General features: G+C 48.2%; 56 protein-coding genes (2 of these 56 cut by a window edge). 24 read left to right on the forward strand and 32 right to left on the reverse strand.

All coding sequences use genetic code 11. The features are described 5' to 3' along the window. Positions 1-57, forward strand: the 3' end of a protein-coding gene (locus BCY86_RS00295; protein ID WP_156864935.1) for a hypothetical protein. Its footprint begins 1,254 nt before the window's first position; the window shows 57 of its 1,311 coding nt (coding positions 1,255-1,311); its start codon lies off the left edge, out of view; the stop codon is at positions 55-57. Positions 58-61: 4 nt separating this feature from the next. Here BCY86_RS00295 and BCY86_RS00300 read toward each other — a convergent pair whose 3' ends face one another. Continuing rightward, positions 62-1,486 carry a sigma-54-dependent transcriptional regulator gene (locus BCY86_RS00300; RefSeq protein WP_075275916.1) on the reverse strand — a complete coding sequence of 475 codons (1,425 nt, stop codon included), beginning with the start codon at positions 1,484-1,486 and terminating at the stop codon, positions 62-64. A 55-nt stretch (positions 1,487-1,541) separates the two neighbouring features. Here BCY86_RS00300 and BCY86_RS00305 point away from each other — a divergent pair, with 55 nt between their 5' ends. Beyond that, complete coding sequence (locus BCY86_RS00305) at positions 1,542-2,057, forward strand: methylated-DNA--[protein]-cysteine S-methyltransferase (RefSeq protein WP_075275917.1); 516 nt, start codon at positions 1,542-1,544, stop codon at positions 2,055-2,057. Positions 2,058-2,095: 38 nt separating this feature from the next. Beyond that, positions 2,096-3,979, forward strand: a complete 1,884-nt coding sequence (gene aspS / locus BCY86_RS00310) for an aspartate--tRNA ligase (RefSeq protein WP_245776271.1) — start codon at positions 2,096-2,098, stop codon at positions 3,977-3,979. A gap of 2 nt (positions 3,980-3,981) precedes the next feature. Here aspS and BCY86_RS00315 read toward each other — a convergent pair whose 3' ends face one another. After that, positions 3,982-4,707, reverse strand: coding sequence for an alpha/beta hydrolase (locus BCY86_RS00315; RefSeq protein ID WP_156864937.1), 726 nt, complete (start codon positions 4,705-4,707; stop codon positions 3,982-3,984). A gap of 149 nt (positions 4,708-4,856) precedes the next feature. Here BCY86_RS00315 and BCY86_RS00320 point away from each other — a divergent pair, with 149 nt between their 5' ends. The 5 genes from BCY86_RS00320 (at position 4,857) to BCY86_RS09470 (ending at position 10,149) form a co-directional block, all read left to right on the forward strand. Beyond that, positions 4,857-5,870: an NAD(P)H-dependent glycerol-3-phosphate dehydrogenase gene (locus BCY86_RS00320; protein ID WP_075275919.1), complete on the forward strand. Its 1,014-nt coding sequence runs from the start codon at positions 4,857-4,859 to the stop codon at positions 5,868-5,870. Between the two features lie 124 nt (positions 5,871-5,994). Continuing rightward, complete coding sequence (locus tag BCY86_RS00325) at positions 5,995-7,134, forward strand: vWA domain-containing protein (RefSeq protein ID WP_075275920.1); 1,140 nt, start codon at positions 5,995-5,997, stop codon at positions 7,132-7,134. Positions 7,135-7,366: 232 nt separating this feature from the next. After that, positions 7,367-8,314, forward strand: coding sequence for a vWA domain-containing protein (locus tag BCY86_RS00330; protein ID WP_156864938.1), 948 nt, complete (start codon positions 7,367-7,369; stop codon positions 8,312-8,314). A 112-nt stretch (positions 8,315-8,426) separates the two neighbouring features. Then, positions 8,427-9,596 carry a vWA domain-containing protein gene (locus BCY86_RS00335; RefSeq protein ID WP_075275922.1) on the forward strand — a complete coding sequence of 390 codons (1,170 nt, stop codon included), beginning with the start codon at positions 8,427-8,429 and terminating at the stop codon, positions 9,594-9,596. 412 nt (positions 9,597-10,008) lie between these two features. Next, complete coding sequence (locus BCY86_RS09470; RefSeq protein ID WP_156864939.1) at positions 10,009-10,149, forward strand: hypothetical protein; 141 nt, start codon at positions 10,009-10,011, stop codon at positions 10,147-10,149. A 71-nt stretch (positions 10,150-10,220) separates the two neighbouring features. Here BCY86_RS09470 and BCY86_RS00345 read toward each other — a convergent pair whose 3' ends face one another. The 13 genes from BCY86_RS00345 to BCY86_RS00405 form a co-directional block, all read right to left on the reverse strand. Next, positions 10,221-10,670, reverse strand: coding sequence for a hypothetical protein (locus tag BCY86_RS00345; protein WP_075275924.1), 450 nt, complete (start codon positions 10,668-10,670; stop codon positions 10,221-10,223). 19 nt (positions 10,671-10,689) lie between these two features. Next, positions 10,690-13,611, reverse strand: a complete 2,922-nt coding sequence (locus tag BCY86_RS00350; protein ID WP_075275925.1) for a PD40 domain-containing protein — start codon at positions 13,609-13,611, stop codon at positions 10,690-10,692. Between the two features lie 98 nt (positions 13,612-13,709). Further along, positions 13,710-14,552, reverse strand: coding sequence for a PilZ domain-containing protein (locus BCY86_RS00355; RefSeq protein WP_075275926.1), 843 nt, complete (start codon positions 14,550-14,552; stop codon positions 13,710-13,712). Positions 14,553-14,765: 213 nt separating this feature from the next. Then, positions 14,766-15,881, reverse strand: a complete 1,116-nt coding sequence (locus BCY86_RS00360) for a DHH family phosphoesterase (RefSeq protein ID WP_075275927.1) — start codon at positions 15,879-15,881, stop codon at positions 14,766-14,768. Between the two features lie 1,406 nt (positions 15,882-17,287). Next, positions 17,288-18,502, reverse strand: coding sequence for a ubiquitin carboxyl-terminal hydrolase (locus BCY86_RS00365; protein WP_172824747.1), 1,215 nt, complete (start codon positions 18,500-18,502; stop codon positions 17,288-17,290). A gap of 131 nt (positions 18,503-18,633) precedes the next feature. Continuing rightward, complete coding sequence (locus tag BCY86_RS00370; protein WP_075275929.1) at positions 18,634-18,873, reverse strand: hypothetical protein; 240 nt, start codon at positions 18,871-18,873, stop codon at positions 18,634-18,636. A gap of 54 nt (positions 18,874-18,927) precedes the next feature. Beyond that, entirely contained in the window at positions 18,928-19,953 is a 1,026-nt protein-coding gene (locus BCY86_RS00375) for an HDIG domain-containing metalloprotein (RefSeq protein WP_083604070.1), read from the reverse strand. A 141-nt stretch (positions 19,954-20,094) separates the two neighbouring features. Further along, entirely contained in the window at positions 20,095-20,445 is a 351-nt protein-coding gene (locus BCY86_RS00380; protein ID WP_075277484.1) for a BolA family protein, read from the reverse strand. A gap of 61 nt (positions 20,446-20,506) precedes the next feature. After that, complete coding sequence (locus BCY86_RS00385; protein ID WP_075275930.1) at positions 20,507-20,998, reverse strand: dihydrofolate reductase; 492 nt, start codon at positions 20,996-20,998, stop codon at positions 20,507-20,509. Between the two features lie 5 nt (positions 20,999-21,003). Beyond that, positions 21,004-21,843, reverse strand: a complete 840-nt coding sequence (locus BCY86_RS00390; protein WP_075275931.1) for a thymidylate synthase — start codon at positions 21,841-21,843, stop codon at positions 21,004-21,006. Positions 21,844-21,882: 39 nt separating this feature from the next. Further along, positions 21,883-22,506, reverse strand: coding sequence for a CDP-alcohol phosphatidyltransferase family protein (locus BCY86_RS00395; protein ID WP_075275932.1), 624 nt, complete (start codon positions 22,504-22,506; stop codon positions 21,883-21,885). A 150-nt stretch (positions 22,507-22,656) separates the two neighbouring features. Next, a complete protein-coding gene (locus tag BCY86_RS10635) occupies positions 22,657-22,833 on the reverse strand; it encodes a GNAT family N-acetyltransferase (RefSeq protein ID WP_083604073.1) in 177 nt (58 codons plus the stop codon). Between the two features lie 11 nt (positions 22,834-22,844). After that, the gene (locus tag BCY86_RS00405; RefSeq protein ID WP_156864940.1) at positions 22,845-23,021 is read right to left on the reverse strand and encodes a hypothetical protein; all 177 of its coding nucleotides are present in this window, start codon (positions 23,019-23,021) and stop codon (positions 22,845-22,847) included. Between the two features lie 109 nt (positions 23,022-23,130). Between BCY86_RS00405 and BCY86_RS00410 the strand changes: the two genes are divergently transcribed. The 3 genes from BCY86_RS00410 to BCY86_RS00420 all read left to right on the forward strand — a co-directional run bounded on the left by BCY86_RS00410 (position 23,131) and on the right by BCY86_RS00420 (position 26,740). Continuing rightward, entirely contained in the window at positions 23,131-24,135 is a 1,005-nt protein-coding gene (locus BCY86_RS00410) for a hypothetical protein (RefSeq protein WP_245776236.1), read from the forward strand. Positions 24,136-24,200: 65 nt separating this feature from the next. Beyond that, entirely contained in the window at positions 24,201-25,151 is a 951-nt protein-coding gene (locus BCY86_RS00415; protein WP_075277485.1) for a PhoH family protein, read from the forward strand. A gap of 98 nt (positions 25,152-25,249) precedes the next feature. Continuing rightward, entirely contained in the window at positions 25,250-26,740 is a 1,491-nt protein-coding gene (locus BCY86_RS00420) for a hypothetical protein (protein ID WP_075275935.1), read from the forward strand. 397 nt (positions 26,741-27,137) lie between these two features. On the opposite strand, the gene BCY86_RS09475 is transcribed toward BCY86_RS00420, so the two are convergent. Then, positions 27,138-27,287, reverse strand: coding sequence for a hypothetical protein (locus tag BCY86_RS09475; protein ID WP_156864941.1), 150 nt, complete (start codon positions 27,285-27,287; stop codon positions 27,138-27,140). A gap of 46 nt (positions 27,288-27,333) precedes the next feature. On the opposite strand from BCY86_RS09475, the gene BCY86_RS00430 reads away from it, so the two are divergent. Then, entirely contained in the window at positions 27,334-28,131 is a 798-nt protein-coding gene (locus BCY86_RS00430) for a hypothetical protein (protein ID WP_075275937.1), read from the forward strand. A gap of 643 nt (positions 28,132-28,774) precedes the next feature. Continuing rightward, positions 28,775-29,137 carry a 6-carboxytetrahydropterin synthase QueD gene (gene queD, locus BCY86_RS00440; RefSeq protein WP_075275939.1) on the forward strand — a complete coding sequence of 121 codons (363 nt, stop codon included), beginning with the start codon at positions 28,775-28,777 and terminating at the stop codon, positions 29,135-29,137. On the opposite strand, the gene BCY86_RS00445 is transcribed toward queD, so the two are convergent. The 10 genes from BCY86_RS00445 to grpE form a co-directional block, all read right to left on the reverse strand. Next, positions 29,131-30,048, reverse strand: coding sequence for a COX15/CtaA family protein (locus BCY86_RS00445; RefSeq protein ID WP_075275940.1), 918 nt, complete (start codon positions 30,046-30,048; stop codon positions 29,131-29,133). The two genes, queD and BCY86_RS00445, sit on opposite strands and share 7 nt — an antisense overlap. 464 nt (positions 30,049-30,512) lie before the next feature. After that, entirely contained in the window at positions 30,513-30,845 is a 333-nt protein-coding gene (locus tag BCY86_RS00455) for a ComEC/Rec2 family competence protein (RefSeq protein ID WP_075275942.1), read from the reverse strand. A 444-nt stretch (positions 30,846-31,289) separates the two neighbouring features. Beyond that, complete coding sequence (locus tag BCY86_RS10900) at positions 31,290-31,514, reverse strand: ComEC/Rec2 family competence protein (protein ID WP_075275943.1); 225 nt, start codon at positions 31,512-31,514, stop codon at positions 31,290-31,292. Then, entirely contained in the window at positions 31,457-31,723 is a 267-nt protein-coding gene (locus BCY86_RS10905) for a ComEC/Rec2 family competence protein (protein ID WP_075275944.1), read from the reverse strand. The genes BCY86_RS10900 and BCY86_RS10905 overlap by 58 nt, the downstream gene beginning before the upstream one ends. Positions 31,724-31,750: 27 nt before the next feature. Beyond that, a complete protein-coding gene (locus tag BCY86_RS00470; protein ID WP_075275945.1) occupies positions 31,751-32,023 on the reverse strand; it encodes a hypothetical protein in 273 nt (90 codons plus the stop codon). Positions 32,024-32,454: 431 nt separating this feature from the next. Beyond that, positions 32,455-34,518, reverse strand: coding sequence for an NAD-dependent DNA ligase LigA (gene ligA / locus BCY86_RS00475; RefSeq protein ID WP_075275946.1), 2,064 nt, complete (start codon positions 34,516-34,518; stop codon positions 32,455-32,457). Between the two features lie 15 nt (positions 34,519-34,533). After that, positions 34,534-36,279: a PEGA domain-containing protein gene (locus tag BCY86_RS00480; RefSeq protein ID WP_172824748.1), complete on the reverse strand. Its 1,746-nt coding sequence runs from the start codon at positions 36,277-36,279 to the stop codon at positions 34,534-34,536. Between the two features lie 355 nt (positions 36,280-36,634). Further along, positions 36,635-36,799 carry a hypothetical protein gene (locus BCY86_RS09480; RefSeq protein WP_156864942.1) on the reverse strand — a complete coding sequence of 55 codons (165 nt, stop codon included), beginning with the start codon at positions 36,797-36,799 and terminating at the stop codon, positions 36,635-36,637. A gap of 556 nt (positions 36,800-37,355) precedes the next feature. Continuing rightward, positions 37,356-37,673 (reverse strand): protein kinase domain-containing protein, encoded by a 318-nt coding sequence (locus BCY86_RS00490; RefSeq protein ID WP_075275948.1) that lies wholly within the window; start codon positions 37,671-37,673, stop codon positions 37,356-37,358. A gap of 269 nt (positions 37,674-37,942) precedes the next feature. After that, the gene (gene grpE / locus BCY86_RS00495) at positions 37,943-38,557 is read right to left on the reverse strand and encodes a nucleotide exchange factor GrpE (RefSeq protein ID WP_083604078.1); all 615 of its coding nucleotides are present in this window, start codon (positions 38,555-38,557) and stop codon (positions 37,943-37,945) included. Between the two features lie 265 nt (positions 38,558-38,822). Here grpE and BCY86_RS00500 point away from each other — a divergent pair, with 265 nt between their 5' ends. Then, entirely contained in the window at positions 38,823-41,069 is a 2,247-nt protein-coding gene (locus tag BCY86_RS00500) for an ATP-dependent helicase (protein WP_083604079.1), read from the forward strand. A 22-nt stretch (positions 41,070-41,091) separates the two neighbouring features. On the opposite strand, the gene BCY86_RS00505 is transcribed toward BCY86_RS00500, so the two are convergent. Next, positions 41,092-41,700, reverse strand: coding sequence for a hypothetical protein (locus BCY86_RS00505; RefSeq protein ID WP_075275950.1), 609 nt, complete (start codon positions 41,698-41,700; stop codon positions 41,092-41,094). A gap of 54 nt (positions 41,701-41,754) precedes the next feature. Here BCY86_RS00505 and BCY86_RS00510 point away from each other — a divergent pair, with 54 nt between their 5' ends. The 4 genes from BCY86_RS00510 to BCY86_RS00525 all read left to right on the forward strand — a co-directional run bounded on the left by BCY86_RS00510 (position 41,755) and on the right by BCY86_RS00525 (position 46,425). Continuing rightward, entirely contained in the window at positions 41,755-43,173 is a 1,419-nt protein-coding gene (locus tag BCY86_RS00510; protein WP_075275951.1) for a phosphomannomutase/phosphoglucomutase, read from the forward strand. 10 nt (positions 43,174-43,183) lie between these two features. Then, positions 43,184-44,068, forward strand: coding sequence for a peptide chain release factor N(5)-glutamine methyltransferase (gene prmC, locus BCY86_RS00515; protein ID WP_075275952.1), 885 nt, complete (start codon positions 43,184-43,186; stop codon positions 44,066-44,068). A 10-nt stretch (positions 44,069-44,078) separates the two neighbouring features. Further along, the gene (locus BCY86_RS00520) at positions 44,079-45,308 is read left to right on the forward strand and encodes a glycoside hydrolase family 113 (protein ID WP_075275953.1); all 1,230 of its coding nucleotides are present in this window, start codon (positions 44,079-44,081) and stop codon (positions 45,306-45,308) included. A gap of 82 nt (positions 45,309-45,390) precedes the next feature. After that, a complete protein-coding gene (locus tag BCY86_RS00525; protein WP_075275954.1) occupies positions 45,391-46,425 on the forward strand; it encodes a polysaccharide deacetylase family protein in 1,035 nt (344 codons plus the stop codon). Between the two features lie 10 nt (positions 46,426-46,435). On the opposite strand, the gene BCY86_RS00530 is transcribed toward BCY86_RS00525, so the two are convergent. Further along, positions 46,436-47,113 carry a TlpA family protein disulfide reductase gene (locus tag BCY86_RS00530; RefSeq protein WP_075275955.1) on the reverse strand — a complete coding sequence of 226 codons (678 nt, stop codon included), beginning with the start codon at positions 47,111-47,113 and terminating at the stop codon, positions 46,436-46,438. 144 nt (positions 47,114-47,257) lie between these two features. After that, positions 47,258-47,932, reverse strand: a complete 675-nt coding sequence (locus BCY86_RS00535) for an L-threonylcarbamoyladenylate synthase (protein WP_245776237.1) — start codon at positions 47,930-47,932, stop codon at positions 47,258-47,260. Between BCY86_RS00535 and BCY86_RS00540 the strand changes: the two genes are divergently transcribed. Continuing rightward, entirely contained in the window at positions 47,926-48,834 is a 909-nt protein-coding gene (locus tag BCY86_RS00540; protein ID WP_075275957.1) for a prepilin peptidase, read from the forward strand. The genes BCY86_RS00535 and BCY86_RS00540 overlap by 7 nt on opposite strands. A gap of 3 nt (positions 48,835-48,837) precedes the next feature. Here BCY86_RS00540 and BCY86_RS00545 read toward each other — a convergent pair whose 3' ends face one another. From BCY86_RS00545 to BCY86_RS00555, 3 genes are all read right to left on the reverse strand, one after another. Then, complete coding sequence (locus BCY86_RS00545; RefSeq protein WP_075275958.1) at positions 48,838-50,130, reverse strand: citrate synthase; 1,293 nt, start codon at positions 50,128-50,130, stop codon at positions 48,838-48,840. Positions 50,131-50,297: 167 nt separating this feature from the next. After that, on the reverse strand, positions 50,298-51,047 hold the full coding sequence (locus BCY86_RS00550; RefSeq protein WP_075275959.1) for a 3'-5' exonuclease: 750 nt from the start codon (positions 51,045-51,047) through the stop codon (positions 50,298-50,300). After that, positions 51,044-51,919 carry a DsbA family protein gene (locus BCY86_RS00555; RefSeq protein ID WP_172824750.1) on the reverse strand — a complete coding sequence of 292 codons (876 nt, stop codon included), beginning with the start codon at positions 51,917-51,919 and terminating at the stop codon, positions 51,044-51,046. Before BCY86_RS00555 ends, BCY86_RS00550 begins: the two co-directional genes overlap by 4 nt. A 164-nt stretch (positions 51,920-52,083) precedes the next feature. Between BCY86_RS00555 and BCY86_RS00560 the strand changes: the two genes are divergently transcribed. The 5 genes in view from BCY86_RS00560 to BCY86_RS00580 are tightly spaced (at most 41 nt apart) and all read left to right on the forward strand, a layout consistent with a single transcriptional unit that may run on beyond the window. Continuing rightward, positions 52,084-53,688 (forward strand): helix-turn-helix domain-containing protein, encoded by a 1,605-nt coding sequence (locus tag BCY86_RS00560; protein WP_075275961.1) that lies wholly within the window; start codon positions 52,084-52,086, stop codon positions 53,686-53,688. Between the two features lie 10 nt (positions 53,689-53,698). Continuing rightward, complete coding sequence (locus BCY86_RS00565; RefSeq protein WP_083604081.1) at positions 53,699-55,105, forward strand: ArnT family glycosyltransferase; 1,407 nt, start codon at positions 53,699-53,701, stop codon at positions 55,103-55,105. A gap of 24 nt (positions 55,106-55,129) precedes the next feature. Continuing rightward, positions 55,130-55,738 carry a Holliday junction branch migration protein RuvA gene (gene ruvA, locus BCY86_RS00570; RefSeq protein ID WP_075275963.1) on the forward strand — a complete coding sequence of 203 codons (609 nt, stop codon included), beginning with the start codon at positions 55,130-55,132 and terminating at the stop codon, positions 55,736-55,738. Positions 55,739-55,779: 41 nt separating this feature from the next. Continuing rightward, positions 55,780-56,469 carry a hypothetical protein gene (locus BCY86_RS00575; RefSeq protein WP_075275964.1) on the forward strand — a complete coding sequence of 230 codons (690 nt, stop codon included), beginning with the start codon at positions 55,780-55,782 and terminating at the stop codon, positions 56,467-56,469. A gap of 40 nt (positions 56,470-56,509) precedes the next feature. Next, a protein-coding gene (locus BCY86_RS00580; protein WP_075275965.1) for a 3'-5' exonuclease crosses the window boundary here: on the forward strand, positions 56,510-57,119 show its 5' portion. 230 nt of this gene lie beyond the right edge of the window; 610 of the gene's 840 nt are visible here — the first part of the coding sequence; the start codon lies at positions 56,510-56,512; the stop codon falls past the right edge of the window.

The following is a 57,119-nucleotide window of genomic DNA, read 5'->3' on the forward strand; positions in this document are numbered from 1 at the left end:
ATGCTAACGAGGTTCCATCATCAGGCGCTTCCTGTGAGTTCTCTCGTTTTTGCGTGAAAGATTACCTGCCTTTTTCGTTATCCTCTTCTCGCAAATGGAGTTCTTTAATTTTTAATTGAAGACCTTTGCGAGAAATTTTAAGCAAACGAGCAGCATGAGTGACATTGCCATTGGCTTGCATGAGAGCACGGCTCACAAGCTCACGCTCAAGGCGGATCGTCGCAATCTTGATATGCTCTTTGAGCCCTCCATCTTGACTTACAGGTAGGGTCTCCTCTTGTTCCATCTCGGGATTCAATGAAGTTGAAGAAGGGGGATCCTGGATTTCGATGGATAGATCGCTGCAACGAATTCGCTCTGTATCGCAAAAGAGGACAGCTCGTTCCATCACGTTTTCGAGTTCTCGAATATTGCCTGGCCAGGTGTAAGCGCAGAGAAGATCTAACGCTTCGGGTTCGATTCCGTGAATAGCCTTTTTAAGACGCCCATTGAATTTTATGAGAAAGTGCTCTGCGAGGATGGGGATATCTCCGGTTCTTTCCCGGAGGGAGGGGAGGCGTATGGGAACAACGTTGAGCCGATAATACAGATCGTCTCGAAAGGCTCCTGCCCCGATCAACTTTTTTAAGTCTCGATTGGTCGCTGCTACCAGACGCACATCTACACGCATCGTTTTGATCCCTCCTACGCGTTCGAACTCACTCTCTTGAAGTACACGGAGGAGTTTGACTTGCATCTCCATTGGGACCTCTCCGATTTCATCGAGGAAGAGAGTCCCTCCATGAGCCAATTCGAAACGGCCTGGTTTTGAGTGCACAGCACCTGTGAAAGCCCCTCGTTCATAGCCAAAGAGTTCGCTCTCGATCAACTCTTTTGGGATAGCCGCACAATTCAATTTGATAAAGGGTTTGTCTTTCCGGGACGAGTGTTCGTGAAGTGCTCGCGCGACAAGTTCTTTGCCTGTGCCGCTTTCCCCGACAATCAAAATCGTGGTGGGGGTATCTGCGACTCGCTTGAGTATAGTGTATAACTCTATAATTTGTGGGGAATTCCCGATAATTCCAAAGCAAGTATTCGCTGCGGCTTGGATCGAAGCTTCTTTCCCTGCAAGAAGTCGTGTGCGGAGCGCTTTCGCTACAATTTGACGCAGATCATCCTTGTCGAAAGGCTTGGTGAGATAATCAAAAGCGCCTAACTTAAGCGCCTCTACTGCTGTATCGATGGTACCGTGAGCTGTAATCACTACAACGGGTAGGTACGGGTCTTCTCTCAGTGCTTCACGCAAAAGCGTCATCCCATCCATTTTTGGCATTTTGAGATCGGTGATCATCAAATCGATATGGTTTTCTCGAAGAAGCTCTAGCCCTTGCTCCCCCTCTTTTGCTGTCAGGACGTCATAGCCTTCGCGGGAAAGTTGAGCGGAGAGAATGCGTCTCAGATTCGCTTCATCATCAACAATTAGGAGTTGCTTTTTTTCGGGAAACATGAACAAGAAAAAGTATAGTCAAAAGCCTTGAGAGAAAAAAGAACAGCGGCGTTGAATGGTGTTTTGCTATACTTTTTTCGATGTACCTATCGGTTCTTGTGCTATGGTTTGGTGTGAAGCAGGTGGAATTGTGCGCCTTTTTTTGCCGGACAATTCTACGTCGCTCCAATCGACAATCGAGACGCGATGGCCGGATGCCCAAAACGTCCACCCGAAAGGTGAAGTGCTTGATGTCATCAAAGGGGTCGGAAGTTACTTCACGGAAGGTCGAGAGGTCCCTTTGACCCCGCTTCTGATGATGAAGCACATGCCTTCTTTTTACCAGCGGGTCTATCAACGCACACAACGGATTCAGCGAGGAGCTGTTGCCACTTATAAAGAGATCGCCTCAGATGTCGGTTCTCCTCGTGCTGCTCGTGCGGTGGGGCGAGCAATGTCGCTCAATCCGTTCCCTCTTTTAATCCCGTGTCACCGCGTTCTTAAGTCGAATGAGCAATTAGGTGGATTTTCTGCACCTGGGGGGACTTCTTTGAAAGCTCAATTACTTGCTATGGAGGGGGTTAAGCTTTAGAAAACAATTGCATGTCAAGCGAGGAGGCTACCTTGAGTCTGTGGATTGAAGACGAGCGCTGGAAGAGGACCCATTACGCAGGGGCGGTTCGCAAATGTGATGTGGGGCAAGAGGTGGTTCTGTTTGGTTGGGTATCCAACTATCGAGACCACGGAGGTTGTCTTTTCGTCGATTTGCGGGATCGAGAGGGAATTGTTCAGCTTGTATTTGCTCCACAGTGTCGAGGTTATGGGGATTCTCCGAAGGAAGCGTATGCCGCTGCACAGGCTCTCAGAAATGAATGGGTGATCGGAATCCGGGGGCTTGTGGTGGAGCGTGGAGCTACCCGTAACCCCCGATTGCCTACAGGGGATATTGAGGTGCAGGTCATCGCTGTGACGGTTCTCAACAAAGCAGCTCCTCTTCCCTTCGAGATCGGGGATTCTGCTTCTGTTCATGAAGATAAGCGTTTGCAGTACCGTTATCTGGATCTGCGTCGCCCTTCGCTTCAAGAATCTCTGCGCAAGCGCCATCAAGTCTATCAGATCACCAGGCGGTATCTCGATCAGCAAGGGTTTCTCGAGTTGGAGACTCCTATTCTAGCAAAGTATACACCAGGTGGGGCGAGAAATTTTTTGGTCCCGAGTCGGATGCATCCGGGTAAATTTTTTTCTTTGGCAGAAAGCCCTCAGCTTTTTAAACAACTCTTTATGGTTGCTGGACTTGATCGCTACTTCCAAATTGTGAAGTGTTTTCGCGATGAAGATCTGCGATTGGACAGACAACCTGAGTTTACCCAGATCGACTTAGAGATGTCGTTTGTCCATCAGCGTGATATTTTTAGTCTGGTTGAAGGTTATCTATTCGCTCTTTGGAAAGAGGTGTTGGGCATTAATCTCAGTCAATGGTATCCCACAGGTCACTTTCCTCAGCTCTCTTTTTCCGATTCGATGAACCGCTATGGCAACGATAAGCCCGATTTGCGTTTTGAACTCGAACACATCGATATGACTGCGTTGATGGTGGAGCTCGGGGGAGGGGGAATCCCTCTTTTCAAGGGTATCGCTGCATGCTTTCAGAACGGCTCCTATCGGCTTGAACTGCCTGCAGAGATTATCAAAATGATTAAGATTCCTTCTAAGTTCGCTTCTAAGTTTTCGCGATCCGATCTGGATAAGCTCGAAGGATATGCAAAAGGTATGGGGGCAACAGGGCTAGGTCGAGTCAAGATAGACGAGGGGGGAACATGGGCCCAATCGCCATTTGCTAAGCAGATAGAGCCTGAAGCGCGTGATGCGATCCATCGCCTGGTAGATGGATATCCGGGCGATATTCTGCTCTTCCAGGCTGGGAAGACATCCATGGTGCATACAGTCATGGCAAACCTCCGCATCGAAATCGCAAGGAAAATTGGTTTGATCCCAGATAAGGGCAGCGGTGGTCGATTTGAATTCATCTGGATAGTGAATCCACCGTTGTTTGAATACTCTGAAGAGGAGAAGAGGTGGGTCGCAGCGCATCACGCATTCACGCAGCCGCACGAGGATTATTTGCATTTGTTGGACAAGGATCCCGGGAAAGTTCTCTCCTATCGCTACGATCTCGTATTGAATGGCTATGAGATCGGAGGAGGGTCCATCCGGATCCACGATTCCGAGTTGCAGCGAAAGGTGTTTGCTGTTTTGGGGATTAAAGAAGAAGAAGCACAAGAAAAGTTTGGTTTCTTGCTCAATGCCTTTCGTTATGGTGCTCCTCCTCACGGAGGGATTGCGCTTGGTATGGATCGGTTGGTGATGTTGCTTACAGAAGGGGAAAGTCTGCGCGATGTCTTACCGTTCCCCAAGACGCAAAAAGGATCCGATCTCATGTCCAGCGCACCGACAGCGGTCTCTCCTCGCCAACTCAAAGAATTCTCCATCAAGAGCACTGAACCAACCGGTTGATTCTATTGAACCGAGGAGGACAGCATTTTCTCTAGAAATGCTTTTAGCTCTATTATGACTGCTGGGCCGATGATGTGCCCTCCTTCAAAGGGGCACCACGTTGTCTTGAGATGCTTCTGTTCCATCTTTTGGTGGAGCCTTACCCCCCCTTCGAAGGGTAGGATTGGATCAGAATCACCGTGGCTTTGAAAAATAGGCAAGTTCATTCGCCGAGCGATCCCTTGTTCCCATTCGTTTTCTGCAACTATGGTTCCCGAAAGCACTATGAGGGCGGATAGGCGACGGTCGAGGCAAAACGCTAGGTCACAGGAGAGGATGGCCCCTTGGGAAAATCCTCCTAGAATGAGCAGAGAATGGTGGCCGTGAAGATCATGTTCGATCGCTTCCAACACCTGAGACAGGTACGCTCTCGCTTCATGGAGGCCGTTTGGTACTTCTTGCGCGAGCTCTGCACCGCGATGGTTTGCTAGCATGGTCTGAAGGTGGCCCAGATCGATCATCCACCAGGCTCGCCCTGAATGGAATCCTGATTCCAAAGGTAAGGGTGCTTCGGGAAAGACCCATCGCACTTCATTAGGGAGGCTAAGCGTGCTAGCTAAAGGGGCAAGGTCGTAAGGATCTGCTCCAAAACCGTGCAAAAGGACACAAATAGGCCCTTTTCCTCCCCCTTGATGGTCAGTTCCTCCTGCAAGGAGTGCTTGTGCAGGGCCAAATTTTCGTCGAATCATGATAACCTGTAAGACCAAGTCACACGCGGAAGCCACACTCTTTTTTCTTTATGCATCAGGGATACCTTGAAATCTACAAAAACAGAGGAATGCAAAATCAAAAAAAATGATTGTCCTTACAAAATGTTGCTCTTTCAAGATACAAATCCATGAATAAAGTGGCCATTTTCGGTTCTGGGGCGTGGGGGACTGCACTTGCGATCCATGCAACAAGAAGAGGGCATGCGGTCAATATATGGTCTTTTGAGCAGGAAATAGCTGATGAGATTTCTTCTGATCACCGAAATACGGCTTACTTGCCTGGTGTACAGCTCCCTGCGGTGATTCAGGCTAGTGTTGATGTAGAAAAAGTCAGTGCCGATGCCGATATTGTGATTCTCGCACCCCCCTCGAGATATTTTCGTTCTGTAGCCAACCTGCTCCGCAAAAATCTTGCCAAGCATGCAATCGTTGCAATCGCGTCCAAGGGAATTGAGGTAACAAGCCATCAATTCTTGTTTCAGATTCTTGAGGAGGCGTTGCCTGAAGTGAGCTCGGAGCGGTACGTTTGCCTATCGGGGCCTACTTTTGCAAGAGAGGTGGCAAAAGGCCTCCCGACGGATATCGTTGCCGCGTCCAAAGGGGCGGAAGCGGCTCAAAGAGCGCAGGGGATACTTCATGCTCCTACCTTTCGAGTATATCGCAGTGAGGACCCGATGGGTGTTGGAATCGGAGGGGCAATTAAGAATGTGATCGCTATTGCAACAGGGGCTTGTGACGGTTTGGGTCTTGGAAACAATGCGCGGGCTGCTCTTATCACCCGCGGCCTTGCAGAAATGGTTCGCTTGGGGGTTGCATTGGGAGCGAATGCGCTGACCTTTTTAGGACTTGCAGGGATGGGTGATCTTGTTTTGACCTGTACAGGTGCTCTCTCGCGCAACCGAACGTTGGGGATGAAAGTCGCTGAGGGGATAGATGCAAAACAATTCCTCGCGAGTCAGAAAACCGTAGCCGAGGGATTTTTCTCTGCGCACGCAGCTTATAAGCTTTCTCAAAAATACGGTGTTGAAATGCCTATCACAGAGCAGGTCTATCAAGTTCTCTATCAAGGCCGCCCGCTCAAAGCGGCGATGCATCGGCTTATGGAGCGTTCATTCAAAGAAGAATTAGCCGGTATTGAATGATATTCTCCCTCTTACCTCTCACATGGAAATTTCTTCTTGTGTTTTTCTATCGAGCGAGTTAGGTAGAGCTTGATTTTAAGTGTGTTTACAACTACACCAAGGCACTATAATGTACTTCCTTATAATGAAGAGCTGCACAAAGCGGCGGCTCCTTTTTTGTTTTGTTCTTATCGGTTGTTCTGGAAGTCACTCTAGCAATCATACAAGGGATGGAGGGCTAGATCCCTCTTCACAGCATCAGAGGCATGGAGAGGGTGGGCTGTTTGTGATCGATGCGGATTCCAATCCTTCAGAAAAAGAAGAGCCTTGCAATGACTTTGATATAGAAGCGCAAGTGATGCCTCTTAACTTAATGGTTACTTTTGATCGCTCAGCCAGCATGAACGGTGGTGATCTCTACTCCATGTGTAGGGATGCTTTGAAAGGATTCTTTTTGGCTTTTAATGGGAGTGATGTTCAAGCGTCGCTTATCTTTTTCCCTAGTGCTGGTGTTGAATCTCGTTCATACAGCACGATCGGTTGTGATGTGAGTTCATATGCAAATCCTACAAAAGACTACTTTGTGCCTCTCACAAAGCTACCGACTCATCTGTTTGATGATGCGTTGAGCACGATTCCAGCGGATGGATACATCACTCCCACCTTGCCCACTCTTTTAGGAGTTTTTTCTTTGATAGACACATGGAAGCAGCAACAACGTGATGCCCGGTTTGTTCATCTTTTGATCAGTGATGGAAAGCCTACAGGTTGTGGTGCGCGTCGTTATAATATTGGGGGACGAGAGTATAGCAATGATATTGAAGGGGTTCGTGCTGCAGTTGAAAGGGCATACAAACAGTTCGATATCCCTACGTATGTGATCGGTCTGGGGGAGGACCTTGATGAAATTGCAGAGGTTGGAAATAAAACCAGGAAGGCTATCTACATCAATCGCAACGATCCGGCTGTTGCTGCTCAACAGTTTAAAAATACTCTTGAGCAGATACGGCGGGATAGCATCCAGACGATTTATAAAATTCCTTCGCCGCCTGTAGGGCGAACCTATAATTTTCAAGGTGTGACGGTAACGTATACACCTCCTTCCGGTTCTCCTATAGAGGTACCCTATTCAGATGACCCTAGTGTTATAGGATGGTGTTATGATAACATAAAAGCCCCTCGGATGTTCGTTCTCAGCGATAAAATGAAGGATTATTTGATTGGAGGTGGAAGGGTTGATTTTAAGCAGCGCTGTAATCAAAATCCTACAATCCCTCCTCGATAAGGATTTTTAGTGGGGGGGAGAAAAGGAGTGCAGGGTTTTCTTGAAGATAAGTACGATCGTCTGGTTAGTTTTGTTGAGTTCAGTCTGGTTAGAATGTGACAAGTCTGGAGAGAAGGAAGCATGCTCGAGACAGAATAATGGTGGTCTGATTTGTCCCAGCCAAAAAGAAGATTCAAGCTCTCACACCTTCTTGCCTAATGAACATCACCAGCAGGAACAAGGGCAACCTTGTATGGATTTTCCGGTGGACATCAAACCTCTCGGATTCAATCTCATTCTCTTGGTAGATGTGTCGTATAGTATGTTTTTCCCAGAACCTTCTTCTTATCTCACTCTTTCAAAGGCGATCAAGGAACTTTTAAAAGACGACACATTTAATAATGGTCGGATTGCTCTCTTTTTCTTTCCACAAGAAAGGAATCAATGGAAAGTTGAGAGCTACCAAACTCCTGTATTCCCCCTGACTCAATTGCCCGCTCCACAATTGCAGAATAAGCTTGATAGGAAGTTCACCAACGGGCACACTACGAGCCTCCCTGCTGTTTTAGGTGCTTACTCGTATGTCGATTCAGAAATGGCTAAAGCTCCAAAGGAAAAGTTCATCTTGCTCCTCGTGACGGATGGCGTTCCTACGACTACGAATGATCCTACAAAACAAAACTCCTATTCATTTAAGGGCTTCTCCTCTTTAAAGAATGACGTGAATGGATTGAAGCAAGTAGTGGGAAGGCTCAATCAGCAATCCCCTTCAATTCTCACTCATGTGATCGGTCTTGGCGATGTAGGTGAATTAGGGAGGCTCTCTGTTTTGAATGATATAGCAGCTGCGGGTGGTACAGGTTGTGCTTTATTAGTTAATAAAAAGAATCCTAAAGAGATTTCTGAGCAATTCCGAGAGACTATCAAGAAGGTGCAGGCTGAAGCGTGGGAGGGAGTTTTTTTAATACCGCCACCGCCGCAGGGTCATGTATACAATTACGACAGCATGAGTATGGTGTACCAGCCGAAGGGAGGGGAGCCTATCTTGTTGCCGCGTGGAGATCATAATGGGGAGGGGTGGGATTTTTGTGAAGGTTTCCAGAAAATCATGCTTTTCCCTAAAACTTCTGCGCTGATCAGGGATAATAAGGGGAGTATTCGCTGCAAACAGACGTGTTACCGCGAGGGTCACACAAGGTAAGAAATCAACCAGAAAGTAGAATTGAACGTACGTAATTTCTTGTTCATGTGCGTGGTATGAACAAAACAGTTTCATTGATTGAGCATTAGAATTAGACTAGTTGAGGGATCGTATGAAAGCTTGGATACGCTGCGGAGGAGGAATAGCGATTCTTTTGTGCAGTTTAGGATTGGGATGTGGCTCAAAAGGGAGTACCCCTCCTTTCAATGGGGAAGGGGGGCCAACTCCAGGTCGGCCTGAAGAGGGTGTAAGGCCAGATGGTAGCGGAGGGGGCCCGATCCTCTGTGATCATAGCGGTGTCGATATCCAGGATTCCTGCATCAGTCTTACCGGAAAGCCAGAGCCCATCCCCATCAATCTAGTTATGGCGGTTGATGTGTCGGACAGTATGTTTTTTCAGTCAGGCTCCTCTTCCAACACGTACGATTCGATCTCGAAAGTATTAGAAAAATTTTTTTCTGACCCTGCGAGTAAAGGATTTAAGGTATCTCTTCTCTTATTCCCGACGGGAGGGAATCCCTGTTCAGAAAGCACTTACGAACAACCTACTGTTTCGCTTACCCCTCTTCCTTCTACTAATCTTGCGAGTGCTATTGCCAATGAGGCGAAGAAGCAACACAACAATGGTTCATGCACTCCAACTGCTCCTGTGACGGTGCAGGCTATTCAGATGGTCAACAGCATTCAAGCGCGCACCTCGGAAAAAACATTTTTCGTACTTGTCACCGATGGTGAGCCAGCAGGCTGTAAGGGTAAGACCTACCCAGAAGAGGGCTCAACATTCAATTACAATACAACGGATGGTGTTGCTCTCTTGCTGCGGGATGGGCTTAAAAAAGGAGTTAAAACCTATGTGATCGGCCTTGGGCAGGTAGAGAACATCGATAGGATGGCCAGTGAAGGGGGAACCCAGAATGCCTTTACAGTCAATGTAAACAATCCTGAGCAAGCTGCTACCGATTTTGCAAATGCGCTCGCTCAGATTCAGCAGTTTGCAGTGAAGGGGGAATACGTGCTTCCTGAGCCGCCCCCCGGCAAGAGTTTTGTAGCTGACGAAATCAACGTCAGATATACCCCCAGTCCGAAGTCAGGAGGAAAGCCTTTCTACTTGTGTTATAGTGCTGATCTCAAGGTTGCGGATGATGTTTGGGCGTTTGACAATCCCGATAATCCGACCAAAGTCCTCCTTGGCGATCAGATCCAGGACAAGATGATCAAAGACCCGAATAGCGTGGTTGACATCATCCAGGGATGCAAGACTAATTCACCGATTGCAAGGTAGATGTTTGATCCGGAGTAGTGGGGGAGATATGGAGTGACGGTGATCAAGGAGGGAGCTACTGCAGTCAATAGAGCGCAAGTGGTCGACGATTGGGGAAAAGCTCACAAGCGATCAGCGGCAGGCTTCTTAAATTACAGAAGAGAGGGGATATCTTGATGATTCAAGTGTGAGAGAATGGATACGAGTACATCACAACTTCAATCGAACGAGTATTCCGTGTGACAGGGCCAGCCCCTTTTTGATCTTGAAATGTTGAATAGTCGGTATTGCCTTCAGATTCAGCAGGCAAACTGTATTCCTGTATTGACGGGAGTGTGAGTTTGAATCAAAAGATTGGAATTCACTGTCTAATTCTTGTCGTACGGAAAGGAACCATTTCATGGGAAAACGAGATCGGCGTAATTCTTTAAAGATGAGACAAAGAAAGGCGCAAGCAAAGAAAAAGAGGCGTATCCTCAAAACAAAAGAAGAGAAAAAGATGATTAAGGCTCCTGCAAAAAGAATGAGCCGCAAGTCGGCCGCTGCATCCAAGGGCACAGAGGTGGTCGAGTAAAGTCGATCGAAAAGGGGATAAACAGTAGGGGCGCCCCCTTTCATTTAGAAAAGAACACCTCTTCAGGGAGATTAAGGATTGGTTGTGTGCCCAAAGAGGTTAAGATCACCTTCAATATATTTTTCTTGCGTGAGCATCCACCTATTCTCTTCCCAATTCCAATTTTGGTTAATGAGGGTGGCGCGCAGCGCATCATCATTTCTATGAAACCAGCTGACTTTGACTTGGGCTTCGATCTGATTGTCGTTGAGTAGGGTGATGCCTTTGAGTTCCGTACAAAAGATCCGGATCTCCTTCCCCCATTGTTTGTGCCTCTCTAGAAAACTGGCTCTTTCTGACGCAGCAACTTGGCTTGCGAGCAATTCCATCTGGACATCCTCGGAACGCAGACTGATGTTGAAATCGTAGGCTTGTTGTTGCGCACTCGCTTCTGTATTGGGGCGATTTAATTTGCAGGCTAATAAATTAGCACTGAGCATAATCAACAGCGAGAGAGAGAAAAAGTGTTTATGAGAAAACATAGAAAAGTGCTATCTAACTCTAAAATGGTGTGCTCGCCAAGAAATACGTTCGTTGAATCCCTCCTTGAGAAAGTCCATAGCTGTAACCTAGGCGGAAAGTGAGAGGAGAGCTATAGCCGATATGAGAATCAAGTTGTAGTTCTCCTCCTATCCCTGTTTTAAAACGAGCGGTGGAGGGTGTATAAAACGCACTTCCGTAGTCGATAAACGTGTTACCGTGAATTCGGTTGAGAAAAAAGGGAAGTGTTGCGAGGCCGCGGTCGATATTGATGATGGGGAAATGATACTCTGCGTTGAAAAGTATATAATGTTTCCCAGAAAGAATGCCTACAGGATATCCACGCAGGATGATTCCACCGTTTGATTCTGTTTCGTTTAACAGTCCCTCTAGGAAAGAGGGATCAGTAGCACCCCCCACAAAAAACAGCTGGTCAGGTAGTTTTCCGATGGTGAGTCCCCCTCCTGCGGAAAGAGTGAGGGTGTGATGTGGAAGCCAGGGCATAGGGAAGTACGATGCTACGTTTGCTTCCCCTCGGACGCCATCATAGGCGCTTGTAAGGTAGTTATGATTGGCATCGACCCCTATTTTTGCAGTGAGCCCTTTCTCGGGAGTAACACTCCACAAGAAGCGTTGTGTGTTAGAGTAGGACCACCCTACATGCATTTGACTGACTAGCTGTGAAGTCGCATGAAAGCGCATTGCGTAAGGATCCCCTTTTGATGCGGTGATTGAAGTTGGTTCGTAGCCAATGCGGAGTGTGTTGTAGCTTAAATTGAAAGAGGAGTGATCATAGGCACCGGGCATCGGGATCGTGATGAAGGAATTGAATCCTATCGTTTCTCGAATGGCGTTGGGTTCGGAGTTTTGGGCTGCTTTCTTCCATCCTGCTGGGGCTATTCTTCGAAAGGCTCGGATTCCCACGTCAAAGGGGAGCCGTGCGTAAATATAGGAGAAATTCCCTTGCAGCTCAGGCTTGTTCCATTCGATGCGGAATTGAGAGCGAATGGTGTGGATGGACGCAATATCGTTAGCTGCGATGGAAAGGGTGACCGATTGACCAAAATTGCCGGGGGCGGTCTGTGCGAAATATTGTCGCGGTGCAAGCGTGCGGAGAGGTTGATAGTCCTCTTTGGTGAAGGGGGTAGCTGGAGGTTCTGAAGGCGGAGGGGGGAGAGGAGGGGAAAGGGAATAGGGTGAGGGATTAGTCCACTGCTGTTCATCGAGAGGCAGAATAAATAGATCGTATCCCTCGCTTGTATACCCTACGTAGACAAGAGACTTTCCATCGGGAGATACGGAAGGTTGGAAGGCCCCTGTCAGTACATTGGTCACTTGCTTCAGAACACGAGTGTCCAGTGCATAACTGTAGATGTTGCTTATGCCTGATCTGTCTGAGGAAAAGAAAAGGTTTTTCCCGTCTGGGGAAAAACAGGGCCCACCTTCTAAGCCGCGACGGTGAGTTATCGTTTGATAAGTTTTTTTCTCGAGATCAATCACTCGAATTTCTCGGTAGCCTCCTTTTGTCCAGGCAGTGTAGGTGACTGCCCGCCCATCGGGTGACCAACGGGGTGCATATGCCTGCTCAAGGGGTTGACTGGGTAGCAGTGCGCGTACATGTTCTAGGGTGAGTGAACTGCTATTGAAATCTGCAATCTGCAGATAACTGGTTCCGCGATGTTGTGTCACGAATACAATTTGGGTACCGTCGGGAGATACATCGGGCATCTTTGCGCGAAATCCGCGTGTCATCCGCACACGTGTTGACTCGACGCCGGTCACCCCTCGTTGACGGGGAGGAACTGCAAAAAGATCGAAGAAACGAAATAGATTTTTGTGGATGCCCAATGCTTCGAAGACAACCCCTCCTTCTGGTGTAAAGGCAGGTGTGGAGACGTCGTTGGTGCGGAGCATGAACTCTGCTTGGGAAACATGAGTTTGGGAGCTATCGAGAAGATTGGAGGGAAGCTTGATTTGATAAAGGCCTGGTGTAGAGTGACCGTCGCTTCGGTAGTACATAAGCGTGGAGGATTCGGTTGGGGATTCTTGCTTGGAGGGAAACCATCGCGGGTTGCGAGCGATTTGGCCATGTTTCGTTATACGGATCCCTTCCTGTAGTCCATGCGCTCGAATCGTTGCTGCTTCTTCTGCAAACTGCTGTTGGGAGGCTGCAATCCAGTGAGGATAGAGCTCTTCATACGTTTTCCCTGTGGCGTGACGCAAGGCACGATTCAATCCTCCTGGAATAGGCTGGCGGCCGTAGTCCTCGATGATCGAGCGGAAGACCTCTTCACCGTAGGAATCTGCGATCCAATCCATGAAGAATGAACCGTAAAGATACCAGATGTTCCCTTGGGGCCATCGGCGAGGGGGATGGGAGAATTGATCGAGAGAGGCGATGTGATTCTCTAGTACATCTGCCCGCATCATCATTTTCCATTGGGAAGAACGGAGCCGCCCCGCACTTGTGCGCAGGCTCTCTTCCACTACCGCGAGACCTTCGACGATGAAGTGCGGTTGATAAAAATTAGGGACAAGCAATTTCCCAAAAAGCGCATTGATAAGAGCAGGAAGTCCACCGATGCTCTCTCCGTGGACGGCGTGTGTATACTCGTGAGTCAGAAGATCTAAGTACCAATCATCTGGATTCCCTAGCTCGGAGAGTTCCTCTGGAGCTGTTAGAGAAAGTCGAATCGTACTGTAGGGGGTGAGCGTCGCACTCCCATTCGGATGCTCGGATTGATCAGTCAGTACAATTTCCACCCGTTCTTTTGGGTAGATCGCCAGAATAGAACCGATTCTCTGGTAGAGCAACTCGGCGAGTCTTGCAATCCGGAAGGCTATCTCTTCTTCGCCTGAATAATACGTAATGTAGAAATGTTCTGTCTGGAGGCTTTTCCAGAGGAGGGATGGATCATTGGCAGGCCATGCCGACGAAGTCACAAAGGTCGCACTGACAATCCATAAAACAATTCCTCTAAGAAAAACGTTACGGCACAGAGTGAATGACAAAAAACAAAGAGATTAAAATGATAGAAATACTAGGTGTCATCGTGAAATAAAGGCTCTCGATTTTTCACGTAGCGATAAACGAGTTGCTTTGCTTCAGGGCTGATATCTATAAGTTGTGCTCCAAAGCCGGGAGGGGCGTCTTGCCCTGCATCCGAAGCCTCTCGTCTCCATCGGACGATCGCTTTGGCTTCAAACTCATATCCGCCAGGTAGAGCGACTTTAAGCTGCACATGGCTTCCAATTTTAGGCAGGAGGTAGGTGGACACGAACAGTCCTCCATGGTCGATAATATCATTGCCCACTAATCCTTTATAAAAATTGGTTGCACTGTAGGTGCCGAGTGATGCTTCGATGGTTTGAATAGGATTCATAGAGGATTGATTGGAAGCAGAAGTTGAGATTGAGCTAACAGGAGGCGATGGGCCTCCTGAAATAGAAAGTGTTGGTTGAGGATTAGCAATCGGTTTTGGCGGGATGGAAGACAGTGGAGAAGAGGGTGTGACAGGAGCAGGAAGTGGGAAGGAACTCTTTGAAACGGGAGGAGTGGCAGGTGTGATTCCTACAAGGGGTTCGAGAATAGCAATCGCTCGGGTGATTGCACCTGTTGCTGTGGCAGCGACTGCTGGAGGGGAGGGCTGTTGCTTTAAAGAAGCAAGAACTTTTTGGAGATATTGCAATGCTATCGTGATGTAAGGAGTGGTCGATTTCTCATCGGGGATCCCTTCTGCTTGTTGGAGAGTGTAAATCGCTTGCCCGAGTGAAGCGGCTAGTTCTACAAGGGGACGTGGTAGCTGAGGATCCGACTGAAGCGCGCTCAATCCACCTGCAACTAATTCGCGAGCATTTCGTAAAACATTAAGAAAATCGGACACAGCCTGGCCTCTTTCAAACTTCAAGTATAAATTAATGTAGATATAGACCGAATAAAAAAATAAATTGATTCTCTTCGTGATTAAATCGATGGAGGGATATTACCTGCAATTTTGATCGGTTCACAAGCAGTTTCACCATTTCCTTAGGGTCTTTATTTTTTAAGCATGAGGAACAAAGCATGTGAAGTGATTGGGATCCGATGGAAGATCGGATCACGTGGTTTGGTTTTTCGTTCCCACAGCGGCGGTGTGTTCTTCTCCTAGCTGTCGGACGAGTGCAGTCCGCACAGCGGCTTCCACAATGTGCCAGAGTTGAGTGCGATCGGTGGCTCGGCCCAAGAATCCGATTGGGATGCGGAATCCTCCTTTATCTCGTCTCCCTCCTCCAAAAGCGCGTCCCAACTCGTCATACCCAAAAGCTTGTTCTAGCCAAACAGCCGGATCGACACTGGGGGAATGAGTTCGGAGGGAGCCTTCAATAAATTTGTCTCCGACGACACCGTACACAACAACTGTGTCGATGTCTTCCCTGCGCACCAAAAAATCCGCAGCTTGCGCAATTGTATCCCGATCGGCGTCGGAAACAAAACCGACTCCGGACATAGCGAAATTGCGCCGCACGGCTAAAGCAGAAAGGGCTCGCGCGATGACATCCATAGCGTTGGGAGCGATCAGCCTTCGGCTTAGATCGGCAAGCAGGTCGCGGTCGCAGACTTCGGAGACTTGAGCGGCTGCTCGGAAATCAGCGGCTCGGGCAAGCATGAAATCATCTGTATCGGTTGCGAGTCCATGCATCAGGGCAGTGGCTACTCGACGATCCTCTTCCACATCGGGATCCAGTGGGAAAAGTTCAGAGAGGTACTCTACAAAGATAGTTGCAGTTGCGCCTACATCTTGTCTCAGATCGACAAAACGACCTTTAGGAGGGGAAGTGGCGCGATGGTGATCCACAATGGTCAGAATCTCAAGCCCACTGGTGTCTCCTAGATCGGGATCAACATCATAAGCGTCGACAATCGCTAAAAAGTCGACTTTATCCACTTCGCGGACGCTTTTAATTTTGCGTAATTCAACTCCTAACAATTTAACGAGGGCCCGATTTTCTCGGTGACTTAAATCGTGACAATATCCGATCGTGGTGTTGACCCCAATGCGCTGCGCAATATGCGCTTGAGCGAGCGCGCAAGCAATTCCATCCGGATCGGGATGCCCTCGAAGGGCGATTAAAACATGACCCCCTTTTACTAGAGAAAGTGTTTCTGAAAAAGCGCGTGCGCGGTGTTCGGAATTTGGGGCATTTAAGGCAAGACGTCGGGATGGTTCATTCATGCAAATATTCTTCTTTTTGATGAAATACTATCTCTCGTAGAATCAATCTTGGGCGTTTCTTCACGCAAGCAAATGAAAAATGACACTCGCTATGAAGCGACCGGATGATTCCTACGCATTTTTTAAAATGATACAAAATTGTCTTTTCGTACAGTTGGTTTAATAAAATAGACAAAATGTCCAGAAGAGCCTACACTTTTTTAAGAGCTGTAACTGTGAAGAGAAGGGTTTTGTGTGCGAGGAGCATGGATCAATAGTGAGAATGGCCTCATTCTTTTTATTTTCTTGTTAGTGTGGGGGGCTAAGTATCTGTCTCCTCTTGGAGAATGGGTGGGTAAGCATTGGATTCCCAAAAAAAATCCCCTTTCTCATGATGGCCTGATGTGATTCTATGATAGATGAAAACATGGCCTTTTTTGCTTATCTGTTTGAGTGCGTCTTGTTGTTGAATGAAATCCACTTGCTGTCGTTGTGTATAAAAGAGGAGTAGTGTCGGGGAGATTGGGTGAGGATGGGATTCGTCAGTCAAATAGGTTGTTATTGTGGAAAGGGATAATCAATTTCTCAGGGACTGTTGAATGGGTTGTTGTGCTCGCTTCTATCAACCACTGGGCAGGGGTTTGATTGTTGTCCGTTATCAGAAAGGAATGATTGGCTTACAGATATCGACTGATGTCGTCCTGTACAGTTAAAAGGAAGAGCGGAAAAGACATTCGTGCATAGCTTGCGTTTTGATTGATGATTGTAGATATGACTTCGTGAGGAGGTTGAACGAGGAAGTTATAGTGTAGCCCTCCGAAAAGGCTGAAGATGTAATCCAGTGAGTCGTCATTTGGGTGGAAAGGGAATGCCCCACTTTTATCTGTTTCTTCGAAGAAAGTACGGGACTCAACTTGGAAACCTTGGGTGTCCGGAAGGATTTTTCCCTATTAAAAATAGGGTGATAGCTTTCTGAAAGCGGTTTGAAAAACGCATACGCTGCTTCTTGAAAAGCTTGGGGGAAGGGTCGAGTGGGATCTTTTGTTCAGATGGGTGGTTTAGGTCAAGCAGCTTAAGGAAGTTAGGATATTGTAGCGAGAACTTGTTGGTTGCGTTGAGGTAACAAGTGCCTCCCAAATTGGCTAGACCGAGCCCTTTTGAAAGATCGAGGTAGGAAGGGGTTGGCGTAAGAGACGACGGGACCTTTTCCGCGTCTTCGTCTGGAGGAGGTGTAGTTGGAGTTTACAACTCTTCCTCTTCGAGAGGGGAATGTTTTGGAGAGAAGAGGAGTGTGAACCACGCCCATTGGCGCCTACGGTAAGGATGACAATCCATACAAATAGCTTTAATGCAATAGGGGCGCATTGGTCAAAAAAGTCATCGCTTGCTTTTTTAAGAAAGAATGAAGAAAGGTGAAGTTCGAAAGATTATTTGGTGTAGAGCAATAGATAACCTGCTGTAGCCGTTTGGTGGGAAACCTCCTGCTCTTGAAGGGGGGATACGGAGCTATCGTTGTGCAGGAACCATTGTTTCAGCTGAGGCTCGTAGACATAGGCGAAACAATGTCCGCCTGCTAATGACCCGGAGTGTCCAACGACCACTTTAATGTTAAAAGTCTTCGTAGTGTGAATCGTGGTGGGTTGGGACTTGTTGTCTGCAGGTGCATCATAGAGTGAGATCTGGATTTGTTGTGAAATCTGAACCGGGGTCTCAATTTTCGATAGGACCTTGCCAGTAATATCTTTTTTAAATCGCAACAATTGAATGATTAGCTGATCAGGGATTTTCCCTCTTGCAGAAATGAAAAAAGGTTGTTGGAGACAAGTCTGTTTTCTGCCGGGAGGGGGCGTATAGTCGTCTATGAAAGAGCCTTGCAATAGGAATTGAAGGGCCTCCATCACATTTCTAGACGTAGGGGAGGTATCAATTCCTAAAGAGAGCACAGACTGGTGATAAACTGGTGTCAGATTTGTATAACTCGAAGGACAAGATATCCAATCCTGCATATCAATCATTTTTCCATATGCTAATCTATCAAGAAGGAAGCGGATGTATTCAGCTGCGTCGCTTTGATCGCCAGGAATTTTTTCGTTAGTGAGAGCGTAATAGGAATCTTTGATATTGGAGAAAAGGGTAGAAGATTCTTGTTCAAAATATTGGTGATCTATGGGCTCTTGATTGTCGAGAAGGAGCTGATGATTCTCTGCCATTCCTTTGAAGAGAGGAAACATCGCTTTTTTTAGAGAGATACGATCTTGTGTTTGTTGTGATGCTGTAGAAAGGTCTTGGTTGATCTCTGGATCTAGGCTTGGATCGAAAGCAGATGGGGCGTCCGTGAGGTTGGCGAGTAGCTTATGGCTTGCGTTTGCAAAGCATGTATTCCCTAGATTTTGAAGCCCGAGGCCTACACTCCACTTTTGGGTGGAGGGATCGGTGGGTTGCGATTGCGGGTTCGGTGCAGGGGGGTTGTTAGGTGAGGAAGTAGTGGTTTGCGTTGATACATCTACAGTATCATTTGAACGCGGAGAAGTCGTCTCTTCGTTCTTTGATGAAGAACCGCATGCTGCTTCGAGAGCGCTCCAAAAAACGATGGTCGATAGGTGAAGGGCTCTTTTGCTCTTCCGACGAAAAGGATCGGGCATTTGCTTCATTTGATTTTGTCTAAGTTTGCTTCCTTATTAAGGATAGTTCGATACAAAAAACATCTTTTACATTAGTCCCTTGAATGAGGCAATGCCAGTGGCGATGTGGACTTTAATGCGTGTGGATTCTTCTAGGGAGAGGAATTCAGAAAATCGGTCTTTGTCTTCTCTTGAGTGGAGCGAGCGATTGTCGTTTGGATCGCTTGGTAAATTGCGATAGAGAACATCGCAAAAACGATGCACAGCCCTAAGGTTATGACTAAGATATGGCGCCTTTTGATAGAGGGGGTGGGGTCGATAACGAAAGTGGTCTGCTCTGTCTCTGAAAAGGCAGGGATAGAAGGCCTTGAAGTGGAGTGGTGAAAAGTCATGAGAGGGAAGAGGCAGCTTGGGTTCGTTGGTTGTTAAAAACGATACTTTAGTGTTTATAAAAGAGACGATTCCTGAAGTAAATTCGATTGATTTTCAGTAGGGAGAAATCGGGCGGTATGCTGCTCAATGAAAGCAATATAGCAGTCTGCTGATTGATGGGCTTCTATTTCCCCTAAGTCAATAGCTTGCAGCAGCGCCTTTTTAATATACCCCACCTGGGGTGAAGGGCGTAAGCCGAATCGCAGCATCACTTGTTCCCCAATGCCACTTGGCAAAGGGGGTACTTTACTGTCTTCTAACCTCAATTGGTAGACACGTGCCTCAAGCTCATCCAATTGAGCGAGTCCCTGTCGTTTTTTGTGGGGCCGTTTGGTGGTGATGTCTGCGCGCGAAAGGCACAGAAGATCATCCCAGTGATTGGCAAACTCGCGGCCAAATCTTCGGACCGCGCTATCTGTCCAACTGGACGTATATTGATTGGCCCTGAGGTGATGGAGGACGAGAAATCGAATGCTCTTTTTAAGAGCAGTGTCTTTATGAGCAGCAAATAATGCAATGCGCTGATCGAGCTTGTCGAACATGCGTGCCCCTACTTCTGCGTGGCCGAGAAAATGCACTTTTCCTTCAGGGGAGATGGATCGCGTTTTGGTTTTGCCGATATCGTGAAAAAGAGCAGCCCATCGGATTTCCAATCGGCACACAGCCTGAGCGACGACCTGTTTGGTATGCTTCCATACGTCCTTGTGTCGCCATTCTCCGTCTCCAAAGCCGACCATCGCTTGAACTTCCGGAAAGATGGCAGAAAGAGACCCATTTTGTGCGAGTAGCTCAAGCCCATCTTGCGCGTGGCTTCCGAGTAGAATCCGATCGAGCCGCGAGCGGACTGCGTGTACCTCTTGCTCGATAGCGAGCAGAAAATCTTGCCTCTTGGCTTGAAGAGGGGGATCAGAGATGCCTTTCCCTTCTGAATAGAGGGCTGCCTGTTCGAGCACATTGATCGCTCGCTCGATTGCGCTTGATCGAGAAACAGGTGGAATATTCGTCAAAAAAGAGAGAGAGGTTGCTGTTAACGAAGTCATCGAGAGCTTGAAATAGAAAAATAAATCCGGAATGAAAAGAGAGAAAGCGGTGAAAAGTAGAGCTGCAGTCTCCTACACAGCATCAGAAATCCCTAGCGCTTTTTCTATCGAACCCCTTGTAGCAAACTCTCTTGCATCAGGTCACCCTTCTTTTATCCGAGCGCATTCAAAAGATGGGGTTGATTGTGTCGAGGCCTTATGGTGACATGGAGGGGATTCGATAGCACGAGAATCGACCCATTGTTCTTCCGTTACCGTTTGTAGCGTAAGAGCATGGAGCCCCCTTTGGAATTCATCTTTGAGTGATTCGTAAACATAACGGTGTCGTTCGACAGAGTTCATCCCTTGGAACCGGTTGCTGACAATCACAATGTTGAAGTGAGTCTCCCGATCGGATGGTCCAGCATGCAGCTGACTCTCATTTTCTACTTTTAAGTAGATCGGATGGAGGAGCTCTCGGAGTATGGATTCAACTTGTCGCTGAAGTTTCATTTTGGATCCTTTCTTTATCATAAGTAAGAAAATTCTTCAGACAAGGAATCAAGCTGCTCTTTTAGAGAATGCGTTCCCATGTTGAAAAAACCACTGGGTCCATTTGCTCGCGACTTACCTCATACCATTCTTCTAAAGAGAATGGAGGGAACCACGTGTCCCCTTCCACATGCTGGAGGACTTCAGTCAAATAAATACGAGTTGCTAGGGGGAGAGATTGCTCATAGAGAGTGGCCCCTCCAATAATGCGTGGTTCTGGATCGTGTTCCCTAGCTAACGATAGAGCTTCTTCTAGGGTGTGTGCGCTTTCGCATCCTGGAAGGAAGATCGGGCGATGGGTTAATACAATATTTCTTCGTTGGGGGAGAGGGCGTCCTATCGACTCATGGGTTTTGCGTCCCATGATTACTGCGTGCCCTTCTGTAAGCATTCGGAAGTGGCGCAGGTCTTCAGGAAGGTGCCATGGGAGCTTGCCGTGATGACCGATGACACGGTTGCTTGTCATGGCAACGACGAGGATCAGTGGGGCTCTTGTGATGGTAGCGGAGTTCATGAGAATTAAATCGATACTGGGGCAGGGATGGGAGGGTGGGGATCGTAACCCTCCAGCTGGAAATCTTCGTATTGAAAAGAGAAGAGATCCGTAACTTCTGGATTGAGTTTCATCCGAGGGAGCGCGCGGGGTTCCCTAGAAAGCTGCAATTTGGCTTGCTCCGTGTGATTGGTGTAGAGATGCACATCTCCAAAGGTGTGAATCAATTCACCCGGTTTAAAGTGGCACACATGTGCGATCATCAAGGTGAGCAGGGCATAGCTAGCGATGTTAAAGGGGACTCCTAGAAAGAGGTCTCCACTCCGCTGATAGAGTTGGCAGCTCAGTTCACCTTGGTGCACATAGAGTTGAAATAACGTATGACAAGGGGGGAGAGTCACTTGATCCGTTTCTTTCGGATTCCATCCTGTGACAAGCAGCCTTCGGCTTAAAGGATTCGTTTGTAGTTGATGGAGCAGCTGTTGCATTTGGTCTATACCATCTTGGAGGTATGCTCCGGAAGGGAGCAACGTCGCTCCAAAGTTGCGCCATTGGTGGCCATAAATAGGGCCAAGATCCCCTTCTTCTCGTCCAAATCGCGCACATTGTTCTTTGGTGGCCCATTCATCCCAGATGGTTATCCCTACCGTATGCAAGGAATCTACCTTGGTCTCCCCCCGCAGAAACCAGAGCAATTCATGGATAATAGAGCGTACGTGAAGCTTTTTGGTTGTCAGGAGCGGAAAGCCATCTTGGAGGTTGAACCGTATTTGGTGGCCGAAGAGACTCCGGGTGCCTGTCCCTGTGCGATCGGGACGCTCGGGTCGTTCAAGCATGAGGCGAAGCAGAGCTAAATAGGCTTTCACAATCTAGGAGGGGAATGTAGAAAAATGCGTACAATATTACTAGAGTTTAGGAACATGCAATATTTTGCTGATCATAGCAGTTCCGCTTAAAAAATAAAGAAGTGTAATCGGATGAAAAACCCATGGTCCTATTATATAGGCTCCAAAGGGTAGCCTTTCATCAATGCAGTTTGAAGATGCAGCAAAGGCGAGGATAGCTACGAGAATTAAGCTGGTGGGGATCGGGGTGCCTTCGTAATAACGGACTTTTCCACCTTCTCCTGTGAGGCTAGATGCAGTCACATTGTAGCGAGCAAGACGACTCGTTCCGCAACCTACAAAATAGATTAAGATAACAATATCCCATCCCCCTTGTAGGCCAAGGCTAAAGGCGAGCGCAGCGGGGGCTACCCCAAAGGAAATAAGATCGGCTAGCGAATCAAGTTCTTGGCCTAATAATGAGACGTGGTTTCTCCATCGAGCAACGCGTCCATCTGCAAAATCACAGAACAATGCAATGGGAAATAAGGAAAAGGCCACCCATAACAGCTTCATTTCTCGTAGGATGAGGTATTTCATCAGGGCAAAGATGGCTCCTGCGCCGCAAAATCCGTTTGTGAGAGACAGCAGGTCAGCCAAGTGAAAGTCGCGAAGCATAGAAAAATGAGAGGATTTTTTTGTCATAGAAGCTCACGAGGATGAGGAGTCATGGGATAAGAGAACTTGTGGAGCAATCGGTCATTTGGCAAAAGCCAAGTTATAACGAAAGTGCCATTTGAATTGCATTTTCTCCATCTTGATAATAGTCCGTTCGAATTGAGGTATCCTTAAATCCTAAGGAACAGTAAAATGCAATGGCAGCGAAACTGGAAGGGCGCACTTCAAGAAAGAGCGATACAATCTTTCCTGATGGGCAAAGCATATCGCTTGTTGAAGCAAAGATGAACCAATCCCTTGTCGTCGGTAGTGAGGATGAGTCTTGATGTGGAGGATATGGAGTTTATCAACAATGTGCCAAGTTACTAAAAGACGAGAAAGTCATCTTTTTTGGCTTTTGCAATCCATGCCTTAGACCATAGTCTTTCAATCTCTTGATGCCAACATTGCTGAGTGGGCAAGAAAGGACAAGCTGCGGGTGTCGATAGAGACTGGGCAAGAGGCGAAGAACGATCTCCCTCATAGCGAGCGAGTTTAGCCATGTCTTCTGGTGTAGATAAAAAAATACGGACCATAATATCAGTAAAAAGGAGCTCTAGATGAATCCTTCATTACAGTATCCATATCAATCGTTAGGACAATCTACTAGAAGTGGCTAAAGAAACGCTGCTTCACCTTCTTGATATGAAAATAGACATACCTTATGCCCATCTTGTATTCGCTTCTCCTCGCAAGTTGCCTTCGCCGGGGTCTCTTCAAGGTCGTGTTGTTGTGTTAGATATTGCCTTTTCGTCTGAAATTGGTGGAGGCGGATTTGAAAAAGTTACCAGGCCTTTTATAGAAGGGTTAGGAGAACGGCTGATTGGATGGATTGATCACCATGATCATTGTATGCATTCGACGTATGCTGGCAATCCGCGTTTTGTATTGGCTGGAAAGGCTCAGTATGGTGCTTGTCCCGCCATGGTCACACCTCAGGTGATCGCCTCGGTAGGAACAGCTGATACCATTGTATGTCATACGGACTTTGATGGTCTTTGCAGCGCTGCGAAGTGGATTCGAGGAGGAGAGGAACCTTATCCAGGAGCCGATCGAGATGCTTATGCGATCGATACACGTACAGGAACTCCAAGCGCGATTGGTCAACGATTCGACCACGCGTTGCGTGTGAGGACACGTGATCAGGCCCTTTTTGGGATTGTCGTTCGCCATCTGGCTACTGGTCTTGAAGATAGTGCTCTTTGGAAGCCGATTGATGAAGCCTGTGCGGAGTGGGATTCCATCGAAAAAAACACACAAAAAATAGCTCATCAATACAAAACGAGTTCGCTCCCCATGAGCAATTCTACCCACATCCCTCCAGCCTGTCGGCATTTTGCCTTTATCGACATGACCTTGATGAAAGAACGATACGATAAAACGCTCCTGCTCTTATTAGGGCAGGAGCAAGCCCCTATCGCGATGATGTTGACACGAGATACCCTTGTTTTATCGGCTAGATATGACAGCGGTATTGATTTTGTTCGGGCTCTCGGTTTTTCTGGAGGCATGCCCACATTAATTTCAATCCCCAGAAAGCAGGCTGCTTGGGCGGTGGTTCAACTCGGAATGGAGCCCTTTGAAGTGCAACGTTTCTTTGAGAAGTACCCCCTGTAGGTTGCATGATGTCACCTAAGAAGAAGATCATCCGGCCAAAGCGTTCTTCTCAACAAGAAGGAGAAATGGTTTCTTCCAAGGTTGAGGTGGAGGAAACCAGTGTTCTCGTCAATCTGACAGGTCCTTCGCATGAAAAGCTCAAATTGCTGGAGAAAGAAGGGGGTGTTGCTATCGGACTGAGGGGAAACACAATTTTTCTACATGGAGATAAAGTAAACGTCTCTAAGATAGAGCGATTTGTCAGGGAGGCCATCTGTTTTATCCAACATGGGGGAAAATTGGATGCGGAGGAGATTCTGCGTGCCATGCGCCAGATGAAAGAGAAGCCTGAGCGCCCTTTTGATTTGCGTGAAGAAAAATTAGTTATCGGATCCGGTAGGCGTCCTGTGTTAGCTAGGGGGGCTGCCCAATGCCAATATATTGACGCGATTCACTCTCATACTCTAACATTTTGCGTAGGTGTTGCAGGTACGGGCAAGACCTACCTAGCCATGGCATGTGCTATGGCTGCTTTTCATAAGCAGACGATTAAAAAAATTATTCTCACTCGCCCTGCTGTGGAAGCAGGAGAAAAACTCGGTTTTTTACCGGGAGATCTTGCAGAAAAAGTCAATCCTTATTTACGTCCCCTCTACGATGCGCTTAACGATATGGTCGATTTTGAACGTGGACAGGAACTAATACGAAAAGGCTATATTGAGATAGCTCCGCTTGCTTTTATGAGAGGGAGAACTTTAAACGATTCTTTTATTATTTTAGATGAAGCTCAGAACACAACCCCTGAGCAGATGCGTATGTTTTTAACTCGCTTGGGTCATCATTCTAAAGCGATTGTAACGGGAGACATGACCCAGATTGACTTACCTTCAGGCAAGAGCAGTGGGCTTGTAGAGGCGTATGAGCTTCTCAAAGGAATTGAAGGAATTGCATTTTGTTATTTTAGGGAAAAAGATATCATGCGTCATCCTTTAGTTAAAAAAATTGTGATTGCTTATGAAGCACAAGATCGCGAATGACAAAAACCATCTCGTTTTGTTCTCCCATCAGAAAAGTCGTAATATGTTCGTTTCCTTCCTCTTGTTTCCCTTATGACTGAATTGGAGGTGTAGTGCTTATGTGTCATCGTTCCTCGCGTGTCTCGCGATTGCTGTTGAACCCTTTCACATTAATTTTTTTCATGGGGCTGCGCGGGGAAGTTGCTGCCCAGGAAAAAAATCCTGGGCCTTCTAACGATGCTCGGCAGCCGCCTTCTTCTCTTCCAGTGTCTGCAGCTCCTCCACAGAATTTACTGCCTTTTGAGATAAAGGAACAGCACAAAGAATCTTCAGCCCAACCGACTACTTCCTCTTCTTCTCTTTCGCCTTTGACCAAGCAAGAGCTCACCGATCCAGTTCTTTCCCTTGTCAATGCATCTGGTTCTTCTTTGAATGAGTCCAAGGGTAATTATCCCAGATGGATGCGCTTTTTACGCATTAGCGGTTATGTTCAGCCTCAATTTGTCGCACGAATTTATAATGTTGTATCTTCTCCAAACCGTGACCCTATATCTGGAGAACTTCCGGAGGGGATTGGTCCTAACGCCATCGTGGCGTTGCCTAATGGTGCAACGACCAATTCAGTTGCATTTCGTGTTCGTCGGGCGCGGTTGAAATTTGAATTTTCTCTTGCTTCTACTGCTCGTTTGATCGCTGAGATAGAACCCGTCTCCTCAGGGTCTCCTGTAGAAAAGGGGGTGCTCCCTTCCTTCGTGCGGAATCTCGAGGCGCAGGGGATTGTTCGTTGGTCTCCTCAAGTCACGACAGTCGTTGGAGGGGGAATTTTCCCGGTTCCATTTGGCTATGAGATTCAGCAGTCGAATGCGGATCGCCCCTTTGTCGATCGTTCGTGGGGTGCTCTCAACATGTGGGGAAGGGTGTACGATACAGGTCTATATGTAACCACACGTGCTTTTGAAGACCGATTGACAGGGCAGGTAGCTGTGGTCAATGGCCAAGTGTTAGGTGAACCTCAATTTTCGATTCAGCCTGATCTCAGTGCAACAAAAGACTTTTCAGGTCGAATCAATTACAACTTTGGCCCTGTAGACATTGGAGTAAGCGGATATGTGGGGAGAGGACAGCTTGTGCGTTCTGGAGGAGAAGGAGAATTTTTCAATACCTACCTTAGGTTGGCTTCTAATGCAGAGTTCGGTGTGCATGTGCTAGCGTTGCCTAAAGTTGGGAAAACTCGCCTGTTGAGCGAATTCACCTTGGGGCAGAACATGGATAGGGGGCTCTACTATTCTTTTGCTTTGCCAAGGGTGGATGACAGCGAAGATACCACCTCTTTGGTTAAAACAAAGCAACGCGCGGTGTGGGTTCGTTTAGAACAGGATATCACGCGGTGGGTTACTTTGGGGGCCCGTTTCGATCATTATACTCCTGATACTACTATATCGGACAGCTTTCGCAATACAGTAGGAGGGGTAGCTGTAGTTCATGTCACAGGAGATCTTCAAAGTATGTTTGAATACAACTTTGTGTTCGATCGGGTTCATGCATTTGATCAGGATGCTTATACAGGCAAGATCCATACGCTGTTGGCTACATTGCAAGCGCGCTTTTAGGGATTGGCGAGTTCGAACACGTATTGATGAGGTGATGTGTAAAGGACTCTGTAGATACTTTGCAGCGATCGAATTCCAAAAACAGCAACTTCGGGTCTGTTTAAGAGGGTGTTGATCAGAATCTGCTAGTTCGAGGGCCGAGGGACGAGCGGTTCCTCAAGAGTGGAAACTGCATCGTGGGAAATCATCATCGAGAACATGACAATTGAGAATTTGTGTGGGTTGACACGGGGTGAGAATTGCTGGATGCTTTAGCTGGGGAGCAACGTACACAGTCCTATGTTCCGTGGGGAGCGAAGGCTTTCCGGAAGCTCGCGAGTATGAGTTGTTAGGGAGTGGGAGATCACACGTTGGAATCTGCCTGCGAGGATTCCTGTTGCGCCCTGTTCGATTTGATCTAAGAACAGCTCTGTATCTCTTCGAAATGGGGTTGTGCGGAAAGACTGTGAGAGATCTGAGCGAGCTCGTGAATAGACAGCGATTGATTTCTTCGGACGCTGAGAATAGTAGAGATGGTGGGTGAGGTGATCGCAATGGTGTAGTTCATGCGGGGGCCTTTCAATGAACGTGCGATGGATAGGAAGGAGTTTTGAATGAAGGGTAGAGGGTTGCAGGCGGGCTCTCTTCTTTTAGGTGGGTTGTTGATCGGATTGATGATGATGGGGACAACCAGCTATGCAATGGTTCCATGGGTTGAACGCCCGCTTACCTTGAGAAGTGGAACCAGTACGTGTAACGTTGGTCTTGGTACAGTTCATAAGCCTAGGCAGGACCAAGAGTGGGGGCTCAATTTGCAAGGAGCTATCGGTTTGACCTCGCAGTTTGAAATGGGGCTGCGAACGGGAATTCGATTGGGTCAGAATCTGCGCTTGCTTAAGGCAGATCAGTTCGGGCGACTCTTCGATTCGGAAACCTATGGCACCCGTCAAGATGCAATCTCTAATTTAGAATTGGGTTTAAGGTACGCTATGGTGCAGAATAAGACGGTAGAGATGGGAATCGAATGGAGGACAATTCTCCCTATCGAAGAGAATTCGTATTTAGGAGGGGTATTTGCTCTTCCTATCTTCATTCACCTAGGCCATTGGGGGCGGGTGGACAGTGGTATGTATGTCCCTATGGTTTCTCCGGCACCTCAATTGTTTGATACACTCAGTTTTCCTGTGCGCGTTTGGTTTCAGATCAATAGGGAGGTGTGGTTCGGTCCCTTGGGGGCTTTTCGAATAGATCCTAAGGCAGGGGATTTTACATTATTAACGGGGCTTGGACTGGGGTATTCACTCGGTGAAGCGGTCGATTTAAAGGGTCAATTGTTGTTCCCGCATATCTATAAGCCGAAAGGAGCGGAAGAATTTGGGCTTGCGGTGGGTGTTCAGTTGCGCCTTGAATAGCAAAATACATCAGCAATTCCTGGATTCCTTTGTTAAAAGCGCTCAATCGCGAGCTGCTTTTCTTCAGAGGAAAGAAGTCATCTATTTGGTTTCCGGTGAGACTTTAAAAAAGAATGGTTGTTTAATAAGGAGATCAATTCCGTGGAGGAAAGGGAATGCTACTCTACAACGAAAGAATTTATCACCTATTCCTTAAAGACAATGAACAAAAAAAGCTTGTTCTTCTATCTTCAAACGGTGAGCGAAGAAATCGATTTAGGCGTTTTCTTTGATGTATGGACCAATCTAGGCCTTGTTCGTGCGTGGGCTGAGAAAGTTCAGAGAGAGTTTCTTCTTATCTCCTTTGCTACCAGCCGCGATTAGACACGACCATAAAGACGATTCCTGCGATTTCGATTTTTGGCTTTGAGTTGAGCGCGATGTCGTTTGCTGCGGTTTCGATTGGCCTTAAGTGGTTTCTTTGGAAGGGCAATATACATGATAGCCACCTTTTCTTGGCCTTTCTTTATCGCAAGAAAGGATTTTTGGCAAGAGGAGAAGTGGGAAAGCGTGCAAAGTGTAGCGATGGGCTCTGAGATTCATCGCTGCATGTCTGTCTGTTGATTTTTTGGGTAGGATGGGGTACACGCAAAGAGGCATGAAGATGCAGCTTGTTCATGAGTTCCGTTTTGAGGCCGCCCATCGCCTTCCGTGCGTTCCCGCTGGACATAAATGCGCTCGGTTGCATGGCCATTCTTTTCGAATAGAAGTTGCCGTACAAGGACCTGTGGATGAGAACACGGGATGGCTTATTGACTTTGAGCAGATTCATCAGGCGTGGGAGCCTCTGCAAGAGATGTTGGACCATCACTATCTCAATGAAATTGATGGGCTGCAAAATCCCACCAGCGAGATGCTCGCGAGGTGGATTTGGGATCGTCTCTATCCTACTCTGCCTATTCTGACTCAGATTACGGTGTTTGAAACATGCAATGCGCGATGCGAATACAGAAGGGAAAATTATTGAGGGAAAGCAAGTGCTCGTGTAGCCCAGAGAACGAGGAGAATCCACATGATGTTCGCGATCAGCAGGTGAATGAGTTGTAGGGGAATCGGAGCAAGCAATGCCATATTGAAAAAACCCAGCATGGCTTGAAGGATGGTGCACCCAATCAGGGAATGTCCGAGTGGAACAAGAGGGGGGTAGGAAAGTTTTCTGTGGGTGATCAAAACGAGTGCGAGAAGATATCCGCTGGCCAGTAGAGCCCACAGAGGATGATAGATCCGGAGGCGGAGAAAGAGATGTGCGGTGGGGAGAAAATCTGCAGAAATCCCCTCCGTGAGCATTTGGCTTGGGAAGAGGGTATCTCCCAGGGCGGCGATGGATCCTGTTGCTGCTACGCCTAAGGCGCTCAAGAGTCCTGTTGCTATGCATATTGCGAGAGTTCGATTTTGTTGGATGCGTGGAGGGGGATTCCCTGAACTCAGCCATGCAGTTAAAGCGAGAGAAGCAACCAGAAGAAACGTATTAATCAAGTGTAAGAAAGTGGATAGACCTCGCTTAAGGGAAGTATTTTGTGCGACTAGCTCGAGGAGGACGAGGACTGCTCCTATCAGTGCTTCCATGATCAGAAAGATGAGGGAAGCAACGGCGCCGTAACGAAGAGGAGCCCCTTTAGAACTCACGCGGAAGGCGCTCCATGTCAACCAGACCACCAAGACGAGAGCAACAAAACTAGTGATGCGGTGTCCGAATTCAATCCAGGTAGACATCACTGTGGTGTGGGGGATCAGCTGGCCATTGCACTGTGGCCAGTGGTATCCACATCCGGCTCCTGAGCCTGTGGCTCGTACGAATGCGCCCCATAGGATGACTAGAACATGGTAGGCGAGTGTAAACCAAGCAAGTCGAGTGAAAGATCGGATGGATTGAAGCATTGTGTAAAAAAATAGCCCCAAACGTGAAAAGTCTCAAATCAAGGCGGCACGATCCAAATGAACTTCTATTACAGCGGGAGATTGAAAAATAGATGCAACTTAATCAAGTCCTTGAAGAGCTGTATGGAGCTCATTGAGTGTGTGAAGATCTTCTTTTGCTTTGGCGGGCTCGCTTCCTGCCCGCAGCTATTCTTTTGCTTCCTCGAATGTTCCATTTGTTGAAGAAGCTGTCCGCACATCAAATACATGGGGGTACATATTCTTGATGGTGGGTACGGAGATGTTGGAAAGTGTGCAAAGCATCTTCGAACCGGTGTAGATTTCGATATTCGAGGGCAAGTGCATATCAAGCGAAGGAATCGGCTGTGGAGTAAGCAGTTGCTTGTTCTAAAAAGGTTAATTCTTTGCTTGAGTCTGTAAAAGTCATGGATGGCGCAAAAGTCAGGTGGGACGATACACATGAATTAGGGAAACTGCAAGGAGGTGAAGGCCATAGCAGATGGGTGATATGTCACGCTATCGGTTAAAAAGAAAATGGAGCCCTGTTGATCTGTACGCCACAAGCGCGCTCCTGATGCAGTAAGGGATTGGAGGATGATGTCATGCGGATGACTGGATCGATTGTGTATTATCACAGGGAGGATCGCCTCTTTTTTTGCTTGAACTTCGGCAAGAAATGCCGGATAAGATGAAGTTCGGCTGCTGTGATGACCAACTTTAAGCATGGTAGCATGGGGACAGTGGGGGAAATTGGACAGGAGTTTTTGTTCCTGTTCTTGTTCTGTATCACCTACCACAGGAGTGAAAAAGCTCCAGAGGAGGTCCGCATGACTAATGAGTTATTGTTGGCTCCTTGTGACGGAGCAGAGTAAGAGCATGGAGCGAGAACCTCGATGATTGCTTCTCCCACTCTTCTTGAGCTGCATAGTTGGTTTGGTGTTGGGATCGGGATTCCTCTCCATTATAGTTCGTTCTGCAGGTGGATATAGGATTCATCTTGGTTTTCTTCCCCCCATTATGAAAAGGAGCGCGTGAAGTAAACAGGCTGGAAGTGCGGTCAGTTCCCCTAAAGGACGACCAACATATTGGCAAAAAGGCCTGCTAGGGGGCAAGTCGCTGCCCCTTGCAAAAGAAGGGGACTACAGAATAAAGAGGTAAATAGGCTGGTCATCATCAGATGAGCATGGGGATGAAGGAAAGAGTTGTTGTTGGACCCATGATTTGAGAGAGCACATTCTCATTTACAGACCTAAAGTGGCTGTGATGGAGAGCTGAAAGGACAGATAGTACGTCACCAGTGGGTCTAACCATCCCATGACGACGAGAGAAATTCCAAAGGGCTGCCCTCCTTCAATAAGATTTCCGAGCAGCTTCGCTACGGCACTTGCGTTCAGTATCCAGGCTGCTCTCAGGGTGGATCCATGTGCTCCTGAAAAGCAGGGTAAAGCCAGGCTAGTGTAATCCAAGCGATCACTTCTGCGTGATAGGTATTGTAAACCGCAACTATTCTCCCAAGGCAGCTCAGTAATTTTCGAAGAACAAGCCCGCCTTTAAGAGTGATTAAGGTTGAATGAAGGCCAGAGATAGCGAAGAGGTGGATTGCCCCGCTTGCGCAGAAAGTTGTTGTGTCCTCGGTAGGAATATCCGTTTCCCCTAGAACAAGAGCTCTGGCCATGGAGGTTGTTCTGGAAGAGATGTTTGGTCAATGCGATCGCACTTTTGCGCGCGCGATCGGGTTGAGTGAACCATCCTCGGTTTCTGGAAAGGGGAAAGACGGCTTGGAGATTTCCCGAGATCGGAGCTTGTTTTTTGCTTCCTGAGGGTGTGGATCGCCAATAGCTTTATTCCAAGAGCGTTGAGTGGGGGCAGGGTGTGCGATGACTTTCACAGAATCTCCTCGAGCGAGGTCAGGAGGGGTTTCCATAGAAGCCCCCCCCTCTCCAAGCTTGGGAGGAATGATTGCATGTAAGCTCATGAACACTATCCTTTCCAACGCGTGGACCCTTAGATGCATGTGGGGGATTCAACGACTTCAACTACCTCTTAATAGAGAGAAGGGGTTGGAAATGCAAGAAGGGCTTGCGCATGATTGTTCTCGTGTTGTTTTGAAGTACTGGAGGCTCGCTATTGTCCTATGACGAACAGGCCACCGATTCCGCACAGCATGGGGTAGGAGGGGAGCTCCCTGCAAAAAAAGGCTGCAGCTAAAACGGCTAGCGATTCCTATTGAGCCGTTATGGCTACCTGGCCATATAGGATGGCCCCCCTAATAAGGACAGGTTCACTGTAGGGATTCATCGCAAGAGGGATCCCCGGCATGCCGTATGCTGTCTACGGAAAAATTGAATCTTCTCCTGCTCTATTTGTTATGCTATATTTCCTAACGGTATGTCAGAAGCAATAGGCTTATTTTGCTTCCGTGATCGGGTCTTCTGGAACCATTTCGATATTCATTTTGTCGATCAGTTCTTTTTCGGTCAAGAGATGGATGCCCCATTTTTTAGCTTTTTCAAGCTTCAATTTCCCTATTTTTTCACCTGTAACGAGATAGGAAGTAGTCTTTTTTACAGTGTCATGCACTTCTCCACCTTTCGAGCGAATCTCTTTGGCGATCGATTCGCGACTCCGCGAAAGAATTCCAGTTAAGCAGATGGATAAACCAACGAGAGGGCCTTGTTCGGCAACTTGAGGGATAGGTTGCGGCGTGCTGATCCCCTTTTGGTGTAATTTCTTGAGCAGCATATGTTCAGCATGGTCTGTCATGAACTGCATGACACTTTCGACCATTTTGGGCCCAAACCCCGGGATGCCGCTTACGTGTTCTCTGAGCTGTTCGGGTTTCCATGTCAGTAGATTGTCCAGCGTCCGCACCTCTACAGCTAGTTGATGCGATGCGACTTGTCCTATCATCGGGATCCCAAGGCCGCATAGAAGTGAACCAAGGGGACGAGAGCGCGACTTCTCAATCGCTTCGAGGATATTTTGAACGCTTTTCTCCCCCATCTGGTCTAGGGGTAATAATTGTTCTTTGGTCAACGAATAGAGATCGGTCACATCGCGGACGATTTTGCGATCCACCAATTGTTCGATCAGAGCGTTCCCCAGGTGATCGATGTCCATTGCGAATCGTCGTGTAAAATAATGAATCCGAGCTTTAATCTGAGCGGGACAGCTCCGGTTAGGGCAACGAATAGCGACTTCATCTCCTTTTTCGGGGCGCTGTTCGTCTCGAGGACGGGCTTTTACAGGAGTCCCACAAGAAGGACAATATGTGGGCATTTGAAACCTTTGCTCATTGCCCGTTCGATGATGTGCTTCAATCTTGATGACCTGGGGAATGACCTCTCCTGCCTTTTCAATGAGCACCTGATCCCCAATCCGAATATCCAGCAATGTAATTTGAGCCGCATTGTGAAGGGAAGCTCGGGATACGGTTGTTCCTGCAAGTTCTACAGGAGATAGGACGGCTACAGGTGTAAGAATGCCTGTACGACCTACCTGCACTTCGATGTTTTGTACCAAGGTGTAAGCGCGTTCTGGTTGAAATTTATAAGCGATGGCCCATCGTGGAAACTTTGAAGTGTGACCGAGAAGGGATTGTTGATGGTAGTCGTCGATTTTGATAACGGCTCCATCGATTTCAAAGGGGTATTCATCTCGCCTTGATTGAATTGAAGAGACGGTTGCAAAGATATCTTCTGCCTGGCTCACCACGTAATGGGTATGAACAGGAAAGCCCAGATGCTGGAGCCACTTCAAGCTTTCGCTGTGAGAGGAATGCAAGGAGGGGCCATCCACACATTGATAAAGGAGGAGGCGGAGCGGACGACTGCGGACTTCTCGAGCATCCAACATTCGGATTGAACCTGCAGCTGCATTGCGGGCATTAGCAAAGGGCTCCAATCCCTCTTCCAGACGTTTTCCGTTGGTGGCTTTGAACCATTTCCGAAGGAGGATGACTTCTCCTCTCAGTGTCAAGCGCCCTTTGTACGAGATACGGCAGGGGAGTCCACGAATAGTCCGTACATTTGCAGTGATTTCTTCTCCTATCAGCCCGTCGCCGCGGGTTGAGGCTTCTACGAGACAGCCTTTTTCGTAAATAACCTCAATACTGGCCCCGTCCAATTTGGGTTCTATACAAAAAGAGAGAGGATGCTGTCCTCCTATACGGTTTAAAGCACGCTTGAGAAATTCAGAAATCTCCTTCTCTGAATAGCTATTGTCCAGCGAGTACATGGGGTTCGCGTGTTGCACTTTAATGACGCTGTCGCGAGGTACCCCCGATACCCGTTGGGTAGGAGAATCGGATGTACACAGTTCGGGATGAGCCTTTTCAAGATCTACAAGCTCTTGAAAGAGTTGATCGTAAGCGAAATCGGAGATAATCGGGTCATCGAGCACATAATAGCGGTAGTCGTGAGCTTGGATCTCGAGAACAAGCTGAGTGTGTCTTATGGTAGGCGACTCCATCGTACATAACAACCTTTAATAACCGTACAGAATCCCTAGAGTAGGTCCAAGATACACTTGAACATCGCTGGCCATGACATAATTTTTCGATCGTGTGGTCTCGATGCCAGTGGCTGTGAGTATAGGCAGATTGGTTGATGTATCATTCGCTGTGAGACCGACCCACAAAAGCGCTCCCAGTCTAAATTTGGAGCTTCCCAATTTGCCAAGTGCGACTCCTGCATCAAATAGAAGAGCAAAGTATTGGTTGTTATCGTGACCGACTTTGCCGTCTGGATTGGAGCGATGCAGGATATAGTGGGAGAGCGTGATTCCTGGCGCAACTCCCATCGTGAATTGGGCATGCTCTCCCTTGGTGATCAAGCGCAGGCCCCCTCCGATGAATCCATTGATCCCGTAGATGCCAAATTTATCTCCCGGCAACCCATTGGCCATTCTTTCTTGTTTTTCGGAGTGATAATCCCCCATCAGCGCTGTGGCTAATTCGATGCCTACAAAGTCAAAGAGATAGCCTGCCCTTAAAGAAAGTCCCCCGCCAGCAGATGCAGAGTGGGTGCATTGCATGCTGGGTGGGCATTCAAAGTCAGGGTGTCCTTTCAAATTAAAAGCACCTATGAAGTTCAGATCGATAAAGGACCCTGAGTAGGTTTTTTTTTCATCTGCCCTCTCTTTTTCTGGATCATATCGCTTGGAAGAAGGAACGAGCGTGACATCTTGGCTGACTGTCTCTCCACTCAGAATTTCAATCTCGCGGCTAAAGTCATGATGAGCGGGTGCCATCACCAAAAGAGTGTGTTTCCCTTTGGTTAGCTCTCCTTTCCAACCACCTGTCCCTAGATGTTTCCCATCGATAATGATGGCTGCTATGGGGGGTACAGTGGTGACCTGAAAAAATCCAGTGGTGGAAGTCGCGGTGAGCATGACCTCGAGACGGCTACCTTTTTGGATATTCACCTTCTCCTTAGGTGAACTAATGGATTGGCCGCGAAGCTCGATTTCATGATCCCCTACGGGAATATCTCCTTCCCAGGGAGCTGCCCCTTTTCCCTGGCCATCGATGTAGACATGGGTAGCCAACCCTTTTCTTTCTCGAATGAGAATGTGGCCTGTCAAGGGCTCTGCCTTAAGAGTGATGGAAAGGGGAATCGTGTCCTCTCCGCTCATTTGAATGGGCCACTCTATTTTTTCAAATCCGGCTTTGATGACTCTTACGGTGTGGTTCCCCACATCGACCCGTATCGGTTTGGCGAGAGGAGATTCCCCTTGTTCTTTTTCATCAATGAGAATCTTTGCACCTTGTTGATCGACGGTAATTGCAATGACTCCTGTGACAAGGGCAAGCTCGCTGAGCGCCTTTTTGATTTCTGCTTTCTTTTTTCCTTTTAAGCTGGCTTGGTGTTCGTTGAGAAGGCGGTCAAATTCCTCGTAAGCTTTTGAAAACTGCTTCATTTCTCTATGGCACTGAGCCATATGCCGTAAGGCGGAGGGCTTTTTCTCGAGGGCATACGCTTGTTGGAATTCGACCAGAGCCCCGTCATAAACCTTGTCTCTGAAGAGCTTTAGTCCAGCATTGAAGTGCTTTTTCCCTTCGCTTGTCTTATTGGTAGAGGGCAGGGTAGGCTGTGGTGCACGGACATTGGTTGCTTTTGGATTTGCTTGTTTTGTAGCTGCTGCCTTTGAAGGAGAAGCATGAAAAGAGAATAGAAGGGCTACCCAACCAAGGATAGCAACCTTCCTTCGTGATGTTCGGTAGGAATTCATTGTGAAAAAGAGGCTTTCCATTACATTTGACCTTTTCGATAGGTAAAGATCCTCTACTGTGGAACTGCTCATTGTACCGTTGTCATTTCCGAGCAACTTAATTACTCATGCTCTAAAAGTTGGACTTTTGCTAGGCTTAATAACTTATTTGTTTTCTATTCGCATTGATCTGAGGCATCAACTCCTCCGAATCGAGAGGAAGAAGGGGATGGGGGTGGTTGCAGCTTTTCATATTTAGGCGATGGATTCTGCTTTGAGCACGTCTTTTGTTTAGCAGATGGATTCACAAAAGAGTGGGAGAAGATTGGTTAAGAAGGGGATGGACTCGTTTCGTGCGGTTCTAGCCCTATTAAATTTAGGGGAGGATAACGGGTGGTTGAGAAGGATCAACGAGAGTAGCAAAGGGGGAAGGAGGTTGTGGAGAAACGCGCTCTTCTTCTTTATTGTTTATTGGGTCTGATTTTTTGGCCCACCACCACCAAATCCCTCCCAGTCCTGCTCCGAGCACGAGCGGTGCCATGATTGCGATCAGGGCTAATCTCGAGGATGTCGTGGGTGCCAGGGAGGAGCTGACTGTTACGTGTTCTTCTGATGAGTGGCGGTAGGATTTAGATGTGTTTTGCTAAGAGGAAGGCTTTTCTTTTGCTTGTGTACTACTGGTGGCATAACCACTTTATTGCGTGTGATCTTGTTTTTGTCGCCTCTCTAGGGATCAGAAGAAACGATTGTTCTTTCTTGGAAAAATCTCTCTCTCAACTTGGGCTAGTGTCTGGACGGTGAGCTCACAGCTTTAAGGTCTTGCCTCTGGATCGTGATCAATGAGCGAGCTAACAAAATCAGCGAGTAGAGTCAGGACCCACGGAGCTTTGATGGCGAGGGGGTGGGTCGTTTCAAAAGAATCGACAAGATGGTCTGCTCGTAAGAAGGGATCGCTTTGTAAGTGGGTTCCCCTGCAAGAATTTCGTAGAGCACAGTCCCCAATGGCCAAAGATCAGTTCGATGATCGACGGTTGGGAGGGCCTGTGTTTGCTCGGGAGGTATGTACTGGGGGGTTCCAACTGCAAACCCAACGCGAGTCAGATGTTGTCCTCTTCCTCAATCTTTGCTGCTATTTCATCTTGCAGGAACTTGGAGATCCCGAGATCGAGGATTTTGATGTAAACATGTTGTTCTTTGCGATCGAGGACCAAAATATTGGCTGGCTTCAAATCACGGTGAATAACTCCAACTTTGTGCGCTTTCCCTAGTGCTCGCCCACTTAAAGCAAAATTTCGATAGACTCTTTCTAAGTGTGTTTTCTTTTCGCGAGTGAGGCAAGCCGCTAAGTCTTCCCCCTCCAGGAATTCCATAACTATAAAAAGACCCGCAGCTGGATCTTGCCCTACGTCGAACACTTAGACGATGTGGTTGCTTTCAGTAGTGCTTGCCGCACGTGCTTTGCATGAAAAACGAGCTTCTATCTCTGCAGACTGGTTGTTGGAATCGTAGATGAGCTTGATGGCTAAATGCTTGCTAATTCCTGTATGCTGCTATTCGTAGACAGCACCCATCCCTATTCTTCCAGTGACTCTTTTAAGATAATGCTTACCAGCAAGAGTGGTTCCAACAAGTCGATTCAGATCATCCATACATGTTTTGTCCCCTTAAACAAGTTGTAGGAACTCTAGTTTTTGAGTTTGGAAACAACTACCATAGCTGCTCGCAGCAGCCGATCTCCATGTTTGTATCCCGGATGCACCTCTGCGATGACGGTTCCGGCTGGATTTTCTTCATTCTCTACATGCTGGATAGCTTCGTGAACGGCTGGATTGAAGGGCTGACCTACGCTTTTAATTTTGAGAATACCCATTCGATTTAAAGTCTCCTCAAGTTGTTTGAGAATCATTTCTAATCCAGCGATAACCGATTGGACATCAGTTGCTTGGGATGCGCTTTGGAGACCTCGTTCTAAGTTGTCGAACACAGGGAGTAGGTCTTTGAGGACCGCTTCTTTGCCATGGTGCGTTGCCTCTTCTATCTCTCGGCGAGTTCGCTTGCGGAAGTTTTCAAACTCAGCAGCCGTACGCATCCATAGATCCTTGATTTCAAAGATCTCTTGTGTCTTTTCTTTGGGTGCCATATCCGCTGCATCTGTTTGTTTCTTCTCTTCTTGAGAACCAGCAGTCGATGTCTCACTCCCTTCGTTCGAAGGCTCAAACGAAGATGGAGATACCTTGTCCTTGTCCTTATGGTTTTCTTGATTGGAGTGTTGATCGGATTTAGCTGAGAACGGACTCACTTTCTTAACTCCTTAGATGGTAAATGGTAAAATGAAAGCTCCTTATCGAAATCGAGTGGCTATGTTGGGTAAACATCGATTGACATCAATCTCTATGATTCCTTTCTACTATAGATCAAACTTGGCTTTCTTTCTATGATACTTCTCACAAGGGTACGTCTGAATGCGCAGTTCACCCGTCAGAATATGCCTCCTGAAACAGCGATGGAGGAATTGTAGATGGAGAGTGTATGGCCGTCATTGTAAGTGAGGATTGGAAGGAACGATGTACAACCAAATGGTTGTTGAACAGAAGAGCTTAAATCGTTGGGCGGATCCAGAACTCAATCCACCTCAGTCGTTGGCAGTCGCTCACGGTGAAGGTCCATTGCTTGTGTTTGCAGGGGCGGGAAGCGGAAAGACGAGAGTGATTACATGTCGTATCGCTTCTCTGGTGAGAGAAAGAGGGGTCCTTCCTTCTCGACTTTTGGCGGTTACTTTCACGAACAAGGCTGCTCATGAGATGAAGGTGAGACTCGCTCACATGCTTGGTCAAGAATCGATCGATACCCTCTGGGTTGGAACGTTCCATGCCATGTGTGCGCGATTGCTCCGTTTGCACGGATCGGAAATCGGGATCGACCCTCACTTTGTCATCTATGATGCAAGCGATCAAAAAGCGATTGTCTCCCGGATCCTTAAAGAGTTGGATCTGGACGAAAAACGATATGCCCCTAGGACTCTTTTGTCTCGTATCGCTCACGAAAAACAGGAAGGACTTCTCCCGGATGTAATGCAGGCCCACTCCTATTTCGATGAAGTAGTTTATCGAGTGTATGAACGCTATCAGGAGTCTTTACAATCAGCATGTGCGCTCGATTTCGAGGATTTAATCTTCCAATGTGAGGCTCTCTTTCGATCCCTTCATGCCAATGGAAGTCTGAATCTATTCCAGCGGTTTGAGTATGTGCTTGTGGATGAATTCCAAGACACCAACCGTATGCAATATCAACTAGTTCGAGTTTTGACGCAGCCGCATCGCAATCTTTGCGTTGTAGGAGATGATGATCAATCTATCTACCGGTGGCGAGGTGCAAATGTAGGCAATATTTTGGAATTTCAAAGGGATTATCCTGAAGCGGTGGTGATCAAACTGGAACAGAATTACCGTTCGACCAAACGCATTGTGGAGGCTGCACTGTCTATTATCTCCAGCGCTTGTATTCGGGAACCCAAAAAATTGTGGACTGCTAATGAACATGGGGATCCGATCGAAGTCATTGCAACTCGGGACGAACGGGATGAGGCTGCCTCGGTGATTCAGCTGATCGAACAATTGCAGATGCAAGGTGTATCGCTCAGAGATATGGCTATTTTTTATAGGGTTCATGCGCAATCGCGAGTTCTTGAAGAAGCATTGCGGGGTGCCCAGCTGCCTTATCGGATCGTTGGAGGGGTGAAGTTCTACGAGCGTGCTGAAGTTAAAGATGCTCTCTCTTATCTGCGTGTGCTTATACGCCCCGAAAGTGATGTGGATCTCCTGCGGATTATCAATGTGCCTGCTCGAGGGATTGGGAATACAACCATCCATCGTCTTCTGGAAAGCGCACGCTCACAAGGGCGTTCTCTGTTTGAAACGCTTTTTTATTTCGAGGGTTCTCCTCTTCTGAGGGGGTCGGCTAAAAAGAAACTTGCTGAATTTCGAACTCTTTTGACGCATCTGCGGGCAGATATTCAATCCAAATTACCCAGCGAGGTATTGAAAGAGGTGCTTCAAACGACGGGCTATCAGCGAGCGCTTCGTTTGGAAAGCAGCATTGAGTCTGATGCTCGCCTTGAAAATTTGGGTGAGTTGATTGGATCGATGCTCGATTTTGAAGCGGCCGCGCAGACTTCTGGGGAAACGGCTACCCTAGAAAAATATCTGGAGCAGGTAACGCTTCAGTCGGATGTCGATGCCGATATGGATACGCCGCGGGTCACCCTGATGACTGTTCACAGTGCGAAGGGGCTAGAGTTTGAAGTGGTATTCCTTACGGGAATGGAAGAAGAGATATTCCCTTATCAAGGAGTGCATAGTCAAAACGAGGAGGAACTCGATGAAGAGAGGAGACTCGCCTATGTGGCTGTCACTCGGGCTCGGCGTAAGTTGTTTGCGCTTTATGCGGCTGTACGCCATATTTTTGGGTCTACGCGATGGGGTCGACCAAGCCGCTTTTTAGATGATCTGCCCCAAGAGCATGTGGTTCACAGCTGGTCTTCTGCGCTAACCCAGAATACGTATCATCAAGCTAGCCGTCATCCTGAAAAAGAGCCTACCAAGGAGGCCTTCTATGTCGATCGGACTTTTTCTCAGGAAGAAGAGAGAGAAGGTGAATTTCGCTTTAAGCGTGGGTGTTCTGTCTTTCATCCCCGGTTCGGAGAAGGGCAGGTGCGTCGGGTGCAACAAGGGAGGGAGCCAGTGGTTGTGGCTTATTTCCCGGGTTGTGGCGAGAAAAAAATTTTGGCGCGCTTTCTCGAGCTCAGCACCTGATTATAAAGAGTGGTCTTCAGGTTTAGAAAGAAGATTGGTAGGTCAGGAAAAAGCTTGTGGATTCTCCTTGTAAGCGCAGGCGTTCTAATTGTCGGAGCGCTTTCCAAGGTACAGGGGGGAAAAGATAAGGTAGAAGCGCCCCTGCTGCTCCTGTGAGCGCGGATGTTACAATTCGCAGCTGCCGTTCGGAATGCGACCAAGAGGTGGGGGGAGGGCCTGTCTCGATAGCCACTACAAAAGGGGAAGTGATCCCTGCCAAAAGTGCGACGGAAGCAGCAATGTAAGTAGGAATGTGTTTTCTTTCCTCAGCAAGCGCGCTTGGGATCCAAGGGGATGGGGAATGGGGCAAGGCCGGATAGATACTACCTAGCAGAAACCCCCATGACAGACCTATCATAGGAGGGCCCCAGAAGCGAATAGCTGGGGAGGGAGATCGGGACCACCCAAGTACATCCGCACTGATTGTGGCTGTAGTGAGACCGACTCCCCCTGCGAGGTAGAGGAAATCTGTTGAATTGGATCGTTCGTAAAGTGCACATCGGGGATCACTGTTAGGGTTGGTGTTCCCTAGAGTAGAACACGCAGGTTGGGGAGCTGGAGCGAGGATAGGAGGAGGAGGATTGGCATCCACAAAAAAAGGAATTCTAGCGTAAAATGAAGAAACATACTACTTTGTTGTTTTGCAATGAATCTCTTCTCACCTCATATCTTTCGCGAATATGATATCCGAGGCGTTGCCGATCGAGACTTGCATGATGACGTCGTGCAGGGTATTGGTCGCTCGTTTGCGTCGCTTTTGATCGAAGAACAGATAGATAGAGGGCAGACTCCTCCTCGCGTTGCGGTTGCGCGTGACTGTCGGCTTTCGGGTCCTCGAATCGCGAAAGCACTGATCTCTGGTTTACAGCAGGGAGGGGTCCGTGTGATTGACGTGGGTGTTGGACCAACTCCTTACCTCTATTTTTCAGTTCATCATCTGGAAACGGAGGGGGGGATCATGATCACCGGCAGTCATAATCCAGCAGGAGAAAATGGATTCAAGATGATGAAAGGGCAGCAAAGCTTCTGTGGCCCTGCGATTCGTCGACTGCGCGATCGAACACAGCAGAAAAAAAAACAGGCAGATCGTCGGGGGGACTATACTTATCAGAACTTGAGCGAGCTTTATGTGTCTACGGTGACGAAAGAGATCCGGTGCGATCGTACAATGAAAGTGGTCATAGATGCGGGCAATGGAACGGGAGGGCCGCTTGCATTGGCGTGCATGAGTTCTCTTGGCTTGGATCCAATCCCTCTTTATTGCGATATGGATGGGCGGTTTCCTCATCATCATCCGGATCCTACGGTCCCTTCCAATCTTCACATCCTGATCGAACGGGTAATCCGGGAAGGAGCGCGGGTTGGTATCGCGTATGATGGGGATGCGGATCGGCTTGGAGTTATTGATCAAGATGGGACGATCATTTGGGGGGATCAATTATTAATTTTGTTTGCCCGGCAGGTTCTTCAAAAGCATCCAGGGGCTGCTATCGTTGGAGAAGTGAAATGCTCTCAGACTCTTTATGAAGAAATTGCTCGCTGTGGAGGTCGCCCCATTCTATGGAAAACAGGCCACTCCTTGATCAAAAATAAAATGAAGGAAGAGCAGGCACTTCTCGCTGGGGAGATGAGCGGTCATCTGTTCTTTGCAGATCGCTATTTTGGCTACGATGACGCGCTTTATGCTTCTTTGAGGCTTCTTGAAATCCTATCTTCGGATAAGAGGAGTATGAGAGAGATGCTCGAGGATGTTCCTCGAACCTTTACGACTCCCGAACTCCGCATGGAATGCCCTGAAGAGTATAAGTTTCCCCTCATTAAATTGGTGACCAAGTACTTTAAAGAGAAAGGGTTTGAAGTCGTCGACGTGGATGGAGCGCGCATTCGGTTCCCTTCCTCTTCCGGGTTAGCTTGGGGTCTTGTGCGAGCCTCTAACACAGGGCCTATCCTCGTGATGCGTTTTGAGGCTGCCTCAGCAGAGGAGCGGGATCACTGGAGAGCCTATGTGGAAAATATAGTGGAAGAACAGAGAAAGCTGCTTACGCGAACCCCTTCTGCAGTATAGGTCCGTCGTTGTGAATGCGAAGCCAGTATCCCCCAAACAAGAAGTATGGTCTATTGAGGCGGCCTTGGAATGGGCTACAGAGGATTTGCGGAAACGCTACATTGAACAACCTCGTCTGGATGCAGAGGTCCTTCTCGCTCATGCGCTTCATACCACGCGCATTCAACTGATTTTAGAAGCTCATCGCATCCTTGAGCCTTCTGAACTAGCTCGGTTTCGAGCATGTGTCCTGCGGCGGCGAACACGAGAGCCAGTGGCTTACATCTGCGGGGAAAAGGAATTCTATGGTCGGTCATTTCAAGTGGATGCTCGGGTGTTAGTCCCTCGTCCTGAGACGGAGATCCTGGTCGATACTGTCCTCAGAAGGATTGGTTCTTCCTCTCTCAGTTTGTGTGGGCTCGATCTTTGTACAGGAAGTGGATGCATTGCAATTACGCTAGCACGCGAATGGCCGACTACTGTTCTATATGCGGTGGATATCAGTCCATCCGCTTTGGAAGTCGCTCATGAGAATAAGCTTCGATTGGGTGCTCACAACGTTGTGCTCCTCGAGGGAGATCTATTTAAACCGGTAGAAGGGTATCCTCCATTTGATCTGATCGTTGCGAATCCTCCCTATATCGCGCAAAAAGATCTAGTGGATTTGATGCCTGATGTGCGTTTGTTTGAACCCTATCTCGCGTTGGAAGCGGGGGAGGAGGGATTAGATAAGTTACAGCAGATCATTGTGGAGTCCCCGCGTTTTTTGCGTGAGGGTGGTTTTATCGCTGTGGAGGTAGGTCGAGGACAAGCGGAATGTGTCAAAGACTGGATGGAATCGGTCAGATTGCAGGAGATCGAGATAACATATGATTATACCCGGGTTGAGCGGATTGTCTCAGCCATGCGACATTAGGATCAGTTCAATGCAATTGATAGATACGATCAAGCCCAGATGGGTCAATGGGAGATGGGTTTTTTTTGGGGTGGTTATTGGAGGGTTGTATGGGTTCACGGAGCCTCTTGTGGGTGGGATTGATGTTCGCCTCTCTCCCCTCCTTAGAGGGGGTGTTGTGGTAGATGAAGGGATTCGGGGAATGACAATCGGGCCGATTGAAAACAGCAGCCATATGCAGGAGGGGTACGGGTCTCCTGCATTTGCAAGGGCGCTAGATGAGCTGAGTGCGATCGGTGTCTCTTGGATCGCGCTCACCCCGTTTGGGCGAGTTGCGGATGGATCAGGAGGGGGGATCGACTGGACCTTTGAAAAGCCGTTCGAACAGAATCAACAAGATATTCGTCGAGCGATCCGGATGGCACATGCTCATCATCTCAAGGTCATGTTAGTCCCTCACCTGTGGGTCGAATCTGGAGAGTGGAGGGCTTTGATCAATCCCAAAACGGAAGAGAAGTGGAAAGCGTGGATATCCAGTTATCGTCGTTTTGTTCTTGCTTGGGCAGCGCTTGCTGAGGAAAGTCAAGTAGAAATGTTTTCTGCAGGAGTGGAGCTCCGTTCGTGGGTAACTACCGGGTGGGCCAGCTACTTTATCGATCTCCTGCACGAGATTCGTTCCACATACCGCGGTCTAGTTACTTATTCTGCTAATTGGGATGATGTGGAGCAGACCTCGATTTTGGGGGAGCTGGATGTAATCGGGATCAACGCCTTCTATCCTCTTGCAGAACAGGAAGGGGCTGATTTGCATGCGTTACAACAGGGGGCTGAGCAGGTGCATGAACAGGTTCGTCGCTTGGCGGAGCAGTGGCAGCGACCTGTCCTTTTCACAGAATTGGGGTATGCTACTCGGACTGACCCTGCAATTAAGCCTTGGGAGTGGCCTGAAGCGATGCAGCGAGTCACTGTCGATGAACAGGGGCAAGCAGACGCCTATCGTGCTATTTTGGCCCCCCTGCTAGAAGAACCGTTGTTCGCTGGATTTTTCGTCTGGCGTGTCTACAGCGATCCAGAGAATGCGTCGGAAGAACCCGAGTGGGGATTTTCCCCTCGTGGTAAACTTGCTGAGGGGGTGATTAGGGATGCTTTTGTCTCTTTGTGGGCATGTGATCAGCGGCGTCTCAAGCAGTGGCACGTTCCTGTGGAACTCCCTGGAATCTATCCCTATCCATGGCCTTTTGAAGATATTCCATCTCCTTAGGGGTTTTTGCAAATGGGGTTTGGGGTGGTGCTGGATAGAATTGGATGGTATGGATCTTAGCGACGGTGAAAGGAGGTAGCCTTTGTTTTTACACTTCTGGATAGCGCTTACCTCTTTTGCTTGCGGGCTCTGGCTCGTCTTTTCACATTGTGGGTTTCATTTAACTCATCACTTTTTGAGTTATCCAGGAAGTAGAAGTATTCCTTCTTCGATGGAACCGATGAGCCTTCCTCTTCTTCTCTCTCCTGTTTCTTATACCTCTCAAGAGGTTCATGAAATCGATGCTCCTGTCCCGTGGCTTGGACTCAACCCTGAGGGAGGTCTCCAACGAGCATGGCTGCTTGCAGAAGGACCGGCTCGATCGACCAACACGTGTAAGAAATGGATTACCTTCACTTTTGACGATGGTCCCTCTCCTGAAATAACCCCTGCTGTTTTGTGGCTTCTCGCGCAACATCAAGTTCGAGCGACATTTTTCTGGATAGGACGTTATTTGAGTGGGACGACCAAACGCTCCAGAATGGTCCAGGAAGTGGCTCGCCAAGTTCTCGCTGCGGGTCACCTGATCGGGAATCATACTTATGATCATCGGTATCTCCCCCGCCTTGATCGCACCCAGGCGCTCGCCCAGATCCAGGATGGGGCAGCTGCAATTGAAAAGACAATTGGCATGCGCCCGATTTTTTTCCGTCCTCCGTACGGTGCGTTAGACGAATGGACAGAGCAGTTGGTGGGTTCTCAGGGGTTGGAAGTGGTGATGTGGAGTATTGATGTGGACGACATGCGTCAAAACGATGTGGATGCTATGTTGCGAAAATTTAAAAACCAACTCGAATTTGCGAGAGGGGGGCTTATTCTTCTGCACGATGTTCGTCCCAGCACGGTGCAAGTCCTTACTGGATTGCTCGATTGGTTGAAAACGCGTCGTTTTGTGGAGGGTCCTGTCCCTTCATGTGGTTACGAGATAGTCGATTTAGTTGAGTATTTGCGGCTCACAGCGCTTCATCCACAACCCTATCGCAATCGTTGTGAGCTTCAGCAAGCTCGGATCGAGAAGAATACGCAATTGCGTGCATCTATGAAGCGAGGGAGTGCTAAAAAAGTAAGACGTCAGTAAAACCCGACTCTTAAGAGTCGATGAGGCGAGAACATGCGTTTTCTCCTTCTTGCTTGGTTTTACTCTCGATAGGGCAGAATCGTCCATCTCGCAGATGATCGATCAGTTCAATCATGAGGGCGTGGTTCCAGGGGCGTACGCCGTCGAAGCGAGCTCGTACGACCCCTTGTTTATCGATAATCCATGTTTCAGGGAAGAGAGAAATCCCATAGAGTTGAGAAACCACTTTTGATTCAGGGTCCAAAAGAGTCCGGAAGGGAATGGGAGCTCCTACAATCAGTTCGAGAGTATCTTGGGTTTTGGCTTGATTTGGATCGATAGACACTGTGAGTACGACCACATCGGGTCGGGAAGAGAGCGTATTCGATAAAGCTGCTAATTCAGGGAGCTCCTTAAGGCATGGGGCGCATGTTTCCGTCCAGAAATGAAGGATAATGACTTTACCGAAAAGTTCACTGAGCTGAACGCTTCCCCCTTCAAGATCGGGCAGGGAGAAGTCTGGGGCAATTCTGTTCCTACCGGTGTAGTCAGGTTGCAGCATGCAGAGTGGGAAGCACCGGTATCGCCATTCGCCTTCATAAGCGGTTCTACCAAAGTTAACTACAATGAGCGCGGTCGTGGCTCCAGCGAGAACGAGAAAAACCCCAAAGCGTAGCTTTTTCCTAGAGGGATGGAGACTCTCTTTCACAGATTCAACTCAATGGCAGTTTGAGAGGATTCATGAGATTCATGGCCACATCAACATAGTAAAAAGACAGGGGTATGCAACTGCAGTCCTTTTGCTCTCCACACATGCAGTCTTCTGGAGTTGGAACTCTCCTCAGCTGAATAATTATAGGTAGAATTCTGCTACTGACCCTGCCCCTTCACGCAGCACCTGGGGTGGACTCGAGGTCATATCAATCACGGAACTTGGGATCTGTCCACCTGTCCCGCCGTCCAGCACCATCGATAACGTAGGGAATGCATCTCGAATTTCTTGGGGATCGATCAGTGATATGCCTTCATGCGGAAGTGCAGCTGTTGTGGAAAAAAGAGGTCTTCCTAGGATACGACTGATGGCTATGGGGACAGGATGGCTAGGGATCCGCAGACCAACTGTTTTTCGTTTGGATTGAAGCATTCTCGGCACTTCTCGTGTGGCTGGTAAAATAAAGCAGTACGGCCCTGGCAAAAAGCGACGTAAAATGCGATATAGATGAGTCTCTACAACTGCAAAACGAGAAAGGCTTGTGAAATCGTCGCAGAGGAAAGTAAACAGGTGGTAGTTATCCAATTGTTTCATTTTACTCAACTTTTCTAACGCCTTCCGATTGGTACAATCGCACCCCAAGCCATACACCGTATCGGTCGGGTAGGCGATCACCTCCCCTTTCAAGAGCAAGTCTACAGCTCGGTTAATTTTTTGGGGTTCGGGATGGTGAGAGTGGATGGAGAGGAGCATCAATTCAACGAAGTCGGTTGGGTTTTGGGGTGGAATGAGGAATGGAGTCTGTTTGAATGACATGGATAGTACGAATCACAGCAATTTTGTTCGGTTTTGTTTGGGGTAGTTTCATCCATTTGGTGATTTATCGACTGCCTCGGGGACTTAGCATTGTCCGTCCCGGTTCCTCTTGTCTTGCTTGTAGGAGGTTACTTGCTCCATATGAATATATTCCTGTACTCTCCTACATTGGCTTACGAGGTCGTGCGAGCTGCTGTGGTGTGCAGATCGGCTTGCGCTCTTTTCTCGTCGAATGGATAGGGGGGGGGCTTTCCCTAGCGCTGGTTGAAACGCTGTTTCTGCCTTCTTTTGAAGAGCGGGGAGTTGTTCTTGCGCTTGCCCTTTTCTTAATTCATTTCTTTATGGCTCTCTTTTTAATCGGAGCCGCTTTGATTGATGCGGAATGGATGATCCTTCCAGATTCGATCACGTGGGTAACAGGGGGACTCGCCTTGCTCACCTACCCATGGAGGGGGTTTACGTTTGTGCAGTCATGGGGGGGAGCTTTGTTTGGATTTATGATGATTTATATACCCTTTGTTGCTCTGTACCAACGGCTGAGAGGAAGGCCAGGAATGGGGATGGGGGATGCAAAAATTTCGGCTGTGCTTGGGGCTTGGCTTGGATGGCAAGGGGCACTTTTTGCCCTACTAACTGGTTCTTTACAGGGGGTGTTGGCGGCAGGACTCCTTTATCTGATTGCGGGGCGGGTGGATGAACCGGTTGCAGTGCAAGAAGAGCGCCGAAAGTGGTTGGAAGCAGCTGCAGCGGGAGATTCAGAAGCACAAGAGATCCTTGCAACTGACCCGCTGGCACGAGAGCCTTTACAAGGGTTTCGTCATGTACGCATCCCTTTCGGCCCTTTTCTAATTCTAGGTGGTCTAGAATACCTCTTTTTTGTTCTTTTTCCAGATAGACTGTAAGGATCAGTCTTTGCGTTGTTCAATAGGGATGTAAAGCCGCTCTTGAGATCCGGTGTAGATTTGGCGGGGACGACTGATCCTCGTAGAAGGGTTTTCTGTCATCTCTTTCCAGTGGGCGATCCAGCCTGGCAGTCGACCGATGGCGAACATCACGGTGAACATGTTGGTTGGGATCCCCATTGCCCTGTAGATAATGCCAGAGTAAAAGTCGACATTTGGATAGAGTTTTCTCTCAATGAAATACGGATCGTGCAGAGCGGTCTCTTCGAGCTGTTTGGCAATATCGAGTAGCGGATCGTGAATTCCAAATTTGCTGAGAATTCTATCGGACGCCTGTTTGATGATCTTGGCACGCGGATCAAAATATTTATAAACGCGATGGCCAAAACCCATGAGTAAGAAATCGTTGTTCTTATCTTTCGCCATGGCGACGTACTTTTTGACATTCCCACCATCTTGATAAATTCTTTCGAGCATTTCGAGCACTTCTTGATTGGCTCCTCCATGGAGGGGACCCCAAAGAGCACACATCCCTGCTGCAATGCAGGCAAAAAGGTTTGCTTTGCTGCTCCCGACCAATCTCACTGTGGAGGTGGAACAGTTCTGTTCGTGGTCTGTATGCAGAATCAGCAGGAGATTGAGTGTACTGACCATCTCTTCGTCGATAATATACTCTTCTGTGGGGAGGCTGAACATCATATTGAGGAAGTTCGCGCAGTACGAAAGAGAGTTGTTTGGATAAACAAAAGGCTGTCCGATCGATTTTTTGTAGGCGAATGCGGCAATTGTGCTCAGCTTCGAGATAAGGCGAGCGATGGTCATGTCGATCACCTCTTTGTTGTCGATAGCCCGTGACTCTGGATAAAAGGAGGAGAGAGAAAGCACCATCGATGAGAGCGTTGCCATCGGGTGTGCAGTCGAGGGGAGACCATCGAAAAAGAGCTTCATGTCTTCATGAAGCAGCGAGTGACGTGTCAGGAGAGTCGAGAATGCTTCCAGTTCGCTCGCCGTGGGCAACTTCCCATAGATGAGCAGATAAGCTGTTTCCATAAAATTTGATTTTTCAGCGAGTTGTTCGATGGGAATTCCGCGATAGCGTAAGATTCCTTTATCCCCGTCGATGAAAGTGATATCGCTCTTGGTCGAAGCTGTATTCATAAAAGCAGGATCGAGGGTAACACAACCCGTTGTGGATCGTAGGTTACTGATGTCGATGGCTTTTTCCCCTTCTGTTCCAGTGACTAGGGGAACTTGCAGGGTTTGATGACCGATCAGAATTTTGGCTTGCTCGCTCACGGGACCTCCATATTTTATTAACCTAAGGACTTTTGACTCTGATGGTAAAGGGTGACTAACATTTTTCAACTTGGGTGGTAGTGATTTCTTGCGGTCTCTTTATAGAGAGCAGGAACAAATGCATTTCTGATGATTGTTGCATCGGTTCAAAGCGATATCCGTCATCCTCATGAGGATCTCCACTTACGGCGTTCATCTGCTTGCTCCTGAGATAGGCGGCGTTGTTCTCGAACAAATAATCCATAGCTTTTGGGTACGCGCGGATCTTGAGAGAAGGCATAGAGGATCCTTAACGCAGCTTCTGCATCTGCGCATGCTTGATGTGCTTTTTCTAAGGTGACGCCCAATCTCGCAGCAACCTCGCTGAGGGTCCTTGAGTGCTCTTCTTTCTGGATTTCGCGGGCCCACACGAGTGGATCGAACCATTCAACATCATGGCGCAAGGCGGGGGCAGAGGTTGTCTGAAAAGATTGAATGCGAGCAAATTCGTGATGTAGAAAAGAGCGATCGAAGCTCGCATTATAAGCGACTGGGATTGCATTCTGGAGAGCAGTTTCAATCTCGGCAGCAATCTCTCTCAGTGTGGGCGCATCCTTTACATCGTCGTTTCCGATCCCATGCACTAGGCGAGCTGCTTCCGGAATAGGGCATCCGGGATTGACGCGCCATTGGTAGCGATGGATGATTTCTCGGTTGCGGCCGATGACGATACCTATTTCGACAATTCGATCCACGGAAGCATCGCGACCCGTTGTTTCTACGTCGATCGAAGCAATGCAACACTCTTCCCACGGAACGTTGGCAGCATATTCTTCTGCAAGGCCTTGCACAGAAGCCTGGATGAGATGGGCAATCCCTGGATAGTGACGTCCTGTTGGAAAGCATCCGCATGTGTCAAAAGCTAGATTCTTGTTCATGAGAACTTCTTTGTCTCGGCGAGAATTTGGAGTTCAAGCTCGATCCAGCTCCTGAAATGCTTCTGAAGCGATTGGGGTATAGGGCCGAACCATTTGAAAAGTCGTCCATTGATGTAGAAGGTAGGAACACCCATAATGCCTAGCTCGTGCAGTAACCGCTTATCTTCTTGGATGCGGTCGTTGATAGATCCCCCCCACATTCTTTTCTTGGTTTGGTTCCAGTCGAATCCGAGCTCTTGGGCGTAGCTATCTAACGATTTGCTCTCTTGAAAAAGAGTGTCTCGTGCTTGCCAGCAACGCTCATTCCCTTGCTCCTCACGTATGCCGAGGATGAAGCGAGCCTCTTCATCCCCTCCTGCGAAGGTGACGAATTTATGCACTTCGCGGATAATTGGGGTGGGATGCTCGGCGTTGATCATCTCAATCATCTGTTTAAAGAGAGGTACGAGTTTGCGACAAGCAAAACATTTAAAGTCGGCAAAGTCGACTAGGGTAATCGGTGCATCTTCAGGCCCCCTGATCGGGGATCCGTCGAGGGGAATGTTCTGTTTATAGGCGGGATCAAACCGTTCCTTGTACAATTGTTCAACATTCTCTACTGCGAACCCCTCCCGTACTTGATTTTCTATATACTGCTTGGCGAGCAAGCAAAGCTTGCTGTAAGCCTCGTTCTCCTCAATGCACCTTTTGATCGTCAGGTTGGGTTGAGGGCAAAAAGAAGCTTTAGATTCCAGCAGCTTGTTGATGGCATTCTGTTCGCGAAGGGTTAGCTTCTCATTTTTCTGGGGGTCGTTTCCACGTTTATCCCCTCTCTCCTCTTGAGCGGCGTCGGCAAGCGCCCCTTGCCCAGAAGAAGCAGAAAAGCAGTTCATCCAGCAAAGAGAACAAAAAAGAAGGCAAAAAAGAGAGAACAATTTCATTCGGCTATTGTAATAATATAACTGATTTCTGAAAAAAGTCCTGCATCTTACATTCCAAAAATTGTTGGACGATCAATATGTACGTAAAAAAGGAAATATAAGAGGGAAATGCTTCTATGAATCTTAACCGGAGCTTAGAAGAATTGCCGGATTCGCCCCCTAGCTCCAAGCCTAAGCGTATCATCGCAATCGGAGGAAGTGGTGGAGGGGTAGGGAAAAGCGTTTTTGCCGTCAATACGGCTATTTACTTTGCTCAGCTCGGCAAAAGAGTTGTTTTGGCTGGGGCTGATGCAGCGAGCTCGCATCTTCATTCGCTTTTTGGTTTGACAGTAAGGCCTCAGGTGGTTTCTCCTCAAGAGTGTATGGGGGGGCTGTCTTCACTCTTGGTGAATCCAGCGAGTATTCCAGGTCTGTCTATTCTTCCCCCCCTTGCCAATAAGACTGGATCGCTCCTGTTGTGGCGTGCTTCTTCCCGAACGCGGTGGCTTACGTCTCTTTTGGCTCTTCCAGCGGACTACCTCGTTATCTACTTAGGGGCAGGTTATACCCATTTTGCGCTCGATCTGTTGGGACAGGCGCATGTCCCGATTCTGCTCACGAGTCCAGAGCCATCAACTGTCGAGTCTATCTATGTGCTTCTGCGTGCGGCCTATCAACGCCGCCTTCAACGCGCTCTTGTCAAAGATCGGTACCGTATGGGCTTGCTGGACCGAGCTATCAAAGAAAAGGGACTCCTCCCTTCCCCTCTCGAATTGATTCGCACCTTGAGTCGGATGGACGCTTCTGCTGCTGAATTAGCTTGGAATGAAGTGCAGCGCATGCGCTTCTATTTGGTCGTGAGCCAGACACGCACCCGTGCAGAAATTGAATTGGGAGCTGCGATGACGGATTTGGTGGGCCGTCATTATGGAGTTCGCCTTGAAGAATTGGGACATATCGAGTACGATGATCTCGTTTGGCTAACAGGGAGGAAAGGGCGCCCCCTTCTTTTAGATAGCCCTAATTGTAGAGCGGCTCGCAATATTGAGCGAATTGCTCGACGTGTTTCTGTCACCATAACAAGACGAACGGAACCCTTACCCTTACCTATTTCTTATGCTTATGAGTCACCCAGTTTCTATGCGATGTTGGGGGTAGCCCCTTCTTCTACAGAAGAAGAAATGCGCCGTGCTTATAAACAAAAGAGGGACATCTACGCTTCTGGTTCAGTGGCTATCTGGTCTTTCTTTGCGCCTGAGGAGCGTCGGCAAGCGCAGCTTCAGTTGGAAGAGGCTTACGACACCTTGATCGATCCCTCACGCCGTCGTGCCTATGATCTTTCCTTGGCAGCTAAGATGGAGGAAGCTTCTTCTTCTGCCTTGCCTGCCTCGAAAAAAGAGTCATCCATTCTGACGGCCGAACGCCTCATGCTTCAGTCTGAACTGGCCCAAATCATGGGGCCAGATACGGAATTTTCTGGTGAACTCCTTCGAAAGGTGCGAGAATCAAGAGGGATTGAATTAGAAGAGATCAGCGCTCGGACCAAGATAACACAGGCTCATTTGATCGCGATTGAAGAGGAGCAAATCGAAAAGTTTCCTGCTTTTGTTTATCTTCAGGGGTTTATCGGGGAGTTTGCCAAACAGCTGTCTCTTGATCCTGTTCAGGTACAGCGCACTTATTTGCGCCGAATGCGCCACAAGGGATTGATGCCTGGGGATAGGATTGAACGTAGAAGCTGACTCATTGAGAATGAGAAGGAGTAGAGGAAAGGGAGATATTTGGTTTGTTGTGGGGCTCATTTCCTTCGCTCTCCTTCCACGTCTTTATATTGCTCTTTCTTTTGGGGTTACTCCCGTGTGGGACGGCTACTACTATGATATCGGAGCCAAGCGTATAGCGGGTGGATTTGGTTATTCTGATGAGCTTATCGAAGGAGGGTATCCTGTTTGGCATCCATGGAGCCATTATCCAGTTGGATATAGCGTTTTTTTGGCTTTTTTCTACCGTTTTATAGGGACGTTTCCCTGGATGGGTCCAGTGGTTAATGCATGTGTTGGTGCTGCTTGTCCACTGTTCACATGGCTTTTGGGGCGTCATGCTCTTTCGGAGAAGCGGGCTCGGTTCGCTGCCCTTTTGGTTGCTCTTCACCCGGGTCTTATCCTGTATAGCGCTACATTTATGACCGAGCTGTTGACGACTCTTTTGATCCTTTTGTCGTTCTGGCTTTTGGTTCGAGCGAGACATTCGTTATGGAGTTTTGTAGGGGCATCTCTTATTATAGGGATCGCTTCTTTCGTAAGGCCCCAAACATTCTTGTGCACCCCATTTTTGGCGCTTGCGGTGCCAGGTGGTTGGTCGCGCATGCGATGGTGGCGTCCCTTTGGATATGGGCTCCTTGGAGCTGTGCTCGCGTTGATCCCTACGCTCCCCTGGACCTTGAGAAATTGTCACGTTCTGGACCAATGTACGTGGATCAGTACCAATGGAGGGTGGAATCTTGCTATCGGAGCGTTCCACCGAGCGACAGGTCGATTTGAAGCGTTGCATGCGAGTGATGGTTGTTCCACCACACTAGGACCTGTCCAACAGGACCGGTGTTGGCTCCACTATGGTCTTGCGCATATTCAGGCGGAGCCCTTGCGGTGGCTCGCTCTCATCCCTCGAAAGCTTCATTATACATTTGATTATGAAACCTTTGCGGTGGAGTATTTGGCGCAGGCCAATCCAGAACGTTGGACAGAGCGCGATCGCAAACTTGGATGGTATGCACTAACTTGGTTTCACGATGCGTTGGTGTGTATGGCTGTGGTAGCGATGATCCGATTAGGATGGAGTGCAGCCAAGCCTCTTCAGGCAGGAATATGGATAGGGGTAGGAGCGTTAAGCGTGACGGTGGCCACCTGGCTCCAAAAGGAAGTAGCGGTTTGGCCGCTGGTGGTCCTGATCAGCCTTTTGCCTTGGCTGCGGACTTCTTCTACTTCGTCGTGGCCTCTCCCTTTTCAATTATCTTTCGTTTGGATTGCGCTCACAGCGATGACGCATATTATTTTCTTTGGCGAAGATCGCTATCATATTGTAATCACCCCTATGTTATGTATCTTCGCAGCTTGTTATGTCTTTCGCTCGGATAAAAAGCCGCTCTCTTGGCTCACGTGAACCTTCTAGCACTCTTTTCTGCCCATGATAGGTAGACTTTTTGGTCGTGTGATCGCTCAAGGGGAAGACAACACGCTCACACTCAGAGTTGGGGGGGTGGGGTACGATCTTTCTGTTCCTGTGGGTACAGTAGGAAGGCTCCCTCAGGAAGAGAATGGAGAGGTGGCTCTTTTTGTTCACACCTATTTACGAGAAGATATGCTCGTTTTATTTGGATTTGCTACAGAGTTGGATCGGCTTACGTTTCGTCTGTTGATCGGTGTTTCGAACATAGGGCCTAAGATAGCGATTGGGATTCTCAGTTTTCTCAGTGCTCAGGAATTGATTGCAGCGATTGCAAAGCAAGAGTTCCGTCTGCTCACTCAGGTCCCTGGGATTGGACATAAAATGGCTCAGCGCCTTGTGCTGGAGCTGCAAGATAAGTTGCCTTCGTTGTCCGATGTTTCTTCATTGCCATTGTCATCGATGAGTCAAAAAGTGCAAACTATAGAACAAACAGTGGTCAGCGCATTAGTTAACATGGGGTATCGAGGTGCTGAAGCGGAGTGCGCAGTCGCTTCTCTGGGAGCGCAAGTACAAAGTTTATCTCTACCTGAACTTATCCGTGAGGCGCTTACTGTGTTATCTAAATGAAGGATTCTGCTTTACAATATTGTTAGCTCAGGAGGGATTTGGTGAATCAGCGCATTGAATATCGGTTTGAACTTAATCGTTCGTATTTCAGGAAGAATATCGGGTATGGGCTTGGCGGGGTGAGTTCATTTTTGTTGGGTGCTGCCTTATATCTGTTGTGGAGACAGTTCAGTGGTGCCTCGGAGGGCGTAGAATGGAGTTTCCCTCTGCTTGTTTTAGGATTGATGCTAGGCGGAGGGGCTTGGTGGAGTCTCAAAGGGAGCAAGCCGCTCGCCATCCGTGTAGGAGATGGAGGGGTTGCCTATGAGAAGGGGGGCTTCCAACGCATACCCTGGTACAGCATCACCCAGATCGTGTGGGATCCTCATCAAAAATCGATAAATGTCTACGGATTCTCAGAGGAGGGAAGCCAAACGCTGATCTTGATCCGAGTGGAGGAGAGCCCTGAGGCTGTCTCTTTTCTTTTGCAAGAGGCTCGACGACGCGTTCCAGTTGCTGTGCAGCTGCAAGATGCAGATATTGCCAGTGAAGTGAAGGGGAGGGGGATCGAGGGTCATCCCCCCCTCTTGATGGAACCCATTCAAGTTGTGGGGAAGCCATGTGCAGCTAGCGGGCGGCTTATCTCCTATGAGCCTGATGCTCGTGTCTGCTTGAGTTGTGGACGGATCTACCATTTCACTCGAGTCCCTTCGTTCTGTGTCTGCCAAGGAGTTGAGGCCCTTCGGGCGTAGCCTTAAACTCTTATATGGACAATTACCAGTCGAGCAGTCGATGGCATTCGACATCAGTGGATTGAACCCTCCTGCGGATCCGATCTGGGCTCTCCCTCTCGAGCAGGCTCCCCTTGCTTTTGTTGATCTGGAAATGACAGGGCTTGATGTCAATCAAGATCACATTGTCGAAATCTGTATTCAAAAGGTGGTCGGATCTTGTTGTGTAGATGAGTTTTCCACTTTGATACATCCTCCGGAACATGTTGGAAGAGTGACTCATCTGCATGGTCTCGATGTTGATGTTTTAAAAGGAGCCCCTCTTTTTTCTCAGGTAGCTTCTCGTGTCTGCGCTCTTCTCGACGGTGCGATATGGGTCGGTCATGGAGTTTCATTCGATCTTGAATTCATTCAAAGGGAGTTGGAAGGGATGCATCGCCCTTGTCGGTTCCCTTATTATTTGGATACGCTTGTGTTAGCTCGCCGCGCTTTTCATTTCCCTAACATGGCGCTTGGAGCGTTAGCGCGCGAGCTTGGGATCACGCATGGAAGGCTCCATCGCGCCCAAGAAGATGTGAGCGTGTTGCGCATGCTCTTTGCAGTTTGTGTGCAGGCTCTCTCCCCATCCAATGCCCGTGATTTGTGGGAAGTGCGAGTCGGTCAAAAACAAG

Origin of the sequence: Pajaroellobacter abortibovis (genome assembly GCF_001931505.1) — a bacterium.
Classification (GTDB): domain Bacteria; phylum Myxococcota_A; class Polyangia; order Polyangiales; family Polyangiaceae; genus Pajaroellobacter; species Pajaroellobacter abortibovis.

What these genes read in the sequence shown, in the direction of transcription:
- BCY86_RS09475 (WP_156864941.1), bottom strand. Translation starts at nt 27,287, where the DNA reads ATGAACTACACCATTGCGATCACCTCACCCACCATCTCTACTATTCTC.
- BCY86_RS00330 (WP_156864938.1), top strand. Translation starts at nt 7,367, where the DNA reads ATGGATTTTCCGGTGGACATCAAACCTCTCGGATTCAATCTCATTCTC.
- BCY86_RS00565 (WP_083604081.1), top strand. Translation starts at nt 53,699, where the DNA reads ATGAGAAGGAGTAGAGGAAAGGGAGATATTTGGTTTGTTGTGGGGCTC.
- BCY86_RS00360 (WP_075275927.1), bottom strand. Translation starts at nt 15,881, where the DNA reads ATGAATGAACCATCCCGACGTCTTGCCTTAAATGCCCCAAATTCCGAA.
- BCY86_RS00500 (WP_083604079.1), top strand. Translation starts at nt 38,823, where the DNA reads ATGTACAACCAAATGGTTGTTGAACAGAAGAGCTTAAATCGTTGGGCG.
- BCY86_RS00300 (WP_075275916.1), bottom strand. Translation starts at nt 1,486, where the DNA reads ATGTTTCCCGAAAAAAAGCAACTCCTAATTGTTGATGATGAAGCGAAT.
- BCY86_RS00555 (WP_172824750.1), bottom strand. Translation starts at nt 51,919, where the DNA reads ATGAACTGCTTTTCTGCTTCTTCTGGGCAAGGGGCGCTTGCCGACGCC.
- ligA (WP_075275946.1), bottom strand. Translation starts at nt 34,518, where the DNA reads ATGGAGTCGCCTACCATAAGACACACTCAGCTTGTTCTCGAGATCCAA.
- BCY86_RS00430 (WP_075275937.1), top strand. Translation starts at nt 27,334, where the DNA reads ATGAAGGGTAGAGGGTTGCAGGCGGGCTCTCTTCTTTTAGGTGGGTTG.
- BCY86_RS00345 (WP_075275924.1), bottom strand. Translation starts at nt 10,670, where the DNA reads ATGTTTTCTCATAAACACTTTTTCTCTCTCTCGCTGTTGATTATGCTC.
- BCY86_RS00325 (WP_075275920.1), top strand. Translation starts at nt 5,995, where the DNA reads ATGAAGAGCTGCACAAAGCGGCGGCTCCTTTTTTGTTTTGTTCTTATC.
- BCY86_RS00415 (WP_075277485.1), top strand. Translation starts at nt 24,201, where the DNA reads ATGGTTTCTTCCAAGGTTGAGGTGGAGGAAACCAGTGTTCTCGTCAAT.
- BCY86_RS00315 (WP_156864937.1), bottom strand. Translation starts at nt 4,707, where the DNA reads ATGATTCGACGAAAATTTGGCCCTGCACAAGCACTCCTTGCAGGAGGA.
- BCY86_RS00395 (WP_075275932.1), bottom strand. Translation starts at nt 22,506, where the DNA reads ATGACAAAAAAATCCTCTCATTTTTCTATGCTTCGCGACTTTCACTTG.
- queD (WP_075275939.1), top strand. Translation starts at nt 28,775, where the DNA reads ATGCAGCTTGTTCATGAGTTCCGTTTTGAGGCCGCCCATCGCCTTCCG.
- BCY86_RS00550 (WP_075275959.1), bottom strand. Translation starts at nt 51,047, where the DNA reads ATGAACAAGAATCTAGCTTTTGACACATGCGGATGCTTTCCAACAGGA.
- BCY86_RS00335 (WP_075275922.1), top strand. Translation starts at nt 8,427, where the DNA reads ATGAAAGCTTGGATACGCTGCGGAGGAGGAATAGCGATTCTTTTGTGC.
- BCY86_RS00380 (WP_075277484.1), bottom strand. Translation starts at nt 20,445, where the DNA reads ATGAAACTTCAGCGACAAGTTGAATCCATACTCCGAGAGCTCCTCCAT.
- BCY86_RS00405 (WP_156864940.1), bottom strand. Translation starts at nt 23,021, where the DNA reads ATGGCTAAACTCGCTCGCTATGAGGGAGATCGTTCTTCGCCTCTTGCC.
- BCY86_RS00320 (WP_075275919.1), top strand. Translation starts at nt 4,857, where the DNA reads ATGAATAAAGTGGCCATTTTCGGTTCTGGGGCGTGGGGGACTGCACTT.
- BCY86_RS00560 (WP_075275961.1), top strand. Translation starts at nt 52,084, where the DNA reads ATGAATCTTAACCGGAGCTTAGAAGAATTGCCGGATTCGCCCCCTAGC.
- BCY86_RS00420 (WP_075275935.1), top strand. Translation starts at nt 25,250, where the DNA reads ATGTGTCATCGTTCCTCGCGTGTCTCGCGATTGCTGTTGAACCCTTTC.
- BCY86_RS00375 (WP_083604070.1), bottom strand. Translation starts at nt 19,953, where the DNA reads ATGACTTCGTTAACAGCAACCTCTCTCTCTTTTTTGACGAATATTCCA.
- BCY86_RS00535 (WP_245776237.1), bottom strand. Translation starts at nt 47,932, where the DNA reads ATGTCATTCAAACAGACTCCATTCCTCATTCCACCCCAAAACCCAACC.
- BCY86_RS00510 (WP_075275951.1), top strand. Translation starts at nt 41,755, where the DNA reads ATGAATCTCTTCTCACCTCATATCTTTCGCGAATATGATATCCGAGGC.
- BCY86_RS00520 (WP_075275953.1), top strand. Translation starts at nt 44,079, where the DNA reads ATGCAATTGATAGATACGATCAAGCCCAGATGGGTCAATGGGAGATGG.
- BCY86_RS00370 (WP_075275929.1), bottom strand. Translation starts at nt 18,873, where the DNA reads ATGACTTTTCACCACTCCACTTCAAGGCCTTCTATCCCTGCCTTTTCA.
- ruvA (WP_075275963.1), top strand. Translation starts at nt 55,130, where the DNA reads ATGATAGGTAGACTTTTTGGTCGTGTGATCGCTCAAGGGGAAGACAAC.
- BCY86_RS00445 (WP_075275940.1), bottom strand. Translation starts at nt 30,048, where the DNA reads ATGCTTCAATCCATCCGATCTTTCACTCGACTTGCTTGGTTTACACTC.
- BCY86_RS00385 (WP_075275930.1), bottom strand. Translation starts at nt 20,998, where the DNA reads ATGAACTCCGCTACCATCACAAGAGCCCCACTGATCCTCGTCGTTGCC.
- BCY86_RS09480 (WP_156864942.1), bottom strand. Translation starts at nt 36,799, where the DNA reads ATGGCACCGCTCGTGCTCGGAGCAGGACTGGGAGGGATTTGGTGGTGG.
- BCY86_RS00365 (WP_172824747.1), bottom strand. Translation starts at nt 18,502, where the DNA reads ATGCCCGATCCTTTTCGTCGGAAGAGCAAAAGAGCCCTTCACCTATCG.
- BCY86_RS00470 (WP_075275945.1), bottom strand. Translation starts at nt 32,023, where the DNA reads ATGAGCTTACATGCAATCATTCCTCCCAAGCTTGGAGAGGGGGGGGCT.
- BCY86_RS00305 (WP_075275917.1), top strand. Translation starts at nt 1,542, where the DNA reads ATGGTGTTTTGCTATACTTTTTTCGATGTACCTATCGGTTCTTGTGCT.
- BCY86_RS09470 (WP_156864939.1), top strand. Translation starts at nt 10,009, where the DNA reads ATGAGACAAAGAAAGGCGCAAGCAAAGAAAAAGAGGCGTATCCTCAAA.
- BCY86_RS00540 (WP_075275957.1), top strand. Translation starts at nt 47,926, where the DNA reads ATGACATGGATAGTACGAATCACAGCAATTTTGTTCGGTTTTGTTTGG.
- BCY86_RS00480 (WP_172824748.1), bottom strand. Translation starts at nt 36,279, where the DNA reads ATGAATTCCTACCGAACATCACGAAGGAAGGTTGCTATCCTTGGTTGG.
- BCY86_RS10905 (WP_075275944.1), bottom strand. Translation starts at nt 31,723, where the DNA reads ATGGCCAGAGCTCTTGTTCTAGGGGAAACGGATATTCCTACCGAGGAC.